61 protein-coding genes, 1 pseudogene and 1 riboswitch (1 of these 63 running past the window's edge) are annotated in these 57,671 nt (G+C 34.2%); of the genes and pseudogenes, 53 read left to right on the top strand and 9 right to left on the bottom strand.

The window, feature by feature from the left end:
* Positions 1-18 precede the first annotated feature (18 nt).
* Positions 19-1,626 (bottom strand): CTP synthase, encoded by a 1,608-nt coding sequence (locus SFA27_RS03290; protein WP_047379124.1) that lies wholly within the window; start codon positions 1,624-1,626, stop codon positions 19-21.
* A gap of 227 nt (positions 1,627-1,853) precedes the next feature.
* Positions 1,854-2,423 carry a YceI family protein gene (locus SFA27_RS03285; protein ID WP_264516954.1) on the bottom strand — a complete coding sequence of 190 codons (570 nt, stop codon included), beginning with the start codon at positions 2,421-2,423 and terminating at the stop codon, positions 1,854-1,856.
* Between the two features lie 136 nt (positions 2,424-2,559).
* On the opposite strand from SFA27_RS03285, the gene radA reads away from it, so the two are divergent.
* Both radA and SFA27_RS03275 read left to right on the top strand, forming a co-directional pair.
* Entirely contained in the window at positions 2,560-3,909 is a 1,350-nt protein-coding gene (gene radA, locus SFA27_RS03280; protein WP_047379126.1) for a DNA repair protein RadA, read from the top strand.
* Between the two features lie 305 nt (positions 3,910-4,214).
* The gene (locus SFA27_RS03275; protein WP_407296276.1) at positions 4,215-4,808 is read left to right on the top strand and encodes an ACP phosphodiesterase; all 594 of its coding nucleotides are present in this window, start codon (positions 4,215-4,217) and stop codon (positions 4,806-4,808) included.
* Between the two features lie 5 nt (positions 4,809-4,813).
* On the opposite strand, the gene SFA27_RS03270 is transcribed toward SFA27_RS03275, so the two are convergent.
* Positions 4,814-5,329, bottom strand: coding sequence for a DUF6702 family protein (locus tag SFA27_RS03270; protein WP_047379128.1), 516 nt, complete (start codon positions 5,327-5,329; stop codon positions 4,814-4,816).
* Between the two features lie 81 nt (positions 5,330-5,410).
* The gene (locus SFA27_RS03265) at positions 5,411-8,629 is read right to left on the bottom strand and encodes a S8 family peptidase (RefSeq protein ID WP_407296273.1); all 3,219 of its coding nucleotides are present in this window, start codon (positions 8,627-8,629) and stop codon (positions 5,411-5,413) included.
* A 151-nt stretch (positions 8,630-8,780) separates the two neighbouring features.
* Here SFA27_RS03265 and SFA27_RS03260 point away from each other — a divergent pair, with 151 nt between their 5' ends.
* From SFA27_RS03260 to SFA27_RS03240, 5 genes are all read left to right on the top strand, one after another.
* Positions 8,781-9,359, top strand: a complete 579-nt coding sequence (locus tag SFA27_RS03260) for a HupE/UreJ family protein (RefSeq protein WP_047379132.1) — start codon at positions 8,781-8,783, stop codon at positions 9,357-9,359.
* 67 nt (positions 9,360-9,426) lie between these two features.
* A complete protein-coding gene (locus SFA27_RS03255) occupies positions 9,427-11,814 on the top strand; it encodes a M1 family metallopeptidase (protein WP_407296271.1) in 2,388 nt (795 codons plus the stop codon).
* 56 nt (positions 11,815-11,870) lie between these two features.
* On the top strand, positions 11,871-12,593 hold the full coding sequence (locus SFA27_RS03250; RefSeq protein ID WP_407296268.1) for a hypothetical protein: 723 nt from the start codon (positions 11,871-11,873) through the stop codon (positions 12,591-12,593).
* A 154-nt stretch (positions 12,594-12,747) separates the two neighbouring features.
* Entirely contained in the window at positions 12,748-12,885 is a 138-nt protein-coding gene (locus tag SFA27_RS03245) for a hypothetical protein (RefSeq protein ID WP_185097869.1), read from the top strand.
* A gap of 230 nt (positions 12,886-13,115) precedes the next feature.
* Entirely contained in the window at positions 13,116-13,250 is a 135-nt protein-coding gene (locus SFA27_RS03240) for a hypothetical protein (RefSeq protein WP_255812661.1), read from the top strand.
* A 53-nt stretch (positions 13,251-13,303) separates the two neighbouring features.
* On the opposite strand, the gene SFA27_RS03235 is transcribed toward SFA27_RS03240, so the two are convergent.
* Positions 13,304-14,002 carry a LytTR family DNA-binding domain-containing protein gene (locus tag SFA27_RS03235; protein ID WP_264516949.1) on the bottom strand — a complete coding sequence of 233 codons (699 nt, stop codon included), beginning with the start codon at positions 14,000-14,002 and terminating at the stop codon, positions 13,304-13,306.
* Positions 13,995-14,903 carry a sensor histidine kinase gene (locus SFA27_RS03230; RefSeq protein ID WP_407296266.1) on the bottom strand — a complete coding sequence of 303 codons (909 nt, stop codon included), beginning with the start codon at positions 14,901-14,903 and terminating at the stop codon, positions 13,995-13,997. Before SFA27_RS03230 ends, SFA27_RS03235 begins: the two co-directional genes overlap by 8 nt.
* 355 nt (positions 14,904-15,258) lie before the next feature.
* On the opposite strand from SFA27_RS03230, the gene SFA27_RS03225 reads away from it, so the two are divergent.
* The 11 genes and pseudogenes from SFA27_RS03225 to SFA27_RS03175 all read left to right on the top strand — a co-directional run bounded on the left by SFA27_RS03225 (position 15,259) and on the right by SFA27_RS03175 (position 26,476).
* The gene (locus SFA27_RS03225; protein WP_264516947.1) at positions 15,259-15,951 is read left to right on the top strand and encodes a DUF2490 domain-containing protein; all 693 of its coding nucleotides are present in this window, start codon (positions 15,259-15,261) and stop codon (positions 15,949-15,951) included.
* Between the two features lie 27 nt (positions 15,952-15,978).
* Positions 15,979-17,265 (top strand): CitMHS family transporter, encoded by a 1,287-nt coding sequence (locus SFA27_RS03220; protein WP_047379142.1) that lies wholly within the window; start codon positions 15,979-15,981, stop codon positions 17,263-17,265.
* Positions 17,266-17,308: 43 nt separating this feature from the next.
* Entirely contained in the window at positions 17,309-18,520 is a 1,212-nt protein-coding gene (locus tag SFA27_RS03215; protein ID WP_407296262.1) for a cation:dicarboxylate symporter family transporter, read from the top strand.
* On the top strand, positions 18,507-19,298 hold the full coding sequence (locus SFA27_RS03210) for a TerC family protein (RefSeq protein ID WP_407296259.1): 792 nt from the start codon (positions 18,507-18,509) through the stop codon (positions 19,296-19,298). Before SFA27_RS03215 ends, SFA27_RS03210 begins: the two co-directional genes overlap by 14 nt.
* Positions 19,299-19,413: 115 nt before the next feature.
* Positions 19,414-19,692 carry a co-chaperone GroES gene (gene groES / locus SFA27_RS03205; RefSeq protein ID WP_034696138.1) on the top strand — a complete coding sequence of 93 codons (279 nt, stop codon included), beginning with the start codon at positions 19,414-19,416 and terminating at the stop codon, positions 19,690-19,692.
* 95 nt (positions 19,693-19,787) lie between these two features.
* Entirely contained in the window at positions 19,788-21,413 is a 1,626-nt protein-coding gene (gene groL / locus SFA27_RS03200; protein WP_047379148.1) for a chaperonin GroEL, read from the top strand.
* Positions 21,414-21,705: 292 nt separating this feature from the next.
* Entirely contained in the window at positions 21,706-22,383 is a 678-nt protein-coding gene (locus SFA27_RS03195; protein ID WP_407296254.1) for a hypothetical protein, read from the top strand.
* A gap of 130 nt (positions 22,384-22,513) precedes the next feature.
* Positions 22,514-23,122, top strand: coding sequence for a hypothetical protein (locus SFA27_RS03190; protein WP_407296251.1), 609 nt, complete (start codon positions 22,514-22,516; stop codon positions 23,120-23,122).
* Between the two features lie 350 nt (positions 23,123-23,472).
* Entirely contained in the window at positions 23,473-23,988 is a 516-nt protein-coding gene (locus tag SFA27_RS03185) for a hypothetical protein (RefSeq protein WP_407296249.1), read from the top strand.
* Positions 23,989-24,042: 54 nt separating this feature from the next.
* Positions 24,043-24,237: pseudogene (gene groEL, locus SFA27_RS03180) on the top strand (chaperonin GroEL); the annotation flags it as partial.
* 196 nt (positions 24,238-24,433) lie between these two features.
* The gene (locus tag SFA27_RS03175) at positions 24,434-26,476 is read left to right on the top strand and encodes an AIPR family protein (RefSeq protein ID WP_407296246.1); all 2,043 of its coding nucleotides are present in this window, start codon (positions 24,434-24,436) and stop codon (positions 26,474-26,476) included.
* A 163-nt stretch (positions 26,477-26,639) separates the two neighbouring features.
* Here SFA27_RS03175 and SFA27_RS03170 read toward each other — a convergent pair whose 3' ends face one another.
* Positions 26,640-26,873, bottom strand: a complete 234-nt coding sequence (locus tag SFA27_RS03170; protein ID WP_407296243.1) for a helix-turn-helix domain-containing protein — start codon at positions 26,871-26,873, stop codon at positions 26,640-26,642.
* A 517-nt stretch (positions 26,874-27,390) separates the two neighbouring features.
* Here SFA27_RS03170 and SFA27_RS03165 point away from each other — a divergent pair.
* Positions 27,391-27,915 (top strand): hypothetical protein, encoded by a 525-nt coding sequence (locus SFA27_RS03165; protein ID WP_407296241.1) that lies wholly within the window; start codon positions 27,391-27,393, stop codon positions 27,913-27,915.
* Positions 27,916-28,199: 284 nt separating this feature from the next.
* Here the strand turns inward: SFA27_RS03165 and SFA27_RS03160 are convergent, their stop codons facing one another.
* Positions 28,200-28,547, bottom strand: coding sequence for a winged helix-turn-helix transcriptional regulator (locus SFA27_RS03160; RefSeq protein WP_407296238.1), 348 nt, complete (start codon positions 28,545-28,547; stop codon positions 28,200-28,202).
* A gap of 82 nt (positions 28,548-28,629) precedes the next feature.
* Between SFA27_RS03160 and SFA27_RS03155 the strand changes: the two genes are divergently transcribed.
* From SFA27_RS03155 to SFA27_RS02995, 33 genes are all read left to right on the top strand, one after another.
* Positions 28,630-29,139: a dihydrofolate reductase family protein gene (locus SFA27_RS03155; protein WP_407296236.1), complete on the top strand. Its 510-nt coding sequence runs from the start codon at positions 28,630-28,632 to the stop codon at positions 29,137-29,139.
* 215 nt (positions 29,140-29,354) lie between these two features.
* Entirely contained in the window at positions 29,355-29,804 is a 450-nt protein-coding gene (locus SFA27_RS03150) for a hypothetical protein (RefSeq protein WP_407296234.1), read from the top strand.
* 52 nt (positions 29,805-29,856) lie between these two features.
* Entirely contained in the window at positions 29,857-30,426 is a 570-nt protein-coding gene (locus SFA27_RS03145; RefSeq protein WP_407296232.1) for a hypothetical protein, read from the top strand.
* 45 nt (positions 30,427-30,471) lie between these two features.
* The gene (locus SFA27_RS03140; RefSeq protein WP_407296230.1) at positions 30,472-31,104 is read left to right on the top strand and encodes a tetratricopeptide repeat protein; all 633 of its coding nucleotides are present in this window, start codon (positions 30,472-30,474) and stop codon (positions 31,102-31,104) included.
* 233 nt (positions 31,105-31,337) lie between these two features.
* Positions 31,338-31,922 (top strand): hypothetical protein, encoded by a 585-nt coding sequence (locus SFA27_RS03135; protein WP_407296228.1) that lies wholly within the window; start codon positions 31,338-31,340, stop codon positions 31,920-31,922.
* Between the two features lie 108 nt (positions 31,923-32,030).
* A complete protein-coding gene (locus SFA27_RS03130) occupies positions 32,031-32,567 on the top strand; it encodes a hypothetical protein (RefSeq protein ID WP_407296226.1) in 537 nt (178 codons plus the stop codon).
* The gene (locus SFA27_RS03125) at positions 32,564-33,496 is read left to right on the top strand and encodes a Kelch repeat-containing protein (protein ID WP_407296225.1); all 933 of its coding nucleotides are present in this window, start codon (positions 32,564-32,566) and stop codon (positions 33,494-33,496) included. Before SFA27_RS03130 ends, SFA27_RS03125 begins: the two co-directional genes overlap by 4 nt.
* 128 nt (positions 33,497-33,624) lie before the next feature.
* The gene (locus tag SFA27_RS03120) at positions 33,625-34,662 is read left to right on the top strand and encodes a Kelch repeat-containing protein (RefSeq protein ID WP_407296222.1); all 1,038 of its coding nucleotides are present in this window, start codon (positions 33,625-33,627) and stop codon (positions 34,660-34,662) included.
* 214 nt (positions 34,663-34,876) lie between these two features.
* Positions 34,877-35,356, top strand: a complete 480-nt coding sequence (locus tag SFA27_RS03115; protein WP_047379159.1) for an ecotin family protein — start codon at positions 34,877-34,879, stop codon at positions 35,354-35,356.
* Positions 35,357-35,535: 179 nt separating this feature from the next.
* Entirely contained in the window at positions 35,536-35,928 is a 393-nt protein-coding gene (locus SFA27_RS03110; RefSeq protein WP_407296218.1) for a DUF5071 domain-containing protein, read from the top strand.
* Positions 35,929-36,062: 134 nt separating this feature from the next.
* On the top strand, positions 36,063-36,746 hold the full coding sequence (locus SFA27_RS03105) for a hypothetical protein (RefSeq protein WP_156118490.1): 684 nt from the start codon (positions 36,063-36,065) through the stop codon (positions 36,744-36,746).
* Between the two features lie 114 nt (positions 36,747-36,860).
* The gene (locus SFA27_RS03100) at positions 36,861-37,955 is read left to right on the top strand and encodes a hypothetical protein (protein ID WP_047379161.1); all 1,095 of its coding nucleotides are present in this window, start codon (positions 36,861-36,863) and stop codon (positions 37,953-37,955) included.
* Between the two features lie 71 nt (positions 37,956-38,026).
* Positions 38,027-39,229 (top strand): hypothetical protein, encoded by a 1,203-nt coding sequence (locus SFA27_RS03095; RefSeq protein WP_407296216.1) that lies wholly within the window; start codon positions 38,027-38,029, stop codon positions 39,227-39,229.
* Positions 39,230-39,246: 17 nt separating this feature from the next.
* Positions 39,247-39,906, top strand: a complete 660-nt coding sequence (locus SFA27_RS03090) for a DUF2461 domain-containing protein (RefSeq protein WP_407296214.1) — start codon at positions 39,247-39,249, stop codon at positions 39,904-39,906.
* 185 nt (positions 39,907-40,091) lie between these two features.
* Positions 40,092-40,886 (top strand): hypothetical protein, encoded by a 795-nt coding sequence (locus tag SFA27_RS03085; protein ID WP_156118491.1) that lies wholly within the window; start codon positions 40,092-40,094, stop codon positions 40,884-40,886.
* Between the two features lie 112 nt (positions 40,887-40,998).
* The gene (locus SFA27_RS03080) at positions 40,999-41,574 is read left to right on the top strand and encodes a hypothetical protein (protein ID WP_407296212.1); all 576 of its coding nucleotides are present in this window, start codon (positions 40,999-41,001) and stop codon (positions 41,572-41,574) included.
* A gap of 96 nt (positions 41,575-41,670) precedes the next feature.
* Positions 41,671-42,150, top strand: coding sequence for a hypothetical protein (locus tag SFA27_RS03075; protein ID WP_047379167.1), 480 nt, complete (start codon positions 41,671-41,673; stop codon positions 42,148-42,150).
* Positions 42,151-42,226: 76 nt separating this feature from the next.
* Complete coding sequence (locus SFA27_RS03070) at positions 42,227-43,195, top strand: hypothetical protein (protein ID WP_407296210.1); 969 nt, start codon at positions 42,227-42,229, stop codon at positions 43,193-43,195.
* Positions 43,196-43,245: 50 nt separating this feature from the next.
* The gene (locus SFA27_RS03065; RefSeq protein ID WP_407296206.1) at positions 43,246-43,887 is read left to right on the top strand and encodes a hypothetical protein; all 642 of its coding nucleotides are present in this window, start codon (positions 43,246-43,248) and stop codon (positions 43,885-43,887) included.
* 86 nt (positions 43,888-43,973) lie between these two features.
* The gene (locus tag SFA27_RS03060) at positions 43,974-44,726 is read left to right on the top strand and encodes a hypothetical protein (RefSeq protein ID WP_407296204.1); all 753 of its coding nucleotides are present in this window, start codon (positions 43,974-43,976) and stop codon (positions 44,724-44,726) included.
* Position 44,727: 1 nt separating this feature from the next.
* Positions 44,728-45,267, top strand: a complete 540-nt coding sequence (locus tag SFA27_RS03055; RefSeq protein WP_407296202.1) for a dihydrofolate reductase family protein — start codon at positions 44,728-44,730, stop codon at positions 45,265-45,267.
* Positions 45,268-45,285: 18 nt separating this feature from the next.
* Positions 45,286-45,660, top strand: coding sequence for a VOC family protein (locus tag SFA27_RS03050; protein ID WP_264516917.1), 375 nt, complete (start codon positions 45,286-45,288; stop codon positions 45,658-45,660).
* A gap of 19 nt (positions 45,661-45,679) precedes the next feature.
* Positions 45,680-46,207: a hypothetical protein gene (locus SFA27_RS03045; RefSeq protein WP_407296200.1), complete on the top strand. Its 528-nt coding sequence runs from the start codon at positions 45,680-45,682 to the stop codon at positions 46,205-46,207.
* 13 nt (positions 46,208-46,220) lie between these two features.
* Entirely contained in the window at positions 46,221-46,889 is a 669-nt protein-coding gene (locus tag SFA27_RS03040; protein ID WP_047379173.1) for a hypothetical protein, read from the top strand.
* A 15-nt stretch (positions 46,890-46,904) separates the two neighbouring features.
* Positions 46,905-47,432: a hypothetical protein gene (locus SFA27_RS03035; RefSeq protein ID WP_407296197.1), complete on the top strand. Its 528-nt coding sequence runs from the start codon at positions 46,905-46,907 to the stop codon at positions 47,430-47,432.
* 76 nt (positions 47,433-47,508) lie between these two features.
* A complete protein-coding gene (locus SFA27_RS03030) occupies positions 47,509-49,119 on the top strand; it encodes a serine hydrolase (protein WP_407296195.1) in 1,611 nt (536 codons plus the stop codon).
* 131 nt (positions 49,120-49,250) lie between these two features.
* Positions 49,251-49,634 (top strand): 5-carboxymethyl-2-hydroxymuconate Delta-isomerase, encoded by a 384-nt coding sequence (locus SFA27_RS03025; RefSeq protein WP_264516912.1) that lies wholly within the window; start codon positions 49,251-49,253, stop codon positions 49,632-49,634.
* A 33-nt stretch (positions 49,635-49,667) separates the two neighbouring features.
* Positions 49,668-50,171, top strand: a complete 504-nt coding sequence (locus SFA27_RS03020) for a DinB family protein (protein WP_047386154.1) — start codon at positions 49,668-49,670, stop codon at positions 50,169-50,171.
* Between the two features lie 58 nt (positions 50,172-50,229).
* Positions 50,230-51,003, top strand: coding sequence for a hypothetical protein (locus SFA27_RS03015; protein WP_407296193.1), 774 nt, complete (start codon positions 50,230-50,232; stop codon positions 51,001-51,003).
* 487 nt (positions 51,004-51,490) lie between these two features.
* Complete coding sequence (locus SFA27_RS03010) at positions 51,491-52,735, top strand: hypothetical protein (protein WP_264516910.1); 1,245 nt, start codon at positions 51,491-51,493, stop codon at positions 52,733-52,735.
* A 41-nt stretch (positions 52,736-52,776) separates the two neighbouring features.
* On the top strand, positions 52,777-53,130 hold the full coding sequence (locus SFA27_RS03005) for a DUF2200 domain-containing protein (protein ID WP_047379188.1): 354 nt from the start codon (positions 52,777-52,779) through the stop codon (positions 53,128-53,130).
* A 146-nt stretch (positions 53,131-53,276) separates the two neighbouring features.
* Positions 53,277-53,402: riboswitch (FMN riboswitch) on the top strand.
* A gap of 92 nt (positions 53,403-53,494) precedes the next feature.
* Complete coding sequence (gene ribB / locus SFA27_RS03000; RefSeq protein ID WP_047379189.1) at positions 53,495-54,142, top strand: 3,4-dihydroxy-2-butanone-4-phosphate synthase; 648 nt, start codon at positions 53,495-53,497, stop codon at positions 54,140-54,142.
* Between the two features lie 138 nt (positions 54,143-54,280).
* On the top strand, positions 54,281-55,279 hold the full coding sequence (locus SFA27_RS02995) for a T9SS type A sorting domain-containing protein (RefSeq protein ID WP_407296190.1): 999 nt from the start codon (positions 54,281-54,283) through the stop codon (positions 55,277-55,279).
* A gap of 63 nt (positions 55,280-55,342) precedes the next feature.
* Here the strand turns inward: SFA27_RS02995 and SFA27_RS02990 are convergent, their stop codons facing one another.
* Positions 55,343-57,427 carry a TonB-dependent receptor domain-containing protein gene (locus SFA27_RS02990; protein WP_407296188.1) on the bottom strand — a complete coding sequence of 695 codons (2,085 nt, stop codon included), beginning with the start codon at positions 57,425-57,427 and terminating at the stop codon, positions 55,343-55,345.
* 166 nt (positions 57,428-57,593) lie between these two features.
* On the opposite strand from SFA27_RS02990, the gene SFA27_RS02985 reads away from it, so the two are divergent.
* A protein-coding gene (locus SFA27_RS02985; RefSeq protein WP_407296185.1) for a DUF3575 domain-containing protein crosses the window boundary here: on the top strand, positions 57,594-57,671 show its start. The gene runs 675 nt beyond the window's last position; 78 of the gene's 753 nt are visible here — the first part of the coding sequence; its start codon is at positions 57,594-57,596; its stop codon lies off the right edge, out of view.

The following is a 57,671-nucleotide window of genomic DNA, read 5'->3' as shown; positions in this document are numbered from 1 at the left end:
TTATGATAAAATATTACCTTATTTCTTTTCGCAAGCCTTAATGAAAGCTCTGAATAAAGGGTGCGGTGTTGCTACCGTACTCTTATATTCCGGATGATACTGAACTCCCACATAGAATGGATGATCAGGTAGTTCAAGTGCTTCTACCAAGCCTGTTTCAGGATTTGTACCTGTAGCAAGGAAACCATTTTTCTCAAATTCCTGAAGATAATCACTGTTGAATTCATAACGGTGACGGTGTCTTTCAGAAATATTCTTGCTTCCATAGATATCAAATAGTCTAGAACCATTTTTCAAAGAACACTTCCATGCTCCAAGACGCATCGTTCCTCCTTTATCTACTACATTTTTCTGTTCTTCCATTAAAGAAATCACAGGATCCGGGGTTGCGGTATCAAATTCCATTGAGTTTGCTTTGGTGTGTCCTAAAACATTTCTTGCAAATTCAACCGTCATAATCTGCATTCCTAAACAGATTCCCAACATTGGAATTTTATTTTCTCTTGCATATTTTGCAGTAAGAACTTTTCCTTCAATCCCTCTGTCTCCGAAACCTGGAGCTACAAGGATACCATTCACTCCTTTCAGCGTATCTTTAATATTCTCTTCTGTGATATCTCCACTGTATACCCATCTTACTTTTACTTCGGTTTCAAGGTCAGCTCCTGCATGTTTGAAAGCTTCAGCAATGGAAATATAGGAATCCTGAAGGGAAACATATTTTCCAACTAATGCAATCTCAACTGTTTTCTTAGGGTTCTGGAATTTCTTAAGGAAATTTTTCCAGTCTTTAAGATCAGCTGTTTTATCACTTTTCAGATCCAGCTCTTTCAATACCACATCATCAAAATTTTGTTTCTGAAGATACATTGGAACTTCATAGATGGTTTCCAGATCCTTACACTCAATAACGTTTTCTAAAGCAACGTTACAGAATTGAGCCAGTTTTGCTCTTTGATCTTTAGGAATTTTATGCTCCGTTCTGCAAACTAAAACATCCGCCATAATTCCGCTTTCCATCAACTGACGAACGGAGTGCTGGGATGGTTTTGTTTTTAATTCTCCACTTGAAGCCAGATAAGGCAGTAAAGTAAGGTGAATCACCATAGAATTACTTTCTCCCAATTCCCATTTCAACTGACGAACAGTCTCAATGTATGGTAAAGATTCGATATCCCCTACAGTTCCTCCGATCTCAGTGATGATGATATCGTAGTTCTGTTTTGAAAGGATTTTAATTCTACGTTTGATTTCGTTAGTAATATGAGGAATTACCTGAACTGTTTTTCCAAGGAAATCTCCTTTTCTTTCTTTTTCAATTACAGTCTGGTAAATTTTTCCTGTAGTAACGTTGTTGTTTTGGGATGTAGGAGCATCAAGGTAACGCTCGTAGTGGCCTAAATCCAGATCCGTCTCCGCACCATCTTCAGTTACATAACACTCTCCGTGCTCATAAGGATTCAAAGTTCCTGGGTCGATATTGATATAAGGATCTAATTTTTGGATCGTTACATTAAAGCCGCGTGATTTTAGTAGAAGTCCCAGAGAAGCAGAAACGATTCCCTTTCCCAAAGATGAAGTTACACCTCCTGTCACAAAGATGTACTTTGTATTCTTTTTACTCATTAGATTAGGTTTGTGCAAAGTTATGGGAAAAAGAGATACAAAGCAATTTTTTACATTTTGAAAATGATAAAACATCCTTCAAACAGTCATAAAACCTGATAAAAATTTTTATCTGAATTTGATATATGCAAATGAAACAAAGCTATAGCCAACATGATTTCCGTCTATTAACTAAAAAGGTTTTCCACTTAATATGGAAAACCTTTTCAATTTTATGTTTTACAATGTTACTGTTTAACCAATTCAAAGTAAGCTGTTACTTCAACATCTTTCGCAATTCCAGCTCCTGTAGGATCATACTTGATTCCGTAATCCAAACGGTTTACTGTAAATTTTGTCTGAATTCCCATTATTTCTTTTCCTTCTTTATTCTTTGTAATTCCACCGAATGTAACCGGAGCACTGATTTCTTTTTCCACTCCTTTCATCGTCAGTTTCCCTTTTACAATATAATTGTTGTTTTTATCTTTTGTAACGGAAGAACTTTTAAATTCAATAGTAGGATATTTGGCAACATCGAAAAACTCTTCGCTTATAAGATGTCTGTCTCTCATGTCCACTCCGGTGTTAATGCTAGAAACACTTATAGAAAAGTTTAAATCGGCATTATCCAGATTAGCACCGCTGCTAGCCATTCTACCGTCAAATTTATCAAACCTTCCCTGTACAAAGCTAATTCCCATATGCTTAATATTGAAGTTGACAGAAGAATGCATGTGGTCTACTTGCCAGGTACCTTGTGCAAATGCCACAATACTTAAAAGCGCAAATACGAAAGATAAAAATACTTTTTTCATTGTAATTATATTTTACATTACTATTTAATTGAACAAAGCTAAGATATGAAAGATATTTCTACTGTGGATGGATTAGTTTTTAATATTAAATCCATTTAGATTCTGAAAGAAAAATGCTTTTTTATAACTTCGCAGTATGGCAAAACTGAAAACAGCATATTTCTGTCAAAACTGCGGAACTCAATATCCACAATGGCTCGGACAATGTAAAAATTGTGGAGAATGGAACACTCTGGTGGAAGAAGTGGTTGAAAAACCTTCTCATAAAACTCCTCCTTTCTCAAAAACCAAACAACATGTAATCAACATTGTTGAAGTGGTAACGAGTGAAGAGCCAAGAATAAAAACTCCTTCTGATGAATTGAACCGCGTTTTAGGAGGCGGAATTGTTTTAGGTTCCGTTACTTTGATTGGTGGTGAACCGGGAATCGGAAAGTCTACTCTTCTGCTTCAGCTTGCTTTGAAAATGAAGAAAAAAATCTTCTATGTTTCGGGGGAAGAAAGTGCCTCTCAGATCAAGATGAGAGCAGACAGGCTTACGGATATTCAAAATCCAAACTGCTTTCTTTTCACTGAAACATCATTGGAAAAAATCCTTCATGAGGCAAAAAAACTGGAACCTGATTTTATGATCATTGATTCCATTCAAACCCTGCAGTCTCAACTGATAGAGAGTTCACCGGGAACCGTTTCCCAAATCCGCGAATGCTCCAATGAGATCATCAAATATGCCAAAGAAAATAATACTCCTGTATTTCTTGTAGGGCACATCACCAAAGATGGTCAGATTGCCGGACCAAAGGTACTGGAACATATGGTGGATGTGGTTTTGAATTTTGATGGAGACCGGAATCACCTTTTCAGATTGCTGAGAGCCAATAAAAACCGTTTTGGATCTACTTCAGAAATTGGCATCTATGAAATGGTTTCTCAGGGATTGAAAGAAATTAAAAATCCTTCTGAAATACTGATTACAAAGAAATTTGAAGAACTTTCCGGGAACTCCGTTGCCGTAACACTGGAAGGAAACCGGCCTATGCTTCTGGAGATCCAGGCATTGGTAAGTACTGCCGTTTATGGTACTCCTCAAAGAAGTTCTACCGGTTTTGATTCCAAAAGATTGAATATGCTTTTGGCTGTACTGGAAAAAAGAGCAGGTTTCCAGCTTGGAGCTAAAGACGTTTTCCTGAATATTACCGGAGGAATAAAAACAGATGATCCTGCACTGGATCTGGCAGTGGTAGCTTCTGTTCTTTCATCCAATGAGGATATTGCGATCTCAGAACATTACTGTTTTGCCGGAGAAATCGGATTAAGTGGTGAAATACGTCCTGTAGCACAGGTGGAACAAAGAATTACTGAGGCTGAAAAACTGGGTTATGAAAAAATATTTGTTTCCAATCTTAATAAAATTCCGAAGAGAAAGTTTGGCATAAAGATCGAAGAAGTGAGTAAGATTGAGGATTTTCATGAGAGGCTTTTTTAATGTGAATGGTCAATTTTGCTACGCAAGTCAATAGTCAATTGGAACGTGAATAAAAATTCACAAGCGAAGCGGATTCACTATTGATAAAATTGTGAATGGTCAATTTTGCTTCGCAAGTCAATGGTCAATTGGGATGTGAATCAAAAATTCACGAGCGAAGCGGATTCACTATTGATAAAATTGTGAATGGTCAATCTTGCTGTGCAAGTCAATGGTCAATTGGGAGGTTGATAAAAAATTCACGAGCGAAGCGGATTCACTATTCACTATATCAAAAACTCACATTTAATTCATACCTTTAAATTATGAATTATCTGGCGCATTCTTTTCTTTCTTTTACCGACGGACAGATCGTGGGTCAATTTCTCGAAGATTTTATCCGTAACAGAGATCGTTTTTCTTTCCCGAAAGATATTCAGGATGGAATCACCCTGCATAGAGCTATTGATACTTATACTGACTCCCATCCCGCCATTCATGAAGCTAAAAAAGTATTTGCTCCTTTGGTAAGACTGTATGCTGGTGCATTTGTAGATGTTTCTATGGATCACTTTGTGGCCAGAGACCTTTCTCTGAATTCTTTGGCGGAATGGAAGGCCCACTCTCTTAAAGTGTACAGCGTTTTGAATGCCCATGAACAATGGCTGCCGGAAAATTTCAAAAAAATGCTTGTCAAAATGGAGCACGACGACTGGCTTTATAATTACCGTGAAGACTGGGGAATTAAATTCAGTATTCAGAATGTGCTCAATAAAGCAAAATATCTGGATAAAGACATTCCTGTTTTTGAAGCTTTTTTAAAAAATAAAGATCATCTTCAGCAATGTTATGATGATTTTTTTCCTGACCTGCTCGCTCATGCGAAAGGAATCAATACATTGCTGCAACTAGAAAATTAATATTCTTAAAACTGCTTATAAAGATAGCGGTTAGGATAGGTAAGCTTTTCACTGTTTCTTTGCCCATTGACAATGATATGAACAATATTGATCTGATCATCAAAAAGATTGTACAGAAAACTTACAGCAGTTTCCACTTTTTTAGGTGCGGCTACAGGTTCAGACTCGAGAAATATATCTACAGATTCCTGGTCTTCTTCATAGCCAATATAGTTTACTTTCAAAAATTTGTTGTCTGCTTTTAATTTGAAATATTCCGAGCAATATTTCTGTAATGCGTCATTCAGTTTTGCTCTGTATTTTTCATCATTAAAATGAAAAGCTCCTCCATATTTTTTTCCCAATCCATTTTCCATATCATCAAGGAAAAATCTCCCTGTCACTTCAAATGTTCTGGATTTTGAATTATAATTAATTTCTACAGAGCCTACATGATAGGGATGAAAGGCTTCACCATCCGTAAAACTCTGAAATACCAGGGTTACAAATAAAAAAAATCCAAAAAAAAGCTTACCTGACATGAATTCTATTTTTACAGCAAATATAAAAAAAGCAGCAGTTATAAAAACGGCTGCTTCTGATAATAATTGATTGATGAAGATTTATTGTTTAATTACTTTTTTCGTAATTTTTGTGTTATCATCCAATATAATGGTGAACAGATAAGTTCCTCTTACCAGTTCTGAAACATCAATTTTACCGGAATGGGTATCCACATTTACCGTTTTAATAAGTTTTCCTGAAACATCATAGATCGTTACTGCTGCTTTAGAATGTCTGCCTAATGCTACATCCACAAAATCTTTCGCAGGATTTGGAGTGATATTCACTTCCGGGTTCAACTTAACATCGGCTGTTCCTAATGTTGTCCCTGTTTTAACAAAATATCCGCCAAAACCTGTCGTCTGGAAGCTCACTTCCCAGTATTGATAGGTATCATTCCAGATAATATCAGCAATTTCGGGAGTAATAACCGAAGCTGTCCCTCCAAAAGATGCGACTGTACCAGTAGTACTGGTTCCTGTATATTTTTCAATAATAAGGTTAGCTTTATTGGCAACATCTGCAGGTGAAGTAGGTAATTTCACTCCACTGGTCAAGTTATAAGCATCGAAATCACCCTGTTTAAAGTATAAAGTTACTTTTCCGGTTGCTGTGGCTGCATTCGTGTCAGGATTTATTTCATATCTTCTTGCCACATAGTTTGGCTGTGCATTATCCACCCATACTTTTGATGTTGTATTTCCTGCTACAGTACTTGCGGTTTCTTTTTCCACTCTTGAAATCAGCTGGCAGGCGTTTGTAAAATAGTTATAACCATTGGCCACTGTACTTGCTTTCATTTGATTAGACGTTGCTAAATTCTTTACTTCAGCAATATTTTCATAGACTACAGCTCTCATTTTAAGATCAAAAGTTCTTGAAGTCCATGTAGTGCCGTCAGTAGAAGTCTTAGATCTGTTATTTACTACTGCGTTCTCAGCTTTCATCGCAATTCTCCCCCCTAATCCATTTACGACAATATAAAATTCTTTTCCGGTTATCATTTGTACATTTAAATCGGAAAGATTCACATAGTTCCAGGTAAATCTTTGAGAACTATTAAGCCATGAAGTAATGGTTTTGGTTGCAATAATATCTCCTGGATTTCCACTGGCATTCACTTTTCTGATTTGAATATCAACCGGAATATCTGAAGGGAGTGAAGTCCCTGTTAAAAATGAAAAACCTCCCAATTTCCCTGTTAACGTTGGTGTATATCTTACTGCCAGAGCAATATTATCAAAGTAATAATTAGATTCTGTATTAGCAATAATATAAGGTTCATCATACCCTACAGTCTCAAAATTAGATTTTACACATCCTAATTCATCAGTAACAGCTTTATAAATGTCCAGTTTACCATATCCCCACCTCATGTTTGGAACGGTTCCTGTTGCTCCATCCATTCTGGCATTAGCAGTAAGACGTGTTTTCACCTGTGCTGCTGTTAACGAAGGATTAGCCTGAAGCAATAATCCAACAGCTCCTGCTACTCCTGGTGAAGACATACTTGTTCCCTGGTTTTTCACATAATAATTAGTTCCTGCAATAATATCTGTTGCAGCCGGAGCAGAATTACTGGATCTTGATGAAATAACATTCTGACCTGAACCTGCAATATCCGGTTTCTGAACACCATCTACTCTTGGTCCCTGTGAACTAAATGAAGAGATAGATTCCTGTGGAGTAAGTGTAAAATAACCACTTGTTCCACTATACCAACTGGCTCTTCCCATATATGAAGCTACTGTAATGGCATTGGAAGCATTCCCCGGAGATCCTACAATATATTCATTATCTCCGTTTTGCAACGTAGTTTGTACTCCCTGGCTATACAGCCAGCCGTGGGTGGTTATCTGCTGTGCTCCGTTATTGGTAATTTCTAATGTATAATTTCCCTGAACATCAGTAGCTCCTGAAGTTCTGGTTACAACTAACTGTACATATCTTTTATTGTTATCATTTCCCCAATAATTATACATCGTTGCTGTAAGACCACCTCCCAATATAGTGTGAGCCGTGGTTGTGCTTATATTCTGAGTATATTGCTGTCCATCGGGAGTAGTCAGTTTTGCTGTAACAGCAGTATTATCATTGGCATACATAATGAATGAAAATACTGAAGCAGCAGAGGTATTGCTTGCTACTGTAAAACTGTACGTCTGTGCAGCACCAGCCGCAATATCCACTTTTCTGTGAAGATTAGCTCCGTAATCATTTCCGGCAGAAATAACCACAACTCTACCAGTTCCTGAAGTCGTAAAATTATTAACCGCCACTTCATGACTGGAAGTTCCGTCATGAGCAGTTCCCTGACCACCAATACTCATATTGACAACGATAGGTTTATTAAGTGCCGTAGCTACATTTTTGAAATAGGTTAAGGCATTAATGGTATTTGTTGTAGGAAAAGAGCCATTCCCTCCTTTTACAAATACGATATCTGCATCGGATGAAAATCCTTTGTGCCTCTTATCTGTAAAAGCGGCACCATTTCCGGCAGCAGTACCCGAAACATGGGTTCCATGTCCGTTGGTATCATTTTCGCGAACGAAGCCTGTAGGTGTCCCATCCAGTTCATCTTCAATCTGTGCTCTTGTATATTCCACACCTGTTGAAAACCCTGTAGGAGTTGTCTCACCAGATTGTGCCGTTAATGTCTGATCCCAGATGGAAACAATTCTACTTTTGGTCTGGTCATCAGCTTTTCTGAAATCCGGATGCTTCCAGTCTATCCCACTGTCATAAATTCCAACCAAAACACCGGTACCGTTATAAGAAGTATTATTAAAAACTCCATCCTGCAAAAGACTTGCTCCGGACTGGGCTCTGCTCACATCATTATGAAGCTCATCAAATTCGGGTCCCATTACAGACGTTACATAGGGAAGCTGCACAAGTCTTTCAATATCTTCAATGGTAACCAAAGCTGTGGAAAAAGTTGGCAGCGCGCTCTGAATAATAAAACCATCTGCTTTCAGTTTTTCCGGTTCTTTGGTATAAATAATACATGAATACATTGTTTGTGCTCCTTTTGAAGTCACCACCAGATGCTGATCAAGTTTCATATCCGGGCGTTCCAGATCTTTCACCGCTCTTCCATTGGCTATATTCTCTTTATTTTTCAATAAAACATCAAAGCGGGAGTCCAGTTTCTGTACCTGCCCGTAAAAGGCATAAGAATACAATCCTAAAAAGGCTGCTGCTGCATTTCTCAGAAGCTTCGATCCTCCGTGTGAAATGCTTACTTTTGTAAAAAATAATTTTTTAATATCCATATTTCATTTTTAAGCAATACAATTATACAATATTTATTAAAAATATAAATAATACCAATAATTAACAAACAATAAGCGTAAAAATTAAATCAAATAATAAAATTAACAACATTTTAACAAAATATTTAAAATATAAAATTTTTCAACCAAAATGCAGGATTTTCTTTTTTATTTAAACCTTGGATGGGAACATATTATTTCTTTGGATGCATTGGATCATCAATTATTTGTTTTGGCTTTGATTGCTGTTTATTCTTACAGTGAATGGAAGAAAATACTGATCCTTGTAACTGCATTTACCATCGGGCATTCCATTACATTAGCTTTAAGTATCCTTGACGTCTTCAGGGTTCCGTCTGACTGGGTTGAGTTTTTAATTCCCCTGACGATTGTCCTGACATCATTGGATAATATCATTATGAAAAATCAAAAGCAGACCCTGATGCGGGCCAATTACTATCTTGCTCTGATCTTTGGTCTGGTACATGGAATGGGGTTCGCCAACACAGCAAGAGTAATGATTGCGAAAAGCCAAAGTATTGCTTTACCCCTGCTGGGATTCAATATTGGTTTGGAGCTTGGCCAGATTGTAATTGTTGCTGCAATCTTAATCATCCTGTTTATTTCACTCAATCTTTTTAAAGTGAATAAAAAAGACTGGATACTCTTTGTTTCTTCCGGGGTGTTTGCTTTATCCTTAAAAATGACTTTGGAAAGAATTCCTTTTTAAAAGTTAAATATTTTCATTATTTCAAGAGCTTATTACTATCTTTGATCATTAATAAATCATTTCGGTTATGAAACTAAAAGTTGTTATACTTTCACTTTCTGTATTTGCATATACAGGTTTCACCGCACAAAATATTCAGAATAACCCGGGCAGCAACCATGGCAACAAGTTTGAGCAGCTGGGAACAATTCTACCAACACCCAACATTTACAGAACGGCTTCCGGAGCCCCGGGACACGGATACTGGCAAAACAGAGCGGACTATAACATTACCGCGTATCTGGATGAGGACAAAAGAAATCTGAAAGGTTCTGAAACGGTAACTTACTACAACAATTCTCCTGATGATCTGGATTATATCTGGCTGCAGCTTGATGAAAATGAGCATTCAAGCATCAGAAATGCCGGGTATGATACTTCATCGGTTCTTCGCCCTTCAACGACCGACCAACAGCTTAAGACTACTGAACTTCCGATAAAAGATAATGGCTATGGCGTGAGTCTTGAAAAAGTGACAGATGCTGCAGGTAATGCTTTGAAGTATACTGTCAACAAAACCATGATGCGTATTGATCTTCCTAAGGTTTTGAAAAAGGGTGAAAAATTTGTTTTCAAAGTAGACTGGAACTACAATATCTCCAACAGAATGAAGATGGGAGGCCGCGGCGGTTATGAAAATTTCCCTGAAGACGGCAATGATCTTTATACGATAACCCAATGGTATCCGAGAATGTGTGTCTACAGTGACTTCCAGGGCTGGCAGAACCATCAGTTTACCGGAAGAGGTGAATTTGCATTGGTTTTTGGAGATTTTAAAGTATCCGTGAATGTTCCTGCGGATCATATTGTAGGAGGAACCGGAGAATGTAAAAATTATGATCAGGTTTTGACATCTGATCAGTTATCAAGATACAGAAAAGCTGAAAATGCATCTGAACCTATTGAAATTGTAACTTTGGATGAAGCTAAAAAAGCAGAGAAAAATCATTCAAAACAAAGAAAAACATGGGTTTTTGAAGCGAAGGATGTTCGTGATTTTGCATGGACTTCTTCGAGAAAATTTGTCTGGGACGGAATGCGTGTAACAATTCCTGAAAACAATAATAAAGTAATGGCGATGAGTTTCTACCCGAAAGAATCTTATGGTCTTTACAGAAAGTTTTCCACAAAAGCGGTTGCCCATACCATTAAGACCTATTCAGAATTTACCATCCCTTATCCATATCCTGTAGCACAATCTGTAGAAGCAGCAAACGGTATGGAATATCCGATGATCTGTTTCAATTTTGGAAGAACTGAAAAAGACGGAACGTATTCCGAAGGAACCAAAAACGGAATGCTTGGAGTAATTATTCATGAAGTTGGACACAACTTTTTCCCGATGATCATCAACTCTGATGAGAGACAGTGGGCATGGATGGATGAAGGTCTGAACACGTTTACAGAATATCTTACAGAAGAAAAATGGGATAATAAATTCCCTTCCAAAAGAGGACCGGCATGGACCATCGTAGATTACATGAAACTTCCGAAAGATCAGCTGGAACCTATTATGAGCAACTCTGAAAATATTGTTCAGTATGGTCCGAATGCGTATTCAAAGCCTGCTACAGGATTGAATATTCTTCGTGAAACGATCATGGGAAGAGAGCTTTTCGACAAAGCTTTTAAAACTTATGCTAAAAGATGGGCCTTTAAACATCCTGAACCTGCAGATTTATTCCGTACCATGGAAGATGCCAGTGGTGAAGATCTTGACTGGTTCTGGAGAGGATGGTTCTACGGTACAGATCCTGTGGATATTGCAATTGATAAAGTAACGGTTGCTGTTCCTAATCTTGAAACAGATCCAAAAGCAGCGGCTGAAGTGAAATATCAGGTTGAAAAACCTTTGGTAAACAGTTTTGAAGATCTTTCAAAAATCAGAAACAGAGAAGACAAGAATATCAAATTCTATGTAGAGACAGACAAAGCTGCCCAGGATTTCTATTATAAATATGACAGAGGCCAGGAAAAAGTAGATAATAATAAGGAATACACCATCAAAACTGATGCTAGCCTTCCTTTAGACGCGAAGGATAAAGAGAAATTCAAAAATATTACCGGTTATCAGATCGATTTTGTTAACAAGGGCGGGCTGGTAATGCCTATTATCCTTGAATTTACTTTTGAAGACGGCTCAAAATTGTATGATAAATCCGCAGCACAGATCTGGAGACTGAATGAGCAAAAAGTTTCCAAGACGTATTATTTTGATAAGAAAGTAAAATCTATTCAGCTTGATCCGATGAGAGAAACTGCTGATATTGATACAACCAATAACTTATGGACTAGTTCCGGATCTGGTACTGAAACTTCAAAATTCCAGCTCTTTAAACAAAAACAGGAAGCAGGTTCTGTAAGAGGAGGCTCCACCGGAAAGGTGAATCCAATGCAGGCTGCAGGAAAGAGTTAAAAATCAAAATGTTGTAACTTTTAACAAATACAGCACTACTTATTATTAAAAAGATCATGAGAACTATTCTTTTCCTTTTAATACTAAGTAGTGCTAATTTTTTTTCCCAGAAATTACTTACTCCCGAAAATTCAGGAATCAATTCAAAACTCATTCAGGATGAAATTTCTGAAGCAATATGGACTGCTGAAAATGCAGGCACAAAAACAGAAATAGGAAGCATTATTACTGAGATCAAAAAACTGAACAAAGCAGATCTTCTTATTAAAACAACGGTAAAAATGAAACAGGCTCCGGATGCTCAATGGACGGATTCTACTCTTGTCAAAACTTCCAATTTCAGCCCAGTCTACCACTCTTCTTACAATTCAATGAGAGACATGGTTCTCAAGTCTGAAAAGGATAAGGTCACCGGATATTATCTGGATAAGAAATCTCAGAAAAAAGATATAATCGAAATTACTGCAAGTCATTATTTCGACAGCAGCAGCTATGCCCAACTGATCAGATATCTTCCTTTGAAAGAACATTTTACTGCCGAGATTTCTATTTTCGATTATAACCCCAAATCTGAGAAAAAAGGGATGATGAAAGCTTACATTCTGGATACTCAAAAGTCAGAATATAAAGGAAAGCCTGTCTGGGTAGTGAAAACAAATGATGATATCAGCAACCAATTAACCATAGTGACCTATTATATTGATCCCGCCACAAGGAAAATTGTAAAGCAGGATATGGACATGGCAGGAAAAAAAATGTCTTTAGAAATAATTCAATAAATCACTGAAAATCAGATACCAATATCTTATTTCCGTCTACAAAAAATATAACAACCTGACTTAAAAAGTCTTATATTTGAATGACCATAAACACCAAATGTCAAAAACCTGATTGACAATAAATGTTCAGGATCAAAAAAACAAAATATTACTTATGAAAAATGCCAAATTACTAAGCAGAGATGCTCAGAAAATGATCAATGGCGGAATTGCTGCCAGACTTGTATGCTGCGAACGCGACGACAACGGAAAATGTACTTTATGGATCGGACCGGGACAGAATTGCCCATAGTTCAATCATCAACAATTTAGAATAAAGCCGGAGGTTTCCGGCTTTCCCTGTTTATACCCTCCATCATCTTTACAACCTGATAATCAAAATTTTATTTAAAAAAAACAGCAATAAAATATATCCCATAATAAGGAAAAATAGTATCTTTGATCCACTTCTTTTACACCAAATGTCAAAATCCTGATTGACTTTAAATTCTCAGGAGCGTACAAATCAAAATATTATTAACTATGAAAAACGCTAAATTATTAAGCAGAGATGCTCAGAAATCTATCAATGGCGGAGCTGCAGGGCGCATTTGCTGTGAATACAATTACAAAGGACAATGTATCCTGTGGATCGGACCGGGACAATATTGCCCATAGTTCAGCCATCAGATAACAATTTTTGAAAGCCGGAAAATTCCGGCTTTTATTTTTTAGCTTAAATGTGCTTTTACGTTCTTTTTATAAGTTCGCCCAAGTGGAAGTTCTTCTCCGTTTTTCAAAAAAACATGACCGGAATTATAAGAATTGATATGATCCGACAAAACGATATAAGACTTATGAATTCTGATAAACCCGAAATGCTGAAATTTCTCTTCAAAATTTGACATTCTCTCCAAAATCATATATTTTTTCAATGGGGTCATCAGTACAATATATTCCCCGAATCCCTGTATCCATAGAATATCTTTAAGAAAAACTTTATTCATCACGTAATTGGATTTGAACATAATATAGTCTTCCTGCTGCTGGTTATTAGCAGAGCTTTTAAACTGAACAAAATCTCTTGCTTTATTAACCGCTTTTTTGAAAGTATCAAAGTCTACAGGTTTTATGAGATAATGAACAACATCCAGTTCAAAGGCTTTCACCGCGTATTTTGTTTCCAGCGTAAGAAAAATACATAACGGCGGATCGGGAAGCTGCTGCAAGAGTTCTACTCCATTGATTCCAGGCATATTGATATCGAAAACAACCAGATCCACTTTATTTGCTTTCAGGAATGCCAGCGCCTCTTCCGGTTTCTGAAATGAAGCCAGCAGTTCAACATCTTCAAGCTGATCGCAATATTGTTTTACAAGCTGCAATGCAGGATATTCATCATCTACATTAACGATAGTCAGGTTAGCCATTGATAGTAATTGTTAAAGCAATTTTATATTGATCATTTTCTTTCGGTCCGGAATAAAATTCATACTGATCAGGATAAAATTTTTCCAATATATGAATAATTGCTTCATTACCCAATCCGTGATAATTAGATTCAGCCGCATGATTTCTATCTTTCCCTACAGAATTTATAATTTCAAAATACAGTTCAAAGCGCTCAATATTACAGAATAATTTTATAAAACCATGAGCATCCTCTCCTATTGCTGAGTGCTTTAATGCATTTTCAAATAAAGTAAGAAGTATAGCAGACGGGATTTCAGCAATGTCAAATTCTTCCTGATCTTCAATATCCATTACAATATCAAGCTGGTTATTATATTTAAGCTGGTATAAAGCTGCAAGAGCTTTCAGTGAAGAAAATTCCTGGGAAACCGTTACTTTTTCCTTTCCACTGTCATAAATAATATACTTCAGAAGCCTACTCAACTGCAAAATAGAATCCGACGTTTTCTCTGAATGGGTAAAACTGTTCGCGTATATATTATTAAGAGTATTCAACAAAAAATGAGGATTCAGTTTAGACTTCAGCAAATCAAGATAAAGCTGGTCTTTCTCTTCTCCAAGGCTGATTACATCCTGCTCAATTAAAAATTTGTCTTTGGTAATTCCCAAAAAAGAACCGACCAGAATTATTATTCCCTGCGAGATGTACACATTATACAGGAACCCAACATGGTAACTTTTTTCACTGAAATCTATCTGAAAAACTGCCGGCTCCCACAGAATTCTGAAAAGACTGGACACCAAAAAACAGATTAAAGCATAAAGGATAAACTCCGGATACTTATTGGATAAATAAAACCGGGGAACAAGATAATAGTACACCAGATAATAAATTCCCACATTAAAAATTGTATTCAAAATAATGCTTATTACCAACTGAGTTGAATCCAGGAAGTAGTTTTCGGTGAAATAAGTCATCAAAATGAAGATAAAAAAGAAAAAAACATGCTGAAACCTCAACAAAAATTTCCAACGGTACTTCATAAGACTTTCCAGAATCTTACCACTAAATAAAATTCTGATAATCAATAATATAATAATAAAATTAATGATTAAAAACATAGTCCATACCTTATTTTGAAACGCATCAAATATAATATCTTTTTGTCTCAAAATGCAGTTCGTTGAGAAAAACTGTCATTGATTGAAAAAATCCAGTCCCGCTCTGTCGAATAAATATATTTGAGAAACCGCAATATTAATCAAATATTACATGAAACTTAATATACAATTAATGCTTATTTTATCATTTTGCATGGTAAATAGCCTTTTACACAGTCAGAGTAAAGACAACTATAATATGTGGTTTCAATACCTGATGTCGGCAAAGCTTACGGATAAAAGTACTTTAACCGCACTTACTCAATACCGTTCTTTTGATCTTGCCTATGACACAAGGCTTTTTCTCGTGAATGCCTATGTAGATTATGAAGTGGTGGAAAATATAAAACCTGCTGCAGGAGCTATGTTTTTAATCCTTGAATCTTATAATGCTGATGATTCTAAAAAGATAAGATATGAAAAAAGACCTTTCCAGCAGGTAACCGCTGATTATTACATTGGAAGAACGTCAATCTCCAACCGTCTGAGAGTGGAAGAACGTTTTATCAGTAATCCTGATGAATTTGAAGTAAGAATCCGGTATCTGATCTCTGTCAGAATTCCTTTCAATAAAAAAGGAGAAAAAGAAAAGCTTTATGGTATTCTTAAAAATGAAATAAGAATGAATGTTGATAAGCTAGAACCCTTCGACAGCAATCGTATTACGGCAGGTCTTGGAATAAAACTAGGAAAAAATTCTGCTTTGGAGCTAGCCTTTATCAATCAGCTGGAAACCAAAAAAACAAGTAATTATGGATTCGTAGGATTCAGAAACAATTTTGACTGGAGAAAAAAGAAACAATAATAACCTCATTAATATTTACACAAAACTATGCTGACCCTTCTTGGCTTTTTAATGATTTTCATCTTCATGGTTCTCATCATGAACAAAAAGATGACTCCACTTACCGCCTTAGTTCTAGTTCCGGTTCTTATAGCTGTAGTTGCAGGATTTGGACCTGACCTCGGAAAAATGATGAAAGACGGAGTAAAAGAAATAGCACTTACGGGAGTTATGCTGATTTTTGCCATCCTGTATTTCAGTCTGATGATTGATACAGGGCTTTTCGAGCCCCTTGTCAATGCCATATTAAAGGCTGTAGGAGATAATCCTGTAAAAACAACCATCGGAACTGCCCTTCTCACCACTTTAGTTTCATTAGACGGCGATGGCTCTTCCACTTACATTATTGTAGTGGCTGCATTACTCCCACTTTATAAAAAACAAGGGATGAACCCTTTGGTTCTGACCTGTATTATCATGCTTGCAGGCGGTATTATGAATATTTTACCATGGGGAGGACCTACTGCAAGAGTGATGAGTTCCCTTAAACTGGGCCACACAGAAATATTCGTTCCTATGATCCCGGTAATGGTGATCGGGCTGATCTGGGTATTTTTTGTCGCCTATATTTTGGGTGTACGGGAGAAAAAAAGAATAAGCAAGCACGGAAAATATACCAAATACAGCGGACAGGATATTGCCGGGGAAAATGATCCCGCATTAAGACGTCCCAAACTTATTATTATCAATCTGATCCTTACCATTGTCCTGCTTTGCGTAATGATTCTTGATATTATTCCTTTGGGAATTGCCTTTATGATTGCCTTTTGTATAGCTTCCCTGATTAATTATCCGAAACTGAAAGACCAGCAGAAAATCATTTCAAAACATGCAGGGAATGCGTTATCTGTAGCGGGAATGATCTTCGGAGCAGGAATTTTTACAGGAATCCTGAATGGTACCGGAATTATGAATTCTATGGGAAACAGTATTATCAGTATCGTTCCTAAAACATGGGGTGGATATCTGAACGTCATCACTGCAATATTCAGTGTACCGCTTACTTTTTTCCTTACCAATGATGCCTATTATTTTGGAATATTGCCTGTGATTACAGCAACCGGCAGCCAGCTGAATATTCCTCCTGATATTTTAGGACGTGCCAGCCTTGTGGGACAGGCTTCTCATTTATTAAGTCCTTTGGTTCCTTCTACTTATCTTTTGGTTTCACTGGCAGGTGTGGAATTCTCGGACCATCTGAAATTCACTTTAAAATGGGCTATAGGATCATCAATCGTAATGTTGCTGAGCGCATTGCTTCTTGGTATTATATAAGGTTATATCTTTGAATTTTGTAATCTTACCCAATAAAAAGTGAATGATGAAACCTTCTAAGCAAAAAACATTTACAGACTCCTATTTAAGAAACTTAACTCTATATGTGTTCACAGCGATTATCTGTGGAGCATTAACCGGTTATTATTTCCCGGAAGTCAGTAAACATCTGGAAATGGTAAGCAGTTACTTTTTCATGCTTCTTGAGGTTTTGATTATTCCTGTTATTTTCATTGCTGTAACTTATGGGGTAAGCTACATTTTCAGCACCAAAAATGCTTTTAAAATTGTAAGTCAGATGGTTCTGTACTTTTTAATCATCACCTCCGTAAGTATTGTATTGGGAATCGGTTCCGGGCTTCTTTTAAAACCAGGAGCCAATACGGGAATTATCATTTCTTCCCACAAAGCGCTTCCGGAAAGATTTTTAACCACATCCACGAATCCGTTGCATATCAGTAATTATGTACTTTTTCTTTTAATATCAATATCTGCGGGAGTTGTGATTGGCCTTTCAAAGAAAAAAAATAACATTCTTAAAACGATTGATAAGGGAAGAAACTTGTTTTTCAAGATCATCAAGTATGTTTACATCTTTCTTCCGATAGTCATTTTCTCTAATATCGCTTACGGAATTTCTGTATATGGGATTAATACTTTGCTTCCATTAAGTAAGATAGTTGCAACGGTATATCTTACCTGTGTATTTTTCATTTTTGGAATACTAGGTGTTGTAACGGCTTATTTCAAAATTAACCTTTGGGATTTTTTAATCAGCATCAAAGAGGAAATCATTCTTGTAGTGGCCACTTCTTCTTCAAAGACCGCCTTCCCCATGATTTTTGATAAAATGGAATCACAAGGCTATGACCGGAAAATTCTTCGTCTTATTATTCCTCTCGGATACAATTTTAATCTGGCAGGAGCCTGTATTTACCTTTCAATTTCATGTATTTTTCTTATCCAGTTTTATAATATTCCTCTTACGGTAAAAGATTATTTCTGGCTTTTTATAACGATTTCAATTGCTTCAAAAACAGCTTCGGGAGTACCCGGATCAGGCTTCCTTGCCCTGATGTTTACCCTAAGCCGTTTTGGAAAAATTCCCACCACAGATCTTGCTCTTTTATACAGTATAGACCGCTTTATGAACGAAGCCAGATCGGTTACCAATTTCATAGGCATTTCAGTTTCTGCTGCCATTATTTCAAAACTTAATCAAAATTCTATTTCTTTAAAAAATGATGTTTCCTGATTTCACACACCTTTTAAATGACATATTACAAAATCCTGCAAGATCCATCGCTATCATCGGCAATCTCATCCTGATCGAAAGCCTTCTCTCTGTAGACAATGCAGCTGTACTGGCTACCATCGTAATGGATCTACCCGAGCATCAAAGAAAAAAAGCCTTGAAATACGGAATCCTTGGGGCTTATGTATTTCGTGGACTGGCCCTTATTTTTGCTTCCGTACTGATTTCCGTATGGTGGCTAAAACCATTAGGAGGATTCTATCTGCTCTATATTTCCTTTGACTGGTTTATCAAAAAGATTAAAAACACAAATGATGAAGAAAATCCTGAGGAAACCCCGGGCAAAGAATCCAGTTGGCTGTACAAAAATTCAATCGGACTGCTGGGACAGTTCTGGGCCACTGTAGCTATTGTAGAAGTAATGGATCTTGCTTTTTCTATAGATAATGTTTTTGCTGCGGTAGCGTTTTCAGACAATTTACTTTTGATTACACTTGGGGTATTTATAGGAATTTTAGCGATGAGATTTATTGCACAGTGGTTTGTCCGTCTGATGCAGATATTCCCTTTTCTGGAAACGGCCGCTTTTATTGTGATTGCTATTTTAGGAGTTAAACTAAGTTTGTCATTATACGAACACTTCTACCCTGCTACAGCTTTTGCTCAGTTTTTAGCCAGTCATACCATGGAAATTCTGGTTTCCGCTATTACCGTTCTTTTGTTTGTAGTGCCTGTAGCTACGAGTTATCTTTTCGGATTTCCAGCACGCAAGAAATAATTTTTCTGCCAAATTTTCACATTCGGAAATAAAAGTCTGCCATTTCATCCACCAGTGTCTCATGGCATACATTTAGAGAATTACTACACAGAAATAATTAATAAATAAACATATTATGTCAGTAAACTTTAAACCATTAGCAGACAGAGTTCTAGTAGAGCCTATCGCTGCAGAAACTAAAACAGCTTCAGGTATTATCATCCCGGACACTGCAAAGGAAAAGCCTCAAGAAGGTACTGTTGTGGCAGTAGGTCCTGGTAAAAAAGATGAGCCTACAACTGTTCAGGTAGGTGACAAAGTTCTTTATGGAAAATATTCAGGAGCTGAATTGAAGCTTGAAGGAAAAGATTATTTAATCGTAAGAGAAGCTGATTTATTAGGAATCATCGGTTAATTTGTAAAAAGTAAAATGTATTCATGTAAAATGATATTTTCAGGATATAAAATCATTAATACATTGTACAAAGTACATTAATACAATAAAAAATTATGGCAAAAGAAATAAAATTCGATATTGAATCAAGAGACGCTCTAAAGAGAGGGGTAGATGCATTGGCTAATGCAGTAAAAGTAACTTTAGGTCCTAAAGGTAGAAACGTAGTGATCGAAAAATCTTTCGGTGCTCCACACGTAACTAAGGATGGTGTTTCTGTTGCAAAAGAAATCGAACTTGAAGACAGAGTAGAAAATATGGGAGCGCAAATGGTAAAAGAAGTTGCGTCCAAAACTAATGATATCGCAGGAGACGGTACTACTACCGCTACTGTATTGGCACAAGCTATCGTAAGAGAAGGTCTTAAGAATGTAGCTGCAGGTGCTAACCCAATGGATCTTAAAAGAGGAATCGACAAAGCAGTATCTGCAGTTGTTGAAAACCTGAAAACACAGTCTCAGACTGTTGGAGATTCTACAGAAATGGTAAAACAGGTTGCTTCCGTTTCTGCTAACAATGACGAAACTATTGGTGCTTTGATCGCTGAAGCTTTCGGAAAGGTTGGAAAAGAAGGTGTAATCACTGTAGAAGAAGCTAAAGGTATCGATACAACGGTAGATGTTGTAGAAGGTATGCAGTTTGACAGAGGATACCAGTCACCATACTTCGTGACTAACCCTGAGAAAATGTTAGCTGAACTAGAAAATCCATATATCCTTTTAGTAGAGAAGAAAATCTCTTCAATGAAAGAATTGTTACCAGTTCTTGAGCCAATTGCACAAGGTGGTAAGTCTTTATTGATCATCTCTGAAGAAGTTGAAGGTGAAGCTTTAGCTACTTTGGTAGTAAACAAATTAAGAGGTTCTCTTAAAATTGCTGCTGTAAAAGCTCCAGGATTCGGAGACAGAAGAAAAGCAATGTTAGAAGATATCGCGATCCTTACAGGTGGACAGGTGATCTCTGAAGAGCAAGGTTTCACTATGGAAAACATCTCTTTGGATATGCTTGGAACTGCTGAGAAAGTAACGATCGACAAAGACAACACAACTGTTGTAAACGGTGGTGGTGACGAAGCGAAAATCAAAGGAAGAGTAGCTCAGATCAAAGCTCAGATGGAAACTTCTACTTCTGATTATGATAAAGAAAAACTTCAGGAAAGACTGGCTAAGTTAGCTGGTGGTGTTGCTGTACTTTATGTAGGTGCTGCTTCTGAAGTAGAAATGAAAGAGAAAAAAGACAGAGTAGATGATGCACTTCACGCTACAAGAGCAGCTGTTGAAGAAGGTATTGTTGCAGGTGGTGGTGTTGCTTTAGTAAGAGCAATCTCTGCTTTGGAAAACCTTACCGGAATCAATTCTGACGAAACTACAGGGATCAAAATCGTGAAAAGAGCAATTGAAGAGCCATTAAGACAAATCGTTGCTAACGCAGGTGGTGAAGGTTCTGTAATTGTTGCTAAAGTAGCAGAAGGAACTGGAGACTTCGGATACAACGCAAAAACTGACGAGTATGTTCACATGCTTGAAGCAGGGATCATTGACCCAACTAAAGTAACAAGAGTTGCCCTTGAAAACGCAGCTTCTGTATCTGGAATGCTTTTAACAACTGAATGTGTTATCACTGAAGTGAAGAGCGCTGAACCAGCTATGCCAATGGGTGGTGGAATGCCAGGAATGATGTAACGGTCAGCGACCGAGGCAAATATATACTAACCGTTCTGTTTTTCAGAGCGGTTTTTTTATGTATCAACTGTTTGAAAAAGAAAATCTCACATGAGCAAGAAAGTATTTTTTAATTATAATATTTCACAACTAGTAGAAATACTTAAATTCATTTTGGGTAATAAATACGGTATTTTCAACGCTTACATTCGTTTAATTTTACAGAAATAAAAGTTCCCAAACAAACATTCTTTTCTTAAACAGGTATACCGAAAACTGTATAGAGTAGGTAAAATAGTAAAACACAATTATTATGGCTGGAGATAATGACAGAATACACGGCTACAATCCCATTTATCGTGTACAAAAACCCGTTAATTTTCACTCTTTTGATCTTGACAGTAAGAACAAACCCACAAACTTCATTTATCAAAAAGTAACCATTGATGGACCTGGTGTGACAGTTGATGATCATCAGGGGCATATAGTTCCCCAAAAGACCCTTAATATTGTCTTGAATCCTCTGATGGAAAATATGGCAAAAAATTGCAAAAACTTACCCGATGTCAAAAATTTTATCAAAAATTCATGGATGCAGTCTGTCTATGACTATGGAGAAAAAATTGGTGCCCCCATGTTTGATTTTGAAGACAGCGATCCGGAGACTAAAGTAGGTGGTTTTTTCTCCATTGTAACCTGGAACCCTGTGAATATCTGCCGGGCTCCGGAGGATAAAAAAAGAAATGGTGTTCCTGGTAATACTATTGATACCCAGGTTGAGCAATATCTTGCGGCTCATAAGGATCAGCAAGGTATTAATGCAGCATGGCTTTCAAGTTTGCAAACGCTGATGAAAGATGATAAAAATAAAGATAAAATAACAGATTATATTGCCAAATGCTCTGACACTCTATCAGGACAGCTAAATAAAGGGATTGGCTATTATTCATTTCCCTGGAAATACACCAATAATATTTTAAATCCTATATAGATCAATACTACGAATAATGCAACGGCCAGCTACCGCAGCAAATTAATATACTAACCGTTCTACTTTTTGTAGAGCGGTTTTTTATATATTTGACGAGTAACGATAACCCATGAAAAACAATTAATATATCATGAAAAAAATACCATTTATTTTACTTTTCTTCTTTACAAGTATTTTTGTTTTTTCGCAGCAAAATGAAAAAGACGGATTTATTTTAATTCCCAAAATCAATGATATTACAGATTTAGTAAAAAAGATAAAGCCCAATAGTGATTATAAAATTTGGGCTTTGGTACATTATGATTTTAAAACCAATAATATACTCTATCAAAAAGGAAATAGAAAAATAAATCCTATACGTACAGAGAGCGACTCGTATGGATTTTTTCCTTGTTTGCCTGGAGGTTGCTATTCCTATTTTTATGCCATAAACAAGAATAATAAACCCGAATATATTACCCATGGAAAAGAACTGTATCATTTTCTTGGAGAAATAAATAACATTGAAGAAGCCATGTTTGTTGCTATGCTATATGGCTATATAATGGATCAGGATTATAAAAACGGAAACATCTACAAAGAATCTAAAGATGAATTTATTTTATACTTATCCCAAATCTCTACATCACCTTCATTGAAAAAAGAAGGCTTTATGATTACCATCAAAAAAAATGGTGAATTAACCGCAAAATCAGAAGGAATATATCATTATAATCCTGATGTAAGAATTGCTATATAAAAAAATACATTACATTGTATTGGCAAAAAATGTCTCCTGAACTCCTCATTTAAGGTTCCAGATATCCTGGCCGAGGTTTTGAAACGCTATTTTGGCGTTCTGAAATACTCCTTTGAGGTCTTCAGCTTCTCCCGCCAGGTTTGTAATACCTAATTTCCGGTTGGTGAACCCCAATAGATGGGTTTTATATAGCTTTGGATGGGTTTAGAACCACAAAAGACAAATTAATATATTAACCGCTCTACTTTTGTAGGGCGGTTTTTTATTTAGATACGGTTTCCCGTAAGGAAGTACCATAAAAACATTTTAATTTCGTAAAAATTTATAAAAATGAAAACTAAATAATAAGTATGATAGATAGAATTACTCAAAGCTTACTAAAAGACTTCCAATCTAAATTTGATTTTGAAAATCTTAATGACAGTGACTTATTTGAACATTTTGTAAATTACACTATTCTAGAGAAAAAATTAGAAGATAGACTTGATGAAGATGCACTAGACCTCATAAATATAGGAGTTAACGGGACATTTGGCTTAGATGGTTTTGCAATATTAATAAACAAGCATTTAATAACTTCAAAAGAGGATTTAGATGAAATTTTAAATAAAAATAATAAACCAATAGCAGATGTTTTCTTTATTCAATCAAAAACCTCAAATAATTTTGATGTAAAAGAGATAAGTTCTTTTGGAAATTCAATAGAGGATTTTGTTTCAATTTCGCAAAAATATTCTTGGAATCAAAATGCTAAAAACTTTATAGAGCTTTTTAAGCACTTAACAAATCGTGCAAATGATCTAGAAACAAATCCTTCATGTCCTCGCTACCGCACGATTGTATCGTGTGGCTTTGGCTTTAGATAATAGCTAATTTATTTAAGTCATACGAAAAGATTCGTGCGGCAGCGGGGAGGCTCCGGATACAATGCTAAAACTGACGAGTGTTCACATGCTTGAAGCAGGAATCATTGCCCCAACTAAAGTAACAATAGTTGCCCTTGAAAATGCAGCTTCTGTATCTGGAATGCTTCTTACAACTGAATGTGTTATCACTGAAATTAAGAGCGCTGAACCACTATCCCAATGGGTGGTGGAATGCCAGGAATGATGTAATAGCGAGTCGCTAAGACAAATTTAATATATAAACCGCTCTGCTTTTGCAGGGCGGTTTTTTGTGGAATATGGTTTACCGTAATGTTTATAATTCTCAATTTAAGAACTTAGCAAAAAAGATACAGTAAAAATTTAATAATATTCTAATGATATTAAAATAATAAGTAAATTTAGATATTAACTAAAAACCATAACCATGCAAGTAGAACCTATAATTAATGCAAGATTCAAACAATTTAGACAAAAAAATGAATTAGAAAATGTACAAGATGGAATAGCTTTCGAAAAATTTGTAAATTATACAATATTTACACTGCATCATCCAGATGCTTTTAGTGCTGATACTGAATCACTAGAATTCGTGAGTGTAGGTGGATCAAGTGATATGGGAATTGATGGACTTGCAATTAAAGTTGAAGATATAATTGTAAAAACAAAAAGTGAAATTGATGATATAATAAGGTTTAATCGTAATAAAAGGATTAATGTCGAGTTTATTTTTATTCAATCAAAATATAAAACACATTTTGATAAAGGAGAGCTTAACAATTTTGTTGATGGAGTTAGAGATTTTCTATCTGACGAACATCATTTTCCAATGAATGATAATATAAGAGATTGCCTTGAACTTAAAGAGTATTTACTGAGTGATGAAATTACTATAATGTGGGATAACAATCCAAATATCATTCTTTATTATGTAGGAATGGGGAGATGGAAAAATCCAGCAGATTTAGTTGGTATTGCAAACCAATTTGGAAGAGATATATCTCACCTAAATATTTATAATTTTGAATCAAACAATTTTAAATTCATAGATAGTAATGAATTAAAAAATATTTATGATAGTATTCAAAATACTTTTAGCGCTACTATTGACACTAGACATTCTATGCCATTAACAGATGTAAACGATGTTTCAAACTCCTGCCTTTCGATCGTTTATGGAAGCGAACTAATAAAGTTAATTTCTACAGATGATGGAATAATTCGCAAGTCTCTTTTCAATGATAATGTTCGAGACTTTCAGGGATTAAATCCGGTTAATCTCGAAATAGAAAATACTGTAAAAGATAGTCCAGAAAAGTTTATCATTTTGAATAATGGGATAACTATTGTTTGTGATGAATATAAACAAAACAATACTAAATTAACAATTTTCAACCCCCAAATTGTTAATGGATGTCAGACAAGTCATATTATTTATGAATGTTATAAGAAAAATCTAGACTTATCAAAAGTTCCTATATCTATCCGTGTAATTAGTACAACTGATGAAGAAATTGTAAATGATATTGTTAGAGGTACAAATAGACAAAATATTGTTCTTGAGGAAGCCTTTGAAAGTACAAAAAAGTTCCATAAAGATCTTGAAGAGTTCTTTACAGTTGTTTCTCCAGAATATGAAACAATTTACTATGAAAGGAGATCTAAACAATATCAACATAATCCTATTATTAAACAAACACAAAAAGTAAACTTAAGAATACTAACGCAATATTATTTGGGAGTTTTTCTTAATAAACCACATATTTCGCATAGGCACGAATCAATATTATTAAAAGAAAACAAAGATGATATTTTTCAGGATCATCATTCTAAGTTACCATATTTCACATTAGCATATCTTTTCATAAAGTTTGAAAATTTTTTAAGAGAAAATAATGTTCCTCGAATAGTAAGAACTTATAAATCACATATATTAATGATGTTAAGACAAAGTGTTATGGGGTACCTTCCTTCTCAAAATAAAGAAACAGAGGTTGATAAAGCTTGTAACAAACTCCTCTTTGTTCTTAAAGACAATCAACAATTTGAGAAATTAGTTAGTGATAGCATTAAATTATTTACCGATTCTCTAGAAAAATGGGAAACCGTACTTGGAAAATCTAGGAGGGGAACAAAAGATGTTGAAGCTTTTACATTGCACCTTATAAAAGAGGTTAACAGTTTAATAAAGGATGATGAAAAATCCGCACAATTACAAGATCATGACCTTATAAACTCATCAGAAAAAATATATTTAGGTAAAATTATTGCAATTATTCGAGATAAGTATGGGGATTATTATGGCTTTATTGAAAAAAATCCCAATAATATTTTCGTGCATTCAAAAGATAATAAAAACTTCACTTTCAACAATTTAAAAGGGAAAAAAGTAATGTACAAAATCATTTATGATGAAAAATCCAAATTAGATAATACAAAGGAAAAGGCTGTATTAGAAAAGATTGTTTAGCCATATTTAAACAACGAAGATTCTTTTGTCACAATTTGCCCGTTGCACAAAATCTCTTGACATTGAGCCAATAAAATAAAACCAATCTATTTAAAAAATAAGCTCCGAAGTCGAATGCTTCGGAGCTTATTTTATATTCTAATTAAGGAAAAATCTAGAATTTCTAATCAATTTTAAAATCTAATAAATCTTTAGGTGATATATTTAGACCTCTGGCCAAATCAATTAATGTAGTAAATGCAAAGTTTCTTTTCCCATTTTCTATATCGCTTACTGTACCTTTAGTAATTTTGGAGCTATTTAGAACAACATCATCTTGGGTAAGCCCAGATTTAAGTCTTAAATCTTTGACGTGTTCTCCAAATCTTTTTAGTATTTCATCTTGTAAAACGTCCATTTATTAGCAGTTTATACAAAGGGCGTAATTTTTTTCACAAATTTTGTTACAAGTACTTGTAACAAAATGAAAATTTATTATATTTGGAAAAGATTATTCATTAGAGTAATTTTGCGATACTTCAAAGAAATATAGAAGCTATTGCTTAGAATCTTGTAATAGAAAACTGGTACTTTTTAATGCAACAAGATGATAAGTATGAAGCTCACGACCTAGGCGTGGGCTCTCTTATCTGTTGCAAGGTATACCAGTACCCCTATTACAGATATTGTAGAGTCTCATGCCGTTTTTATTTTCATGCTGTTCTGCTTTTCTACAATCATCTTTTTCTAAGCCTGCTTTACAAAATAAAGTATCATGATACGGTACAATGGGGTGTACAATCCATTGCGGCTTTCGGGCTTTTAGAAAACACAAATTCTATCATATTCATTCGGCTTGTATAGACAGGAAGTTCAGGTATTGCAAAACTTACTTCTTTACTGCCGTATAATCGTACAACAAAAAATACACACTCATGAAAAAAGACAGAACAGACATTCAATCCCGGCTTGGGAAAGGCCGCAAGAAGCATTGTGGCTTACAGCAGATGGAAACATTTTTTCAACTCAATGATCTGGCAGCATCCAAAGAACTTTTAAACAGCATTATAAGTTATGCCCTTAAAAGAAATAGCTGGATAAAAGAGGATCCGTCTGTTATTTATCACTTTCATCAGGCTATGCGTTCATTCATCCGTACAGGCTACTTTATCATGCTGAAGGAAAAGAAATTGGTGGGCAATACTGAGTTGAAAGATCCTTCTCCGTTGGTTCTTGGGTTGCTTTCAGAGAAAGAATACCAAAATCCTATGTTGGTGTTTAAAAAAGCATTCAAAGAATACAGCATCAAAGAATTTGATTATTTTATTTCCGGGATGGTTTATTTTTCAATGGGCATCTATGACAAACTACCGGAAAGGAATATGATAAACCCATATATTCATCTGATTAAAATGCTGGATGCAGCGTATCTTATTATTGAAAGCAAAGGGAAAAAGTAAAGCCTTAAAAATTAAAAAAGATGATTTGATGTAAGCTCAACTTCTTACTTATAAGTCTGTTTAAACTAATCACAAAAGTTTTTATTTTTAAAACACTTTAGTACACTTTAGAAAGTTTAAAATAATACAGCATAAAAATACATTGAAGAAAAAAAATCAAAGATTTTTCAAAACTTATGTGGACGTATTTTGCGCTAGGATATCCTCTTAAGCACCCTTAAGTGTTTCAATCTTTTGTGTCTTTTGTGGTTTAATAAAAAAGTTTAAACAGCATTTATATAAAATCACTTCTCCTTTATTTTCTTTCTATGCTTCAAGCCAAAATTAATTAAGGCATTGACAACATCTTCAGTTTCTTTGGCATGTGTGGTAAGTGCATACGAAACTGTAACAGGTTTGGTGTTATTAACCGTTCGGGTAATCAGTAAATTATCTTCCAGTTCCTGCAGCTCTTTGGACAGAACTTTTGGACTTATTCCCAAAGCCGTTTCCTGTAAATCTTTGAACCGCATAGTTTCGTAATTATACAGATTATGCAGAATGCAGAATTTCCACTTGCCGCCCAATAGTTCAATGGTATCTTTAAGAGCCAAGATTTTTTCTTTACTGATGTCATTTTTTTTGATACTCATAAAATAGTTACTTTCCAAAAGGTAATGGATAGTAAAGGTAAAGTTTCTTTCAGATAATTTTATCCTGTAAAAAAAATTAAAAATGAGAGTAACAGTAATTGCCAACATTTCGGCTAATGGTAAAGTATTATTATCTGATCATCCACATCATCAGTTGCCACCAGAAGCAATGGAGTTTTATTTAGAATTTGCAAAAAAAGTTGGGAACCTTGTCATAGGCTTGAAAACCTTTGAAAGTTTTTTAAATTTCCCACAGGAAGTCAAAGAACATTTTAGCGGAATAGAAATCGTAATACTCTCTGAAAAACCCTATGCATCAAAAGGCTACAAGACTGTTGAAAGCCCCGAAGAAGCTATTGAATATATGTCAGAAAGAGGGTTGCACGAAATGGCAGTTGGCGGCGGAACAGGTGCTTTTAATGCCTTTATAGACAAAGATTTGGTAACAGACATTTATTTTAATATTCATCCATTAATAACAGGAGTTGGCGGTGTTTTAGGAAACAGCAGTGAACTGAACTCAAAATTTAAACATAAAGAATATAACCTTAAAGACGGTTTCATTCAACTGCATCTAAGCAAAGAAGACTGAATAACAACTATTGAAAAAAAAAATTAAATACATATCCCCTCTGCATAAAGTCTCCTAACTTACGTAATTAATATAAAAATCCGAAGTCTCCCCACTTCGGATTCTTTATCATTACCCTCGCTAAAATACCCTACTCCCCCATTTCCTATCCCCCAGATTTTACCTATATTTGTTTCTATAACGAGCAAATATGCAAAACTAATAACCGGCCGTTCATGAAACTCTATACTTTAATAGCAGTACTATTCTTGCTATCCTTCAGTTGTACTCAGAAAGACAAATACATTGTCGGCCAGGAATGGCAGTACAAAACCCGTCCTACGGAAAAAAGCTCAATTCTTAAAATTTTAAAGATTGAGGAATATCCTAAAACCGGAAAAGTAATTCATATTTCCATCAGTGGTTTGAAAATGAAAAATCCTGCCAGTCCCAAAGGTTTTGCAGAATACATCAGCCATATTCCTATATCAGAAGAAGCGTTAGACAAAAGTGTCACCAGCCTGAAAAATGAAACCCTCAAAAAGCCTGACTCTCTTGAACTCGACGGATATTCTTACTGGAAAAAAGAGTTTGACAAAGGAAATGCAGGGATATTTACTGTGCCTGTTTCTGAGGTTATAAACTCCATGGAAAAATCTATTATTGCGGGGGATTATACTCAATAAAACACCAATACTTTTTCCGCTGGCTGTACTATCACATCAAAATAGTGTTATAATGAAATCAAAAATTTTCTTTGTCTTTATCTTACTATTATTTTATAGTTGTTCAGTAAATAAATATAACAATGTTCCTGTCCAGGATGAAATTGATCATTCCCTTAAAAGCTTCACTGAAATTAAAAAAGAAGAAACAGATAAAAAATCAAAAGATATCACACTTGGATATTTTTGGGGAATTGGAAAGGATATGTATCCAACTTTTGAAAAACATACATTTGAAATTCCTAAATCTTATCAAAGAAATGAGAACAACTTCATTCTTAAAGTAGATTATTTTTTCACAAAAGATGACCAAACCAAATTCAAGTTGTATGAATGGAATGAAAATGAAAAAATAGAAACTTCTCATGAAATGTTTAATGAAAAATTCCATGAAATCAAAAAATATATAACTGAAAATCTTGGGAAACCATACCTGGAAGTATATGAAGATTTAGAAAAATCCAAAGAAGAAACAGTAAGAGATGATGTAGAATGGCACAGTAAAAATTTGAATGCCTTTTTATTCCGGTTCAGGGGAAAAAGTGGATTTGATCAAATACGTTTGCCAATTTATTGTGATTAAGAATATTTTTATGAACAGAAGAACATTAATAAAACAAAGCTATAAATGAAAAAAAAATTACTCTTAGGAATATTGTTCTCTGTTTCAATTTCTTTTCACATTAAAGCTCAGGATTTTCCACAAAAATTTGAAAAGGAATTTTGCACTTGTTTATCCAGTAAAACAAATTATACTGATGAAACATTTAAAACTTGTTCTTCTGAAGTAATGATAAAACTTCAGAAAGATTTTGAAAACTTCCATAACAACACAGCTAACAAAAACAGAGATGATTTCATGAAAGACCTTACGATCAGATTAATAAATAATTGTGATCCTTTCTATATTCATATGGCTGATGTAAAGAAAACAGGAATGGACAAATTTAGAAATGATTACAAAGAAATGAGTATCGATTCTCTAAAAAATAAATTTACTGAAACAAAGCTTTTATCTGATTATTGGGAAATAGCCAACTGGTATTTTGCTCATAATGAAAATGAACAGGCTGAAAGGATGTATAAAGAAATTTTAAAAAATGAACCTGATCAAATAGAAGCTGCTTATATGTTAGGAGCACTTTATGACGAATTGGGAAAGTACAAAGAGGCTAAGGTATTATATGACAAAGTGTATGAAAGTACAGGAAATATACAGTATAGATTATATTCGGAAATGGATTTGAAAAAGATAAAATGATTATTTCATTACAAACCATATTGCGGGAAACAAAACAGGATATTGTTTTGTTTCCCGCAACTTGTATAAGACTTCCGGAGTCCTCGGGAGATTACAAACAAAGTTGTTTTTAACTTCCTGAGAATTCGTTTGATGACAAACATATACGTTTGTAACTTTCGGAGAACTCACTTAATGAAAAACAGAATTGTATGTATTCTGATTTTAAAATCACCTATGTATATTTGAATACCATGAAAAATTTCATACTGCTATCATTTTGTCTTGTAATTTTATTCTCCTGTGGTAAGAAAAATAATGATCACAAAACTGAAAAACCTAAGGCTGTTCTGATAAAAATAGGATACTATCCCACCTTTCATCTTCCTGCTGAAACCATCTTAAATTTTACTGACAAATATTTGATTTTTTACAGCCCGGTTTCCTATAATCCTCCACCTCCCCCACCTCCAAAAGAAAATGGAGAAGAAAGGAGCGCTGAAGAAAAGAAGGAACATCTTGAATATCTTAATGGAAGGCCGGAACTGCAGCCTTTTAAAATTAAGCTGTCACAAAATGATATCGAAAGAATTCAGCGAATATCAGAGTCCTTTACATCAGAAGATTTTAATGATAAGGATTTAAAACCTGCCACCGATGGGATGTCAACAAACATTATCATTCTATACCCCAATGGAAAATTAGTTCAAATCAACCCTATGAACGCTCCCAACGAAAAACAAAGAGCGTTATACGGAGAGATTTTAGATCTCCTCATTGAAAAGAATACGAATAAGAATAATGCTGTTATTTTACAAAAAATAAAAGGATATCACTGATGATTTTCTACCTCTGCTACGCAGAGTTTTCTGACTTTACTACTTCTTTAAAAATGATCTCACTTTAATATTTTAACTTAGCAAAATTCAATTGAGTAAAAACATAACATGGTAAAATCAAAAATAAACTTTGAATCATTTTTAATTATTCATTTCTTAACCTTCATACTATCTCTGGTTTTTTCAATCATTATTTACTCTAATGTGAAAGGACTAATAAGCGCCTTCAATATAATGATCATATTAAAAACAGCTTTTCTATTAGGTGCTTTATTTTTTATATGGACTTTCTTTTATAAAATTCATACGAAGATTATAATCACTAAAGAAGATATTATATTTCAAAAAATATTTAACTGTAAAAAATACAATTTCAACGATCTAGAATATTTCTTTGAAAAACAGGAATTTGCAAAGCATAGGAAATATAACACATTGTTTCTTGTGAAAGAAAATAAAATTATTGAAAGGATTTCAGGCTTTGAATATTCAAATTATGAAGAATTAAAAAGCAAAATTAAAATATCTGAATCCAAAAATACAGAAATATATTTTTATGATTTAATAAAAGTATTGATAGGGTTGAATCCTAAAGTCAGAGCAAAGAACCATAAAAAAACAAACACTAAAACTTACTACCATTGAAAACAAAATTATTATTCCTGTCATTTTTGGGCTCATTGCTGGCCCATGCACAAACGCTTCATTTTCAAAAGCTCGCCGGTATGTCAGCAGGCAGAGGGGCCATAGCAAGTGTAATAGTGCATGATAATATTTATGTGTCCAATGGCTATACAGCAGATAACGAAGTCAATTATATTGAGAAATATAATATTACCGATAACAGTTGGAGTATTCTCAATACTACTCTAAGTTCCAAAAGATTTGCTAATTCGGAGGCTTACAATAATAAGATCTATATTTTTAACGGTTTGGGAAACTGTCATCTTGAAATTGTAGATCTTGAAACCAATACCGTAACCGAAGGAGCAATTAATCCTTATTATGCCGGCGGTTCCGGTTCTGTCATATATAATGGTAAAATATATGTGTTTGGAGGCAGCGGATTAAACGGGGCCCCTATATATTCTGATAAATTTCAGTATTACGATATTGCTTCAGATACCTGGCATTCATTACCGGATATGCCCATAGCCAAAGAAACAAAAGGTAAGGTTGTTAATAATAAACTGTACGTCATTGGTGGTTTTAACGAAAATTCTTCTAATCTGATAGATGTTTACGACCTTAACACGAATCGTTGGACCAATCAATATAAAATGCCTGTTGGGATATCCGGGCATTCATTAGCAGTAGCCGATAATAAGATTTTCATTGTAGGTGATTACAGTAATCAGGATTTTCTGGCCTATTTTGATACTACTACCCATAAATTCTATCAGTTATCATCCGATATGATTCCCAGAAGACACGCAGCAGCAGAAGTATATAACAATAGATTATACATCATCGGTGGAAATACAACCACTCTTCCTTCTTCCTCTATTAAAAGCACACAAGTGGCGGAGATTAATGAAATAATGTTCAATTTGAATATCCCGCTATCTCCATAGACGAGAAAACCATCAGTAAACGTTTTGCTTACTCCTCCGCAAAGCCGGGAGACTTTGCGCCATCAAAAAATAAAATCCGGAGTCTCCCACTTCAGATTCAGCTTTTACATATATTTGTTTCTATAAATATGCAAAACAAACACTTAACCTTAACGCCATTGAAAACAAAATTATTATTCCTTTCATTGTTGGGTTCAATGCTAATCCATGCACAAACGCTTCAATTTAAAACTCTCGCCAATATGTCCGTGGGCAGAGGAGCCACAACCAGTGTAATCGTGAATGATAATATATATGTAAGCAATGGATATCAGGAAAACAGCGGTAATGCAAACTATATTGAAAAATATAATATTACTGACAATAAATGGAGTGTTTTCAATTCTTCTCTGCTTTCCAAAAAATTTGCTAATTCGGAGACTTACGATAATAAAATTTATATTTTTAACGGTTGGGGAAACAGCCATCTTGAAATTGTAGACCTTGAAACCCAGAAGGTAACGAAAGGAGCTGTTAACCGTTCCTATACTGGAAATGCAGGCTCTGCCATCCATAATGGAAAAATATATGTGTTTGGGGGCAGCGGATTAAATGGAGCCAAAAACACTGTATTTTCTAATAGATTCCAGTATTATGATATTGCTTCCAATACATGGCATCCATTACCGGATATGCCCACAGCCAGAGAAACAAAGGGCAAAATTGTGAATGATAAATTGTATGTCATTGGTGGTTTTAATGGTACCTCATCCCGACTGATCAATGTCTACGACCTCAACACTAATCGGTGGACCAATCAATACACAATGCCTGCTGGAATATCCGGACATTCATTAGCCGTATCCGGTGATAAGATTTTTATTGCAGGAGGATATAATAATCAGACTTTTCTGGCCTATTTTGATACGACAACCAATAAATTCCATCAGTTATCCTCCAATATGATTCCCAGAAGACACGCTACAGCAGAGGTATATAACAATAAATTATATATCATCGGCGGAAGTACAGCGTCTTCAACCAAATCAGCGATTAAAAGCTTACAAGCAGCTGATATTACCGAGAGTGCCCTCTCTTCAAATACAGCCAATGAAGTTCGTGAAACCAAAACAAGAGTGTATACCAATGCATCCAAAGATGGGTTTATCATCAACAATAAAAAATAATAGTAACCAATTTGAATATACCGTTTACCCAACAGATGGGAAGCTGCTCAGTAAAGGCTTTACAGCAGATCAAAATTTTCAGATAATATTAACCTTCAAACATTATTATCAATTCCGTCATTCGTTTCAAAAAATAATCAGGAGACCAATCCAGAATGTAAGATATGTTGTTCTACGGAAGGGATTATTCAATAAATAAAAACAAAATTTACACATGAAAAATATAATCTTATTTATTTCTATTCTATATTCTTTCAATCTGTATTCACAGGAAAAGCCCAATTATCCGGAGCCTGAAAAAGGAATGAAAAGAGTTGATCTCAAGCTTCCAAAAATTGAGAATTACAAGGACTATAAAGTTGAAATCAGATTTGGGATGGAAATGGAAGTTTCTGAATGCTCATCTGCTGAAGATTTCAGTTTTAATAGTAAGAATTTAGTAGAAAAATTTGCAATTCAACCATACAGATACCCTTACTACGAATTACCCAAAGAAATGCCGATAGAGATGCTAACCTTTAACAAGTCGAATTGTGATGAAACCAAAAAGGTAAAAAAGAAGGTTTTAAGTTCTCAAAATATCTTTAGAGAATATAACGGATATTATGCGATTCCATTCTATATTCCTGAAAAATGGACTGTAGAATATAGACTGTGGAAAGTAAATTCAGAATTTAAAAATGTGGAACTTTAAAAAATCATTTCAAATAGTGTATGACTAAAATGTGTAGTTGCTGGATATTTTTTTAAAATCTTTCTGTTAATAGTAAAAAACAATAACTGACAATCGTACACTAAAAAATACTCTGATTAAAATAAATCTAAAGTTTGCAGACCTCGAAGAGCAAGTAGAAATTATAAAAACAGCTAAAAATGATTGAAAATATTAAAGATTTAATTCCAAAAAATAAAGGTGATTTATCTACAGCTCAAAAACTAAAAAATTATTCCCATGAAGATCTAAAAGAAATTGTTCCAGATTTACTTGAATGGCTGCAAGATCTTAACTGGCCAGTTGCAAAGCCTGTTTCAGAATACTTAGAAAGTATCAATGATAAAATTACAACAGAGTTACTTTCAATTTTAAAAAACAACGAAGATGAAGTATGGAAATATTGGATCATTACTGTTTTTGGCCCTATTACGCAAAGTCCTATAATCAAAAGTGAAATAATTCGGATTGCTGCTTCTCCAACAAAAAATGAGATGATTCAGGAAGTAGATGAAGTTGCAAAAGGAATTATGAATAGTAGAAATTGGAAATAAAAACTATTGCCCACCAAGTCTCCAGGCTCTATACCAGTAAAATAAAAACATTCTCTTTAAAATACCTCTAAAGCATTCTAGCTTCAGAGTCTATTTTATTATAAACAACAAAAATATTATTCTAATCCGTAGATTTGAAGACTAATAACTATAATATGACTGCTCAGGAACTTGAATTATTATTAACTGAAAGAGTTAAAACACCTGATTTAAAGAAGACTGCATTCGATACTCTTCATAAAATACTGTCAGAAAACCCTGAAGATCCTATCGGTGGGTTTGAGCTTAATGAAATCACCTTACAGTTTGACGGATATCAATACCTGATCAACAAAAGATACGGTGGACCGATTATCAGAACAAGAATAGGTCTGTATGTAAAAAACGAAGTTTATCTTGATGATTTAGAACCCATTGGTTATTACGAACTTGAAACAGATCTGGATGGTGAAATACAGGACGATTGGTTTATCATAGAAAGTGAAAAATACATAAAAGACATTGATATTATTTCACATTTTCAATACATGCATCAACAGATGCCGCTTCAATATTTGAAAAGAAATCATATTCAGCATAGATTTGTCTCGTACATTTCTTTAGCAGGAACGCTATTCATAAGCAAAGAATTTCAGGGCGCAGGAATCTTTATCCATAGAGCAAGAGTATTTTTAGAAACAGATCAATCCTCACTTGAAGAAGCCTATTTAAAGCAGTCAAAGAAATTTTTGAAAATGATGAGTAACTACCTGATAGAAAACAATCTGATCTCTGAAGAATTGAAACGAAAATTAACAGAAAATACGAGCAATGGCTAACAATGAAAGAGCATAAATTAATTTTTCATGTCTTCAGGCACCAGAGAATAGATTATTTTTTATTAAAAATTTATCCACAAAAACTTAAACCGATAACAATACTTGAAACTACAAATGGAAGACATTTTCAGAAACTACGAAGAAACAATATCCCGAAAACACAGCATTGGTTTTACACCTAAATATAAAGAGGAATTCAGAACATTTGTCAACGAAACACTTTTCATTGCCATCGCAGAAAAAGCATTTGAAAAACTGCACTGGGATGTAGTGTATAAAGATGATCACTCTATAGAAGCAAAATATAAAGAAACAAGCTGGATGAGCAATCGGTGGACAGAAATTATTACCGTCCATTATAATAAAGGTTCCATTTCTGTAAAAAGTGAATCTCTTGGTAACGAAATATGGGATAACGGTAAAAATTCTAAAAGAGTGAAACTATTTATTTATGCTTATCAGGAAACCTTAAAAACGTTCAATATGCAAGCGCTTAAGGATCTCGAAAAGGAAATAGAAAAGAAAAACAACTGGGATGACTATATAATTCCTGAAACGCTTCCCCAACCAGCACCAGTAAAAACCCCTAATATAACACTGCCAATTATAGGTGGTGTATGCGTTTCTTTGATTATTGGTTTTCTGGTAGCATGTCTTTCCATAAAAGGTTTATATTTTATTGGTCTTTTTGAGTTTCTTGTAGCAACAGCTCTTGTTTTTGTGATGAAATATTTAATTAAATTCTCAAATTATACTGATCTTAACAAACTGTTATATCTACTAGGTGGAATGATTGTACTAACGTATGTTTCAAACGAATATTTTCAGTATGAAATAATTCTGAATACCAATAACGTGGAAAGAATCGGATTTTGGAATTTTATACAAATAACTTTTTTGCATGGTTTTACAATAAATAAAGTTAATCTCGGATGGGTTGGCTGGATTATTATCTGGATTGTACAACTTGGGTTAACAGGTATTTTTGTTTACTTTAGGCTAGTCTCTGTACTTACAAAATATGCCATTGAAAGAGTGCCGGTGGAAGTGGTTGATTTTACATTTTATCTTCTCATAAAAGATAAATCAGAAGAGGAAATCAGAACAGAGCTTTCTAAAAAAGGATGGGCAAGTGTACAACATCAGAATGAAGCTTTTGAAGCCATTGCAGGTCATCAAAATGTAATAACACTGAGTAGGATTAAATAAGATTCAAGATTATATATAACTTCTAGCTTTGAGCAAATAAACTAAGCATTTTATACAGCCAAACATTCTATATGGAAATTAAAGCAGCTCTCGAAAAATATAAAATCACTGGTGACTACTTTGCTTCTGATTATGAGCGGGAGAATAAGGTCTTGGCTGAATTCAAAGCACATAATCAAAATTTATCCGAAGAACAAACAACTGAATTGGTAAATCTTCTCCAAAGTGATATTGAAATTTCAGACAAATATTTCGTAGCTGACTTGCTTTATTTATACGACAGCTTCAACAGAGAATTATTTGAAACTCTATTAATAATAGCAATACATTATATAGATTCTAGTTTCAATAGAATATTCTTAAGACCTTGCCTAAGAGTCTTTGGAACTAATGAAGTAGTTGATAGTCTTTCGGATAGATTCAATCAAGCAAACATTATTGAGCGGATAGGAATTTCAAAATTAGTATATTGGTTACGAATCCATGAAAATGGCAATATAGATAAGCTAGATCATACAATTTTTAAAAAAGCCAATCAAACCTCAAATTTAATAGAGCTTTATCATTATAAGTTACGCTACGGAAACAAGATAAAACATGGAAATAATATCCCTGACAACGCTGAAGATCTTATTAAAGTTATCAAAGGAAACAAAGAATATGAAGAACTATTATTTGACAAGCTTGGCTGGACAAAAAACATCCAAATGCTCATAGAAAACAAAGGAATACAAACAGACCTGTTTTACGTCCCTCCGTTTACACTCAATGAAGGAGAAATTATTGTTATAAATCTTTTCAACGGAACACACTTTTATAAAACGGAAATGTTTCTTAAGGATCTATTTTGTGGTAAGACATACCATGAAAATGTTATCATCCATAAAAAAATGACTTTTGCTGAACATTTCAGAGAATCTAAGTTTAGATACATTTTTTATCCTATGACTGTGGGAGAATACTTAAAGAAGAATGCAAATCCTGCTAGTCCTTATGCCTTAAAAATTTACGAGACGGAAGGGATCAATAAAAAAATAAAAGTCAATACACTTACAGGCAGCCCGAGACGGCTATTATCATTGTATACTACTCTTTCAAATACAAATAATATTATTTTTGATTTAGTTGGACTAGGCCCCGATGGAGCGAAAGAAAATTATAAAATAGTAAAGGAAGTGGTGAAAAAAGGTGGTTCAGCAATTTTACTCGATGGATATGATGATATGAAAAACTACTGTACAAAATACATTGAGCTACAATGGACACAAGCATAACCTCACTTAATAAAAATATGAAAAAAACATTTGAATTTCTCACCCATTTAAAAGAAAACAACAATCGGGAATGGTTTGCCAAGCACAAATCTGAATACGAATCCATTATAAAAGAAAACAAAGTTTTTTTTAATCAGATCTATACCGAACTTCAGGAATTTGATAACCTGAAGGGAATCCATATTTTCAGGATTTACAAAGATGTTCGTTTTTCAAAAGATCAGACACCCTATAAAACCAATTTCGGAGTTGGATATTCACGCTCAAAACCGATGTTGAGAGGCGGATATTATATTCAGCTGGAACCGGGCAACAGTTTTGTAGGCGGCGGATTTTGGAGTCCGGAAGCAAAGGATTTGCTCCGTATCCGTAAAGAGTTTGAGATCAGCAGCTCAGAAATTGAAAAAATTACCTCAGATAAAACTTTTATAAAATATTTTGGAGAGCTTAAAGGAGATTCTGTAAAAACAGCACCTCGTGGTTTTGATAAAAATCATCCGTCCATAGATTTGATCAGAAAAAAACAATTCCTGGTAATGCGGAAATTTACAGATAAGGAAGTTTTGTCAGCTAATTTTCAAAAGGAAGTCCTTCTCACCTTATTGGCAATGCGCCCTTTTTTTGATTACATGAGTGAAGTACTTACCACTGACCTCAATGGAGAACCTTTATTTTAAATGGGATCAGTTATTATCAAAAAATTAATAGATTCATTCAAAATTGTTCTGAAAACCAGAATGTTTTTTTATATAATCTACCACAAAAGGGTTATTGACAGGTAAGCTTATGCTTGGTAATTTTGATTATTGAATGTTTGAAACAAAACATGATCAGAAATTTACTAACCATAAAAACTTATACCATGTTATCAAATACCGGAACCGTTTCATTCTATCTATACCTGTTCTTTATTGTGATAGGTTTGCTGTCCATTTTTATAGTGTATTATCTGATTAAAAAAGGAAGCTTAGATCCAGATAAACTTGAGAAATTTTTAAACTACTTCAAATGGGTGATCATAACTCTTGCTATCAGTACTGTCACTTTAATTGTAACGGATCTATTTAAAGAGAGGGATCAGGATATTAAAGAACTTCAATATTTTGATAAATACGTAAACGATGTTAAAAACGAAGAAAAACCATTGGTAAGACTTCAGCTTGCAAAATACCTTTCCATAGTAGCTCCAAGCGGTGAAATGAAAAAATCCTGGACCAATTATTATGCTACTATTAAACAGGAGTATGACGATTATGTAGAAGCACGGAGCAACTTAAAACAAGACACTCTGAAAGCAAACCCAACTCCCAAACAGATAAAACAAAATGAAGAGAACCAAAGAAAAGTAGATTTATTCGAGACCCCATTATCAAGTACTCCCAATAATGCTGAATGGTTTATTATAGCAGCAGGTGATAATGATATAGATAGAGCCAATATCAATCTTGGCAAAGCAATTAAGATTAACCAGAATTCAAATATAATTAAAAAAGGGAGCTCATTCAGAACAGTTCTGATGGGATACACCTCAAAACTTGAAGCCGAATCGCAGTTACAAACTGTCCGAAAGGAAATTAGCCCCACGTCATATATTGTCAGAAAATCCACCTGGTGCAATACCATTGAAAGAGGCAGCGAATGTTTAATTTGCAAATAAAAATATTTAGAAATTTTATCATACCGTTCTGAAAAACAGAACGGTATTTTATTTTTAATCTTAATATTACTATTCTAACATTTATATGTAGATTTGAGTACTAATCAAAACCATGAAATCTCTCTTCTTATTATTCTTTTGCGCTGTCATCCTGGGTTGTCATTCATCAGATAAAATTGAAACTATTAATTCTAAGCACACATTTGAAATCGTTAAGGCAACAGATTCAACCTCTTTTCTACACTGGAGTGATGGAAAAAAGACTTATCGTTCTTCAAAGCCAGTTAGTAACAATTACCTTGATCACAAAACGAAATTACAATGGAGCAATGATCAATATATGTGTCTCAAACATTCAAATGGGAGTGATACGTGGACAGATTTAATTTTGCCATTTAACAATAACGAGGTCAAGTTATATGAAAATACTCTGGCTTATGATAAAGTAAACGGCATTGTTATCTATGAAACAGACTCTCTCCCTTATAAATTAGTTGCAGAAAATATTACTGGAAAGAAGAAACAATACCTGGGAGAACACTGGAAAAACTGTTCAAGCCTGTTTCCCCATTATTGTATTGACAGTATATATGTTGAGAATAAAGAACTTTATGTAGATTGGGTTTTACCAAACAAAATAGATCAACCTAATACAGCAGAAGTACAAAAAGTGAAGCTAAATTTCTGATGTTAACAATAACTAACCATGAAAAACATATCCTTATTCATTATAATTTCTTTTATTATACTGAGTTGTTCTGAGCATTCACAAAAAACGAAATCAATGGACTTTGGCAGTTTTAAAATTCAGGCTCCAAAAACCTGGAACAAATTAAAAACGGATGCTTACGATAGCAATGCCGGAATCATCGTCACCAAAAATAACGATTCTGTTTTTTATGATTACGGACCTTATTCAAGCTCATTGGAAGAACCTACAGGTGCAATTATTAGCAGAAAAGATTTGAACGAACTTTTAAAAGTAAATCCAGAAGCTGATACTACCGCATTTATAATCCTCAATGAAAATGCAAATCAGGAGGATTTCATCAAAAGTAAAATAGCCTATAAAAAAATTGATGGGTACAAGGCAAAAATATTAGAACCAAAACAAGTTGGAAAAGGGATGACAGGAGTTTATATCGACAGCATTAAGACAGTATCTTTAGGAAAAATCCGTTTCAATTTATACGGAACAAACCTAAAAAAGGAAAATCAGATTGAACTTTTAAAGGCTATTCAGACTTTGCAGTTTAGAAAATAATATCTGCAGCAAAACATTAACATCAGAAAAAATATAAAGCACAATTTTTGTACTTTATGCCCATGAAAAACAACCCATGAAAATAAAAATCCTTCTACTCTTATTATTTATCGTAAACTCAGTCAAAGCACAAGTCACAGAGAAAATAACTATTCCCGGTGGAGTAGTTTATAATTATGCTGATGACAAAATAAATGAAAAAGCAAAAAAACTACTCACCGAAAGCCTTACGAATACGACCAATGATGATCTGTTGGGAGATAACTTAATCATAGGTCCAACGCTTTGGAAAAGGTTTAAAAATTTTGAAAGTTTAAAAAGTATTCCGGATAGTCTAATTTTTCATATTGACGATATGGAGATAGAAGGAAAAATGTCCAAGAACCTAAAGGACTCCAAAAAGATTTGGGATGAAGTAAAAAAAGAAGTTTCCGGAAAATTTCAGATACGAAAAGCCAATGAAGATGAATTGAAATATTACTGGTCAACCATTTCATTTGATATTGAAGAGCCCTTGTTTGTGCTGCAGACCGAAAACCATCTGTATATTTTAAACTCTCTGAAAAAAAATATGAAGTTATTTTGGCTGGATGAAATTCCTAATAAAAATACTTACCATAACCCTATTGACAACGGAACATATAAAACGAATGGTACTTTCAAAACGTATCAAAATGGAAATGAGGTTTATATTACCGATAAAGGAAACAAAGAAACCAAACTTGAAAAAGTAATATTGTTAAGCAGTGATCCTGAATTACAGGCCAACTCTTCGGTGGAGGATATGAAATCTGTTATGGAAAAAACGAACAGAATTTTTGAAAATTTATTTCAGAACTCTAAAAATGAAGGAAAAATAATGGTTCAGTTTGAACTGGGAGAAAAGAAAAACGACATTCAATTTGCCGTTAAAGATGATCTTGATCTGGAAATTATGAAAGAATTTGAAAAGCAGGTAAACAAAGAAAAATATCCCCATTCAAAAAAAGGCACTGTAAAATTCCAACTGATTTATAAAGTCAATTCTTATAATGATACGGAATAAATTTTCACCACTTTTTGTAATTTAGCCCTTGAAAAACTAATAAAACTTTCATGAAACCTTATATTTTATTTTGTTTACTTTTTATTTTTAACATTGCTGTCGGCCAGGAAAAACAATATCAATTCATAAAAAAAGGAGATTTCCCTGAAGGTATTTATATGACCCTTGAAGATGTTTTAAATAAAAAACCGTCTTCCACCGAAGAAGTATATTTCAAAGCCTGTGAAAAATGTGATTCTCTTGATCTGCCGGACAAAGCTTTTTTTTACTTTAAGCAAAAGAATAAAAGAGTTAAATTTCCACTAGCCGTTTCGCATAAAGGAGAAATGTATTTTCAAACCTATAGAAAATACACCAACAAGAAAGACAATGGATATGATCCGGATCAATATTCAAGATTTTGTAAAGTTTTGAATTATGGGAGGTTCATTTATTTTGAAGAAAATATGAAAGGCTTATGGTCGAAAGCATTCTTAGGTACATTAAGTCCTCTTACCTACTCCATCAATGGGAAAACCAAAGGAATTGTTTTAGATTTAGATAACAAGGAATTTAATATCCTGCAAGATTGTGATGATTTGAATGATTTCCTATCCAAACATGATATTCCGGAAATTCAATGTAATTCAGAAACTTATACCATTGGAGATTTGAGAGCAAAAATTGAAGAAATCAATCTGCCATACCGTTAATCTGTCTTTCCGGTTTACATTGACAATATATTTAAAACCGTTCCGTTGTAAGAACGGTTTTACTATTTTATAAAAACTTTTAACTGATGAAAAAATATATAGCACTTTATTTTGTTCTTCTTTCCTGTTTTTTATGGTCACAAAACATAAAATATCCCAATTATAGCTACAAAGAAGATGTAAATAATATCAATATTATGAGGACAGATGATATTTTTCTTTTTGATTACAAAGAAATTCAGTACATCGGTCCCTTAGTTAAAAACATTTCAATTGAATATGTTGAAAATGACCAACACAATAAACTATTGTCTCAGAACTATAGATCTGAAAACTTTGAAGCCCTCAATGATGAATTTAAGAAACGACAATATGATGACCTTCATATCTTTGTAGATACCTCACAGATGACACCACTTACCAGAATCAATTTTGATACTACCAAAATAAAATTGGCTGAATATTATGCAAAAATAGATAGTCTGAATGCCGGCTTTGAACTTTCGGAAAAGATTCCCGAAATTGTCAATTATTACGATGGATTTCCTGTTACCCTCTATAACGCAGAAAAAAAAGAACGGGTAATTGGTTTTGGTAATAATGTCGCTTTGGAATTGGAAGGTTTAGATAATGAGCATCAATGGAAAAAAATACATGGTTATAGGAAATACCCTTGTTCAATGGGTATTCAGTATTTCGTTTTAAAACCACAAGAAATTGCCACTGTATTTGTCCTTAGATTGAGTGGTAATTTTAAAACAAAATTCAGATATAGACTGGGAAATACCATTTCAAATGAATTTGAAGGCAGTATCAATGACAAATATTTTAATGATTAAAATGAAAAAAGTAATATTAGATCTGGCCACTACTTTAGATGGATTTATTGAAGGGCCCAATGGAGAAATTGATTGGTGTATCATGGATGATGATATGGATTTTGACGGGTTTCTGGCAGGGATAGACTCTATTTTTTACGGGAGAGTAAGCTATGATGCATGGGGAAATTATCAGCCGGAAGAAAATGCAGGTCCGGAAGAACAAAAACTCTGGGAAGCGGTACATTCAAAAAATAAATTTGTGTTTTCCAGTCAAAACAGAGAAGATGAAAATGCAGTGTTTATAAGTTCTGACATTGTGGAAAAAGTGTCTGAAATAAAAAAACAGGGTGGAAAAGATATCTGGCTGTATGGAGGTGCAAGCCTTATTAAAACATTTATCCAGCATAACCTGATTGATACCTACAGAATTTCTGTTCATCCGGTTGCTTTAGGAAAAGGCAAACCTCTTTTTGAAGATGTAAAGGAAAGATTAAATTTAAAACTGGTAGCCACTAATGTTTTTAAATCCGGTGTGGTACAACTTATTTACGAAGCTTAATCTTAAAACAGTCAGGACATGAATGCCCAGCTTGAAACTATTATTCTGTATGTAAAAAATGTGCAGCTGCTTAGGAACTTCTATGTGGATTATTTTAATCTGAAAGTGATTGAGGAAGATCCAGGCTGGGTGTTGCTTGATGCCGGAGGTGCCCATATCGGATTACATAAAATAGGAGATCAGTATCTTGAAAAAATAGAAGCCGGATATCTCTTCGACAACAATACCAAACTCGTTTTTGAAATTGACATTGATATAGAATCTGCAAGAAATGAACTGGTCTCAAAAAACATTCCGATGAGAGAGATCAAAACTTTTGAGAACTACCCTTTCTGGCTCTGTGACGGAACTGATCCGGAAGGAAATGTTTTTCAATTAAAAAGCAAAAAATAAAACGAACTAATCTACAACCATGAAAAAAATAATTGCCGTCACCTGTCTTGTCTTAATTCTGACCCTTTATAACTATCCTATTTTTGACGACAAAAAAATTACATTTGCTGTTATTTTTCTGTGCTTTGCTGTTATTATATTTTCGATAGCAAAACTTTATTCTCCCGTTGAAAAAGAGGATTATGATTCGGTTGAAAAAGAAATGGACAGACTGCATGATGATGACGGGATCTTTCAATACACACACGAAGGGTTTTATTTTAAACAAAAAAATATAACAGAGTTTATAAAATGGGATGAAATTACTACAGTAAACAGATTCACATTCCCCATAAAGCCTTATGGCGGACAGTCGGGACTGGAAGTTATTACTGAGCAAAAAAATTATGAATTTAATGATAAAACTACCTCTGGAATTTTAAAATTAACAGATCAGATTTATGATAATCTTCCAAACTGTAAAATAGATTCACCAACAGTCAGAGTTAATAATTTCGGTCTTGAGAAGACAAAGTTGTATGAAAAAAAATATTTAAATTTTAAATAAGCCTGCCAATATCATGAAACTCTCATTTATACTCATTCTATTTTTTTTCTTAAGTTGGGTTGACGGACAAAAATGTAATTGTTTAAAAAAAACTGAGTTAAAAAATTTAATATCCTGTCAGCCAACTCAATTTCAAAATGGAGCCAGGATATATTGGGAATATGACTGTAATACTTCATGGATAACTTTTCAAAAAGGGAATATTAAAAAGAAAATATTTGAACTTGAAAAAGAATTCATTGAATTGACCGGAAGACTAGGATATAGAAGTTGGACAGAATATAAAACTTCGTTTCTTATTGAAAATAGTCTTGTATCAGGATGCTGCCAACCTGCAGAATATATTTTGTATAATAAAAATACCGGAAAAAAAATAACATCGCTTGGTACCATTATTTCTATCAACGATAAAAAAGATCATCCTTATATCATAACCCTAATACAAAATAACAAACTATTATATACCAATCTAAATAATAATAAATCCTGCACAATAAAAGTACCACAGGATAAAATTAAAAGCACCTTAAAAAATACTAATGAACTTTATCCTGAAAATTTATTTGAAAATGCAGGAATCAAAAATGAAGTCTTAACCATCCGTTTAAGATATAAAGAATCAAATAATACAGCTTGGAAAATCAAGACAATAACATTGAATACAAAAATAGGTAGTAAATAAAATATACATTTAATAATGCCATTAATCATTACTATAAAAAATAAAACCAATTGGGCAGTAACGCTTATATTGGGGCTAGGATTATTCATACTCTCTTTTATTATTCTGATTATTATTCCCCTCATGAGCATTCAGGAGGAAGGGGTTTATATTGTTTTAAACTATATTTCAACCGTCATTCCTTTTATCGCTTTTTTCATCCTATTCCTGTATATCTGGCTGTGGAATACCTTTGGAAAAACAATTCTCACTATTGAACCCGAACAAATAACAGTCCGATATAAAAACAAGTTGTTTACAAGCCCCAGAGTCTATCTGAAGAAGGAAATTGATGAGGTTCAGATAAAAGACTTCCAGGTAGAAAAGTATAAATTCGGTGTCCGCTATCATTTTTCAATAAGTGGTTCAACCTATTCTGTTGTTTTTATACAAAATGGTAACGAAATCAGAATTGTAAACTGGATCACTATAACTAAAGCTTACGAAATAACTGATGAAATAAAAAAATGTGGTATTAAAATACAAGATATGCTTTATGGGTAAATTGACCATTAACAAAAATTTTTGAAATTTCATGTAATATTACAACACCTAAAAGTGTCTTATTTAAAAAAAATAAATGAAATCTATTGTAGCGTGCCTTATTTTATTACTTGCAGCCACTCCTCTTTTTTCTCAGAGAACCCAGCAGCTGGAACAATTATTCTCAACGTATGAAAAAGCCGGCCTTTTCAGCGGTTCTGTCCTGATTGCTGAAAAAGGAAAGATTATTTTTGAAAAAAGCTACGGCTACAGAAATGCTCCAAAGAAAGAGAAAAATACCAATAACAGCCTTTACAGGGTTTTCTCTACCACAAAGATGTTCACCACAACAATTATTCTTCAACTGGAAGAACAGGGAAAATTATCTTTGAATGACAAACTTTCAAAATATTATCCTGACTTTCCGAAAGGTGACAGCATTACCATTGCTCATCTGCTTTCTCACACTTCAGGAATTCCCAATGATACAAACTCAGAGTATACTGTAGATGAAGAGACATTTTTAAAGTATATTTCTGCAAAGCCTTTGAATTTTTCCCCGGGTAAAGATTGGGATTACTCCAATTCCGGGTATTATATTCTCGGTTATATTATTAAAAAAGTAACAGGTCTGAATTATGATAAAGTTATAGAAAACAATATATTAAAGCCGCTGAAAATGAATAACAGTGGATTCAATTTCAATAATGTTACCGATGAAAATAAAGCATTGGGATATGAATTTTTATCAGATAATAATTCTAACGAAGCATTGCGTTTCAAAACCGACCATCCTTTTGGTGCAGGAGCTATGTATTCTACGGTGGAAGATCTTTTTAAATTTAATGAAGCACTCAAGAATTATACTATTCTGAAAAAAGAAACGATAGATAAAGCTTTTACACCTTACCTTAAAGATCATTATGGATTAGGGTTTCAGATTTCTACTGTTTTTGACAAAAAACGGGTAGGCCATGATGGTGGCGGGCCGGGTTACAGAAGCAGATATTACAGAATCCTGGAAGATGATATTTGTCTGATTGTAATTTCAAATTCAGAATTATCGCACACTGATTTTATTACTCCGCTGGTAGAAAAGATACTGTACAATAAACCTTACAGCATTCCGGCAATTGCAAAAGTGAGTGCGGACGATTTAAAAAAACTGGAAGGAGTTTATTCTACTGAAAAATCAAACTTCTATATAAAAAGTGTTGACGGACAACTAATTTTCAAAGAAGGTAGTTATCCCAGAAACGCCTTGTTACCAAAAAGCAAGACATCATTTCAACTGGATGAAAAATTTTCCTGCACATTTAAACCTGATCAAAACGGTAAAATAGATACTGTTGTCATTCAGTTTTGGGACGGAACTGTGAAAACAGCTAAAAAACAAACACAAAATCTTACCTGGGGAATCATTGGAAATGCAACTCCTAACGGCTGGGATGGAAAAGATATTCCACTGCAGACAGATCCTAAAGCCCCGAATATTTATTTTCTTAAAAAATATAAACTTAATAAAGGTAATTTAAAATTCAGGTTTAATAATGATTGGGGATACAGCCTCGGACTGAATAATGATAATAAAAGTATTGCCTTTGATGCCTATGATTTCTCAATCAATGAAGATGGGCTTTATGATATTATTCTCGATATGACCAATATTGTAAAACCACAATACAGTATCAAAAAATCAGTTCAATAAAACTGCGAATTACAAAGTAAAAAACACCTGTTTTCCAACCACATTGTTTTCAGTGTGGTTTTTATTTTGAATATCCGTTGATTTTTTTATTATTTTTATCTTACTCAAAATCAACCCACAAAATATAATCTATGCCTCATTTCATTATAGATTGTTCACAGGATATTCTTCAGCTGAGAACATCTGAAGAATTAATGGATGCCGTTTATGAAACAGCTGACGCAGCAGGTTTGTTTGCACCCAATGATATCAAAGTGAGGCTTCAGCCCTATCAGTATTACAGATTAGGTACAGGTAAGAAAAATTTTCTGCATGTCTTCGGATATATTATGCAGGGACGTAATACGGAACAAAAAGCCCATCTTTCAAAACAGATTAGTATGAGGCTTTCAGAATTACTCCCTGACATTTCTTTTCTTTCTGTAAACATCAGTGATTTTGAAGCAGCAACATACAGTAACAAAGCACTCATTAATCCTGAAAATACGGATAACGACCGGCATTTCGGATTATAATACCTTATTTTAAACCAACTAAATACTAATATTATGAGCTTAAAAGCATTAGTCAACAAAAGTGTACAGTACAACAACTGGGTAGTCAACAAATACATCGACTGGTTATCCACAAAGTCTGACGAGCAGCTTAATCAGGAAACAATTTCAAGTTTTCCGACAATCTTAAAAACCTTACATCATATCTGGCAGACCCAGGAATACTGGTGGAGTCATATTTCTGAAAAAAATGATTTTGATTTTACTAAAACTACAGAAACTACAGACAAGGAAGATGTTTTCAATGCTATTAAAAACAATTCACAAAAACTGGTAGATTATGTGGAAAGTCTCTCTGAAGATGATCTTTCAAAGAATGTAAAGATAGAATCCCAATGGTTTCAGTGTGATTTTTCAAAATATGAATACATTCAGCATGCCATTCTTCACGGGACTTATCACAGAGGGCAAATCGTAACTATGGGGCGAAATATCGGAATAACAGACGCTCCTATGACCGATTTTAACTTCTGGAATATTTATAAAGACAAGCAGTAAAAGGTATATCTTTTCTATCACTTAAAAAGATAGTAATTTATAGTTTGACCTCATCATTATGACCACTAAAACCATAAAACTCGATTTATTTCAGGAGAACATCAAATACCTTTCAACTAATGAGCTCGGGAATTTTATTGCCATAACCTCTAGGAACAAAATTGTAATCTCCGGCACAGAAACGCCATTAGAATTAGGAGTTGATATCTTAATGGCTAAAATCATTAATGAAGAAAAAATTTTAATTGTACTTCATCGTCCAACCTCAATAGAAAATGCTTTAATTATTGACTATACAGGAAAACCCTATGTAAAATTTAATATTGGTACTTCAATTAATGACATTAAGATAAATGGCAAAAAAATAATAGTATCGTATTTTGATGAAGGTGTTTTAAGAGGCGATAAACCTGACTGTGATGCATTAGCAGTATTTAATCTTAATGGGGAACATGTTTTTGGTTTTAACTCAAGTAATTTACAAGACCAACTTATCGATTGCTATTGTGTTGCCAATTTGGGAAATGGAAAAATAGTTTTTAATGGTTATGGAAATTTTCTGTTGCAGGAGTTGGATGTAAACAACTTTAATCTTGTCAGCTATAAAATTCCACCTGTATGCATAGGTTCTCAATCTGTATCTACCAATGCTGGAAATATTATATTTCATTCAACCTATAAAGACAAAACAAGTTTTTTTATTTGGAACCTTCAATCAGATGAATTCTACCAAATGCATTCGGAATTTAAAAACCTTCAGTCTACCGAGAATGGAATATTCTACCAAGTCAACAAAAAATCATTTACTATCATTAACCCATTAGAATTATAAATTTTGTGGATAAGTATGAGATACAATTTCAGAACACCAACAAATATCCAATTAAATAATTGATTTTAAAATAATTAAATCAAAAACAAACAGTTGTCCACATCTTTAAATATTTGTGGATAACTTTTCAACACTCCATTTACATCTGTGGATAAAGTATGGATAAGTTTTCAGCCCATTAAAAAAAGTACATATAATATATTAAAATTCAATAATTTAAAATAATATTGAATTTTTGAAAAATTTTTAAAATAAAAAATCATGTGGATAAGTTCTGTGGATAACTTATCCACATTTTTTTTAACCTTATTACTCAGCAAGTATTCGCAGACATTATTTAAAACTAATTCTTGAGGTTATCCACAAAAATAAACAACTCCAATTACCAGGATTGTTTTTTATCTTATAAGAATCATTAGATTTTTTGTAAGTTAGTTGATAAGGAATACAACCTCATTTTCAATAAAATTTTAAAATAAAAAGTTCAATGTACAACACTACAATCCAAAAAGAATGGTTCTCAGAAGGGGAACGCTATGCAAAAGAAATCAATGAAATGGTTGAGTTTGGTGAAAAAAACGGCTGGGAAAACTGGAAAGGTGAAGAACCCGAAGATAAAAGAGGAAATATAGCCCGCGAAGTTTTTGAACTGCTTAAAACAGCTAACAAGAACAAAGACACAGAAAATTTCAGGGAACATTTCCCTCCTGCCCATGCTCCTATCATTTCTTTAATGGAAAATAAGGCTCAGAATATTGAACATATGCACTTTATCTCTGATGAAAAAATTGTTTTCATGACAGGCACTTCATATGAAAAAAGACAGGCTTATATTCTTGATAAAGATATTACCACAAAACTTGATGAAAACATCCGCGCCATTGGAAAATCCAAACGGGGAAACATTTTCGCCATTGCAGACTCTCATAAAATATCTTTATATAAAGGTTGGAACGGAGACCTCATCAATGAATTTGAACTGGATGAAAACCCAGATTTTGGGATTACTGATATGTATCCTTTCAATGATGGAAACAAAATAGTAATTGTTTCCTCAGACGGAATTTTTCTGGTTTCAAATACTGAAAAAAAACTCATTCATCCCATTAATGAGGACAATGAAGAAGACTGGAGCTCTCAGATTGATATGGAAAATGCATCATTATCCAACGACAATTCTTATATCGTGGTTGGAGATCAGTGTTATGATCACAGAATATTAGATCATGAGGGCAATACAGTAGGATCTATAGGACCTCAATCATCTTACCCACATTTTTGTCTTTTTGCAAAGGATGACAGCCAGCTGATTACAAACTCCTGCCATTTTTATAACGGAATTACCATAGGAATTAATGCTGATCAATATGTAGGAGCTGATATTGAAGCATATACAGAAAGTGAAGATTTTACTTTCATTGATGAGGAGATGAGAGTCTATGAAGGTGTTGCCATAAAAGATAACTACATCCTTGGAGACGCCTACGGTTATATCAAAGCCTTTGATAAAAAGGGAAATCAGCTGTGGAAACACTTCCTGGGTTCTACCATTACAGGAATAGCACTTTCTGATGACGAAGAAACCCTATGGGTAGCCGCACATTCAGGTATTTTACACAAATTAAAACTGGGAAAAGGAAATAGAGATACCCACACCATCGGAAATGGAAAGCATTATGAAGAATTCAGATTACTGGTCTGGAAAGATGAGCCTCAGATCTGGAAGTGGTAATTAAAACTTGCATCTGGGCATTAATTAATAACAATAAATTCATGCAGAATACCAAAATTTTCACAACGGCTTTCGCCAGTGTTTATCCCCATTATATTCAAAAAGCAGAAAAGAAGGGTCGTACAAAATCAGAAGTTCATGAAATCATCTGCTGGCTGACAGGTTATGATGAAAAAGGCCTGCAGGAACAGATTGATAAAAGGAATGATTTTATTGCTTTTTTTGATCAGGCTCCTCAAATGAATCCTAATGTCTCATTGATTAAGGGCGTCATTTGTGGATATCGTGTGGAAGAAATAGAGGATGAACTCATGCGAAATATCCGCTATATGGATAAACTGATTGATGAGCTGGCAAAGGGAAAGAAGATGGAGAAAATTTTGAGAACTATATAAAGCTTTTAATAATCCTTTTTAAAGGATATAAATCTGAAAAAATTCTTCCCCATTTCAAAAAACTTCCCGAAATTAGCAGTCTGTGCGTTAAATACTATTCAATGAAATAAAAATTTAAATTACAACATACAGCAAAACTTAGTATAAGTTTTCTTCGGGGCAGGGTGAAATTCCCTACCGGCGGTTACAGTCCGCGACTCCTTTCTTACGAAGGGACTGATCTGGTGAAATTCCGGAACCGACAGTTAAAGTCTGGATGGGAGAAGAAAATGAGATGACCAATAAGATTCCTTATGGACTCTTGTTGCGTTGTATTTCATTTCCATGTACCGAAGACTATTTTAACTTTAAAAAGTAAAATAACATGGAAAAATTATTAGAACAATTCGGAGCAACCTCCAAAGAACGTGTAGAAAAAGCACTTCAAACACTACAAAAGGGAAAAGGTATTCTTCTGGTAGACGATGAAAACCGTGAAAATGAAGGAGATATCATCTTCCCCGCTTCCACTATTACAGAACAGGATATGGCACTTCTGATCCGCGAATGCAGCGGTATCGTCTGCTTATGTATTTCTGAGGAAAAAAGCCATCACCTCAACCTTCGTCCGATGGTAGAAAACAACAATTCAAAAAATCAGACCGCATTTACCATTTCCATTGAAGCCAGAGAAGGTGTGGAATCAGGTGTTTCTGCAAAAGATCGTGTAACAACGATCAGAACTGCTGTGGCAGCAGGTGCTCAGGCAGAGCATATTGCAAGCCCCGGCCATGTTTTCCCCCTGATTGCCAGAAAAGACGGTGTATTTGAAAGACGCGGCCATACCGAAGGCAGTGTAGATCTTGTAAAAATGGCCAATCTGGGTGATGATGCTGTACTTTGTGAACTGACAAATGAGGACGGTTCTATGGCAAGACTTCCTGAAATTGTAGACTTTGCTATCAAAAAAGGGATGAGCGTCGTGACTATCGAAGACATTTATACTTACCGAAAAATGGTAATGAGCAATTAGACTTAAACATTTTTAACGCACAGAGCCGCCTGCTGATATGATCAGCAGGCGTTTTTATTAAAAATTTAATTAAAAACAAATAAAATTATCATTTCAATACTATTTTTTAATTATTTTTAACAAAAAAAATTCTTGACTATGAAAAAATCTTTACTCCTTTTATTAGGAGCTTCCGCAATGTTTTCTGCGCAGATTACGCTTACAAAAGCAGCCAATGACCCTATTTCTGGAAACGTTGTCAATTACAACCATGTAACGGGAGTCGTAAACAACACCGCAACAGGAGCCAACGCTACATTTTCAAACGGAGGTCTTACAATGGGAGTTTCTTCAGTAACAACTTATTCTACTCCTTCTTCTACTGAAATAGCCACTTTTCCAGGTTCCACTATCAAAATGGTAGATGGGGCAACAACTGTTTATTACAAAGCTTCTGCTACTAAACTGGAAATCACGGGAATTGTAAATCCACAAGCCACTTTAAACTTTAGTGTTGACAATGGTACTTACATTAGTTACCCACTAACTTATGGACCTGCCCAAAATGACACTGCCAAAGGAACTTTCTCTTCGTCTTCTGCCAACGGATTGTTCAGCGGTACAATGTCTGCCATTGCTGATGCATATGGAACCTTAATTATAGGTAATCAAACGTACAGCAATGTTCTTAGAGTAAAATATACACAGAACTTTAATCTATATGCATCTTTTGATGTTATTTATGCTAACCCTATCGGAACTGCTACCAATACAGCCTATGCTTATTACGATGCATCTCACAGATATGCTCTGCTAAATGCTACCAGCGGAAATATCAGTGTTCCATTGTTGAGTATTAACCAGACGGTAGCTACTGCATTGGCTTTAAACGAAACATTCCTGGCTACCAGCAACGCTGTAAAGAAAGAGAATCTGGTTGTTTATCCTAATCCTGCACAGGATTTTATCGGTTTCAAAGGAAATACTGATAATTATTCCAAAGCAAACATCTATAGTCTGGATGGAAAGCTGGTTAAAACATCAGATGTAAAATCCGGAAATATTCAAATCTCAGATCTTCCGCCAGCGTCTTATTTCATAGAGATCAGTGGAAAAAATGCTACAGACATCAAGAATACAAAATTCATCAAGAAATAATAAAAGTAAAATCCCCGCTCCTACAAGTGAGCGGGGATTTCTTATTAACATTCAAAATTGCATTTAAAAAGTAGCTGCAGGAGCTGTTTCGTTATTTAGCTTTCGCTGAATCTCTGTCTTTTTCCCTTTAGAGAAGTCATAGCTCAGTCCTAATACAAACATTGACTTATTATTCATAATCTGAGTATGAACTTTATAATCAACTAAGCTTTCCGGTAAACTTTTCGTTTTGTACTCTGAAGGCATTCCTATCCAGTACATTCCCGTAGAAAACGTCCAGTTTTTGCGTTTATAGCTTACAAAAATATTATTCTGATTTTCGTTCGTGTTCAGGAAAGCACCGCTAAGACTATACACCGGAATATTGAACTGATACTGAATTGAGAAAGATTTATATTCTGAGGAAAGCGAAAAATAATTTCCTAAATAATCATTTTTGATCAAAGCACCTGTACTTGTTCTTACAGTTTCCGAAGTGGGTGTAATTACTGCTTTTACAACAAGTAAATTATTCCCGAAAGGTTTATAGGATCCTGTAAGCTGTACTCCGTACCGCTGTCCGTTTTTCCCGTTTTCATAAGTCAGTGCATAACCTCCCAATATATCATCCTGAACATAATACTGATTGATTACCCTGTTGGTATACCGATAAAACAAACCTGCATTAAAATCAAAATACTTGTTATTAAAAGAATAGGTCAGGTTGTTAGAAAATATCTGCTGAGATTCTAAAAAGGGATTTCCCCTTTGTACAATATTAGGAGCCAGCTGCACAACGTTACTACTCAAAGCATTACTCCATGGACTTACCGGATTATAACTTGCTGTAAAACGAAGGTTCTGATTGTTTTTAATTTGATAAGCTAAAATAACCTTCGGAGTAAAAGTCCATTCATCAAAGGTATTCTCTGCGCTTTTGTTATGAATATTCGTAAGACCCGCTCCGATGCGGTAACTGAATTTATCAACTTTTCCAGCAAATTCGGTATAAAAATACTGTTCCAGATAATTGACACTGTATTGAGAATATCCGGCAAGGTTATTCAGATCATTGGAAATAGAAGACCTTGAAATACGATATCCTGATGAAAGTTTTCCTACTTTAAAATCATGTGTATGGGCAAGTTCTCCTACCAGACTCGTTTGCTTTGCCTTTAAAACCATATCATTATCATATACCGAAAGTCCTGACCCCACAATCCACTCCTTTGCTGTTTCTGAAGTATTGGTAGTATAATGAGAACCTACTACATTAATGCTTAGCTCATCTTTTTCACCAATCTTTTTGGAGTAATAAAGATCCAGCTTAGGAATCACATAATCCGAACCATTATTTTTAAACATCGCATGTTCTTCCTTCAGATCATCTTCACTAAAGGTACTCTGCCCTACTCCTTTTGAAAATCTGCTGAAAATATCCATATTCAGTTTGGCCTGAAAAGCATAATTATCAGGAACAAGTCTTGTATAGCGTAAAGCAACATTCTGGAAAGTGTACCCGAAATGATCTTTCCTGTTTTCATCAGAACGGTAATGTTTTCCGTTCAGCTGGTAATCATAGATACTGTTTACTCTTCGGTCATCATAATCCCTCAGATTAAGGGAATATTCAAGTCCGAAATTATTTTTCCCTTTGGTATAATTAGCATAAGCAGATCCATTCACAAATCCTGTATTCAGGGCTGTAGAAACATCAGCACCAAAAACATAACCTGTTTCTGTAGATCTCGTCAGAATATTCACTACAGTATCTGCCCTTGTGGCCCATCTTGCCGGCGGAATATCATAATACTCAACTTTCACTACCTCGCTGGGTGCTACACTTCGGATCTGCATATCTGTAGCTTCAATCCCGTTGATAAGAAATAGTGTAGTTCCTCCTTTCGTACTGGTAATGGTATTCGATACCGGATCCAGCTGTAATTCCGGAAGGGTACGAAGCAGATCTTTAGCATAGCGTGCTCGTTCCAATGCCTCCTTATCAAAAGTATAAACAGCTTTATCTGCAAACTGTTTTTTACGTTGTGATTTTAAAATAACTTCCTGAATATCTTTTGTTGCTGCAACATCGGCTGTATCGTTTTTCTTCTCCTGGGCAAAAGCAAAAACTCCGCAAAGAAAGAATATGGTATAAATAGTTTTTTTCATATCAAAAGATGAATTATACTGTTAGGACAATCAATCCCCGCTGTATATTACATTGACTGTTGTTAACATTAAAGATTTATCAATAATTTTTCTTTAAATTTTTATTATTATGTTAAATACAGCCCGCTTTTTGCTGGTACTTTTTAACATCACAAAATATAAAGTCATGAAAAAAGCATTCATATTAATTCCGTGCTTTCTTTTTTCAGCATTGGGAGCTCAGGAAAATCAAAACAGCTCAGCA

The organism is Chryseobacterium sp. HR92 (assembly GCF_045689405.1).
GTDB lineage: Bacteria > Bacteroidota > Bacteroidia > Flavobacteriales > Weeksellaceae > Chryseobacterium > Chryseobacterium viscerum_A.
Note: the sequence above shows the minus strand (reverse complement) of the source record. Positions and strands in the feature narration are given on the sequence as shown.

Coding starts and splice junctions, on each gene's coding strand:
- SFA27_RS03100 (WP_047379161.1), top strand. CDS start 36,861: ATGGAAGACATTTTCAGAAACTACGAAGAAACAATATCCCGAAAACAC.
- SFA27_RS03185 (WP_407296249.1), top strand. CDS start 23,473: ATGATAGATAGAATTACTCAAAGCTTACTAAAAGACTTCCAATCTAAA.
- SFA27_RS03075 (WP_047379167.1), top strand. CDS start 41,671: ATGGACTTTGGCAGTTTTAAAATTCAGGCTCCAAAAACCTGGAACAAA.
- SFA27_RS03160 (WP_407296238.1), bottom strand. CDS start 28,547: ATGAGTATCAAAAAAAATGACATCAGTAAAGAAAAAATCTTGGCTCTT.
- groL (WP_047379148.1), top strand. CDS start 19,788: ATGGCAAAAGAAATAAAATTCGATATTGAATCAAGAGACGCTCTAAAG.
- SFA27_RS03110 (WP_407296218.1), top strand. CDS start 35,536: ATGATTGAAAATATTAAAGATTTAATTCCAAAAAATAAAGGTGATTTA.
- SFA27_RS03220 (WP_047379142.1), top strand. CDS start 15,979: ATGCTGACCCTTCTTGGCTTTTTAATGATTTTCATCTTCATGGTTCTC.
- SFA27_RS03255 (WP_407296271.1), top strand. CDS start 9,427: ATGAAACTAAAAGTTGTTATACTTTCACTTTCTGTATTTGCATATACA.
- SFA27_RS03080 (WP_407296212.1), top strand. CDS start 40,999: ATGAAATCTCTCTTCTTATTATTCTTTTGCGCTGTCATCCTGGGTTGT.
- SFA27_RS03120 (WP_407296222.1), top strand. CDS start 33,625: ATGCAAAACAAACACTTAACCTTAACGCCATTGAAAACAAAATTATTA.
- SFA27_RS03265 (WP_407296273.1), bottom strand. CDS start 8,629: ATGGATATTAAAAAATTATTTTTTACAAAAGTAAGCATTTCACACGGA.
- SFA27_RS03215 (WP_407296262.1), top strand. CDS start 17,309: ATGATGAAACCTTCTAAGCAAAAAACATTTACAGACTCCTATTTAAGA.
- SFA27_RS03085 (WP_156118491.1), top strand. CDS start 40,092: ATGTTATCAAATACCGGAACCGTTTCATTCTATCTATACCTGTTCTTT.
- SFA27_RS03140 (WP_407296230.1), top strand. CDS start 30,472: ATGAAAAAAAAATTACTCTTAGGAATATTGTTCTCTGTTTCAATTTCT.
- SFA27_RS03175 (WP_407296246.1), top strand. CDS start 24,434: ATGCAAGTAGAACCTATAATTAATGCAAGATTCAAACAATTTAGACAA.
- SFA27_RS03005 (WP_047379188.1), top strand. CDS start 52,777: ATGCAGAATACCAAAATTTTCACAACGGCTTTCGCCAGTGTTTATCCC.
- SFA27_RS03290 (WP_047379124.1), bottom strand. CDS start 1,626: ATGAGTAAAAAGAATACAAAGTACATCTTTGTGACAGGAGGTGTAACT.
- SFA27_RS03275 (WP_407296276.1), top strand. CDS start 4,215: ATGAATTATCTGGCGCATTCTTTTCTTTCTTTTACCGACGGACAGATC.
- SFA27_RS03065 (WP_407296206.1), top strand. CDS start 43,246: ATGAAACCTTATATTTTATTTTGTTTACTTTTTATTTTTAACATTGCT.
- SFA27_RS03055 (WP_407296202.1), top strand. CDS start 44,728: ATGAAAAAAGTAATATTAGATCTGGCCACTACTTTAGATGGATTTATT.
- SFA27_RS03225 (WP_264516947.1), top strand. CDS start 15,259: ATGAAACTTAATATACAATTAATGCTTATTTTATCATTTTGCATGGTA.
- SFA27_RS03010 (WP_264516910.1), top strand. CDS start 51,491: ATGTACAACACTACAATCCAAAAAGAATGGTTCTCAGAAGGGGAACGC.
- SFA27_RS03030 (WP_407296195.1), top strand. CDS start 47,509: ATGAAATCTATTGTAGCGTGCCTTATTTTATTACTTGCAGCCACTCCT.
- SFA27_RS03170 (WP_407296243.1), bottom strand. CDS start 26,873: ATGGACGTTTTACAAGATGAAATACTAAAAAGATTTGGAGAACACGTC.
- SFA27_RS03250 (WP_407296268.1), top strand. CDS start 11,871: ATGAGAACTATTCTTTTCCTTTTAATACTAAGTAGTGCTAATTTTTTT.
- SFA27_RS03155 (WP_407296236.1), top strand. CDS start 28,630: ATGAGAGTAACAGTAATTGCCAACATTTCGGCTAATGGTAAAGTATTA.
- SFA27_RS03260 (WP_047379132.1), top strand. CDS start 8,781: ATGCAGGATTTTCTTTTTTATTTAAACCTTGGATGGGAACATATTATT.
- SFA27_RS03135 (WP_407296228.1), top strand. CDS start 31,338: ATGAAAAATTTCATACTGCTATCATTTTGTCTTGTAATTTTATTCTCC.
- SFA27_RS03150 (WP_407296234.1), top strand. CDS start 29,355: ATGAAACTCTATACTTTAATAGCAGTACTATTCTTGCTATCCTTCAGT.
- groES (WP_034696138.1), top strand. CDS start 19,414: ATGTCAGTAAACTTTAAACCATTAGCAGACAGAGTTCTAGTAGAGCCT.
- SFA27_RS03245 (WP_185097869.1), top strand. CDS start 12,748: ATGAAAAATGCCAAATTACTAAGCAGAGATGCTCAGAAAATGATCAAT.
- SFA27_RS03115 (WP_047379159.1), top strand. CDS start 34,877: ATGAAAAATATAATCTTATTTATTTCTATTCTATATTCTTTCAATCTG.
- SFA27_RS03020 (WP_047386154.1), top strand. CDS start 49,668: ATGAGCTTAAAAGCATTAGTCAACAAAAGTGTACAGTACAACAACTGG.
- SFA27_RS02990 (WP_407296188.1), bottom strand. CDS start 57,427: ATGAAAAAAACTATTTATACCATATTCTTTCTTTGCGGAGTTTTTGCT.
- SFA27_RS03035 (WP_407296197.1), top strand. CDS start 46,905: ATGCCATTAATCATTACTATAAAAAATAAAACCAATTGGGCAGTAACG.
- radA (WP_047379126.1), top strand. CDS start 2,560: ATGGCAAAACTGAAAACAGCATATTTCTGTCAAAACTGCGGAACTCAA.
- SFA27_RS03285 (WP_264516954.1), bottom strand. CDS start 2,423: ATGAAAAAAGTATTTTTATCTTTCGTATTTGCGCTTTTAAGTATTGTG.
- SFA27_RS03015 (WP_407296193.1), top strand. CDS start 50,230: ATGACCACTAAAACCATAAAACTCGATTTATTTCAGGAGAACATCAAA.
- SFA27_RS03210 (WP_407296259.1), top strand. CDS start 18,507: ATGATGTTTCCTGATTTCACACACCTTTTAAATGACATATTACAAAAT.
- SFA27_RS03145 (WP_407296232.1), top strand. CDS start 29,857: ATGAAATCAAAAATTTTCTTTGTCTTTATCTTACTATTATTTTATAGT.
- SFA27_RS03235 (WP_264516949.1), bottom strand. CDS start 14,002: ATGGCTAACCTGACTATCGTTAATGTAGATGATGAATATCCTGCATTG.
- SFA27_RS03040 (WP_047379173.1), top strand. CDS start 46,221: ATGAAACTCTCATTTATACTCATTCTATTTTTTTTCTTAAGTTGGGTT.
- SFA27_RS03195 (WP_407296254.1), top strand. CDS start 21,706: ATGGCTGGAGATAATGACAGAATACACGGCTACAATCCCATTTATCGT.
- SFA27_RS03190 (WP_407296251.1), top strand. CDS start 22,514: ATGAAAAAAATACCATTTATTTTACTTTTCTTCTTTACAAGTATTTTT.
- SFA27_RS03050 (WP_264516917.1), top strand. CDS start 45,286: ATGAATGCCCAGCTTGAAACTATTATTCTGTATGTAAAAAATGTGCAG.
- SFA27_RS03270 (WP_047379128.1), bottom strand. CDS start 5,329: ATGTCAGGTAAGCTTTTTTTTGGATTTTTTTTATTTGTAACCCTGGTA.
- SFA27_RS03165 (WP_407296241.1), top strand. CDS start 27,391: ATGAAAAAAGACAGAACAGACATTCAATCCCGGCTTGGGAAAGGCCGC.
- SFA27_RS03045 (WP_407296200.1), top strand. CDS start 45,680: ATGAAAAAAATAATTGCCGTCACCTGTCTTGTCTTAATTCTGACCCTT.
- SFA27_RS03130 (WP_407296226.1), top strand. CDS start 32,031: ATGGTAAAATCAAAAATAAACTTTGAATCATTTTTAATTATTCATTTC.
- SFA27_RS03070 (WP_407296210.1), top strand. CDS start 42,227: ATGAAAATAAAAATCCTTCTACTCTTATTATTTATCGTAAACTCAGTC.
- SFA27_RS02995 (WP_407296190.1), top strand. CDS start 54,281: ATGAAAAAATCTTTACTCCTTTTATTAGGAGCTTCCGCAATGTTTTCT.
- SFA27_RS03060 (WP_407296204.1), top strand. CDS start 43,974: ATGAAAAAATATATAGCACTTTATTTTGTTCTTCTTTCCTGTTTTTTA.
- SFA27_RS03090 (WP_407296214.1), top strand. CDS start 39,247: ATGAAAAAAACATTTGAATTTCTCACCCATTTAAAAGAAAACAACAAT.
- ribB (WP_047379189.1), top strand. CDS start 53,495: ATGGAAAAATTATTAGAACAATTCGGAGCAACCTCCAAAGAACGTGTA.
- SFA27_RS03095 (WP_407296216.1), top strand. CDS start 38,027: ATGGAAATTAAAGCAGCTCTCGAAAAATATAAAATCACTGGTGACTAC.
- SFA27_RS03025 (WP_264516912.1), top strand. CDS start 49,251: ATGCCTCATTTCATTATAGATTGTTCACAGGATATTCTTCAGCTGAGA.
- SFA27_RS03240 (WP_255812661.1), top strand. CDS start 13,116: ATGAAAAACGCTAAATTATTAAGCAGAGATGCTCAGAAATCTATCAAT.